The sequence below is a fragment of the Accumulibacter sp. genome, from assembly GCF_029255125.1.
GTDB lineage: Bacteria > Pseudomonadota > Gammaproteobacteria > Burkholderiales > Rhodocyclaceae > Accumulibacter.
Window position 1 is genome coordinate 1 of sequence record NZ_JAPUVR010000107.1, and the last position, 47,764, is coordinate 47,764.

Sequence of the window (47,764 nt, forward strand, 5' to 3'; positions counted from 1 at the left end):
CTTCTTCCTCGCGAAAAAGAGATTCAGTCATCGCCAGAAACCGTCCGTAGTTGACATTGTCATTATACCCTGCGTCCCACGTTCCCGGAGGGTAGGCTCGGGATTTTTTCACAGCCTCTCAGGCTGGCGCCACGCGTGCTCGGTCTAGCGGGCGCCGCCGCGTAGCGTGCTGCCGACCAGGAGAAGGCCGAGCACGCTCTGGACAAGGTAGAGGATGCTGGATACGCCGTGCCATGTGGCAAAACGATTGCGCAGAACGCTTTCCATCACCTCGCGCGGCAGGGCATCGGCCTTGATCTGGGCGAGCAGCGGTTGAATGCCGAAAAGGCTGACTGCGGTGAGCAGCAACATCAGCAGAATCAGCCAGAAGTTCCAGCGCTTGAAGCTTATTGCACCGAAGCGCAGCAAGCTGAAAAGCAGCAGGTAGCTGCCACAGGCAAGGCCGACCCAGCCCATCAGTTCGAACAGCCGGCCGGCCAATGCACCGGCTAGCGGACGATCATGTGCGAGGGTCGCGAAGAGCGTTGGCGCGGCGAGATAGCCGATCGCCCAGAGACCACCGACCCAGAAGGTCAGCGCCACTTCGTAAAGAGCGGCTGCCAAGCGGCGCATCGCGTCTAGCCTTGGTCAGCCAACGCGGAAAAGGGAGCGGCGGCCGTGCGGGCGCTTGCCGTTCACCTTGTCGAGACGCCTCGCCAGCTGGCGGTCGACGGACACCTCATTCATAGCGTACGTCGATCACTTCGTACTCGCGAATTCCGCCCGGTGCCTGCACCTCGGCGATGTCGCCAGCGAACTTGCCGATCAGCGCGCGGGCGATCGGTGAATTGACCGAGATCTTGCCGGCCTTGATGTCGGCTTCGTCCTCGCCAACGATCTGGTAGCTGACGCGTGCTCCCGAATCCTGATCCTCCAGGTCGAGCGTTGCGCCGAAAACACAGCGACCATCCGCGTCGAGCAACTTCGGATCGATGATTTGTGCGTTCGCCAGCTTGCTTTCGACTTCCTTGATGCGTCCCTCGATGAAGCCTTGCCTTTCCTTGGCGGCGTCGTATTCGGCGTTCTCCGACAGGTCGCCGTGCGAGCGCGCCTCGGCGATCGCGGAAATTGCCCGGGGTCGCTCGACGGTCTTCAGGTGGTGCAGTTCGGCGCGCAGCCGCTCGGCGCCGTTGACGGTCAGAGGAATCTTGTTCATATCGTTCTTCGCCAGCAGCAGAGCCGATGTGCCCGTGGGTACGCTCGGCCCTGGACAGGGTTGAGGTTGATCAAGCGAGTTGCGCGTGCAGATCCTGGATCGGATAGACGACGAGGTCGCCGCGGTTCCTTATCCCGGCGGCGGCCGCTTCGGCGCCCCAGATCGTCGTGTAGATGGTCACGCGGGCGGCCAGTCCGGACGTGCGGATTGAACGTGAGTCGCTGATCGCCTTGCGTTTTTCGTCGACGGTGTTGATGATCAGGACAATCTCGTTGTTCTTGATCATGTCGACCACGTGCGGCCGGCCTTCGGTGACCTTGTTGACCGGTGTGACGGCGATTCCCGCAGCGGCGATGGCCACTGCCGTTCCGCGCGTGGCGAGCAGCGAGAAGCCAGCCGCCTGCAGGTCGCGCGCGATATCGACGGCTTTCGCTTTGTCCGATTCCTTGACACTGATGAATACCTGGCCAGAACTCGGCAAGCGAACACTGGCGCCCATCTGGCTCTTGACGAAAGCTTCGGAAAAGCTCATGCCGACACCCATTACCTCGCCAGTCGATTTCATCTCCGGGCCCAGGATCGTATCGACGCCACGGAACTTGATGAACGGGAACACGGCCTCCTTGACCGAGAAATAGTCAGGAATCACTTCATGCGTGACGCCCTGGCTGGCCAGCGACTGGCCGACCATGCAGCGAGCGGCGATCTTGGCCAGCGGCAGGCCGGTCGCCTTGGAGACGAAAGGCACCGTGCGCGAAGCCCGCGGGTTCACTTCCAGAACGAAAACGACGCCGTTCTGGATCGCGAACTGCACGTTCATCAGACCGCAGACGTTCAGTCCCTTCGCCATCAGGCGCGTCTGTCGACGCAATTCATCCTGCAAGTCGGGCGATAGGGTGTAGGGCGGCAGCGAGCACGCCGAATCGCCGGAATGGACGCCCGCCTGCTCGATATGTTCCATGACTCCGCCGATGAGCACCTGCTCACCATCGCAAAGCGCATCGACGTCGACCTCGCTGGCGTCGTTCAGGAAACGGTCGAGAAGAACTGGCGAATCGTTCGACACCTTGACCGCTTCGCGCATGTAGCGCTGCAGGTCGCGTGCGTCGTGCACGATCTCCATCGCCCGTCCGCCGAGTACGTACGACGGGCGGACGACCAGCGGGTAGCCAATTTCGCCAGCCAAGCGCAGCGCGTCGTCCTCGGTGCGCGCGGTGCGGTTCGCCGGTTGGCGCAAGCCCAGTTCGTGCAGCAGCTGCTGGAAGCGCTCGCGATCTTCTGCAGCGTCGATCATGTCGGGGCTGGTGCCGATGATCGGCACGCCGCTGGCCTCCAGGTCGCGTGCCAGCTTGAGCGGGGTTTGTCCGCCGAACTGAACGATCACTCCGGCCGGTTTTTCGACCGCGACGATCTCCAGCACATCCTCGAGCGTCAATGGCTCGAAATACAAGCGATCCGAGGTATCGTAGTCGGTCGACACGGTCTCCGGATTGCAATTGACCATGATCGTCTCATAGCCGTCTTCGCGCAACGCGAGCGCAGCATGCACGCAACAGTAGTCGAACTCGATCCCTTGGCCGATCCGGTTCGGGCCACCCCCGAGCACCATGATCTTCTGGCGCTCGCTCGGACGCGCTTCGCACTCTTCTTCGTAGGTCGAATAGAGATAGGCCGTATCCGTGGCGAATTCGGCAGCGCAGGTGTCGACCCGCTTGTAGACCGGGCGAACGCCTAGCCGATGGCGGTGTGCGCGCACGGCATGCTGTGTCGTCTGCAGCAGGGTGGCGAGACGCTTGTCGGAGAACCCGGCTCGCTTCATGCAGCGGAGCTCGTCCTGCGTGAGCGATTCCAGGGATCTGCCGCGCAGAGCTTCGGCCTTGCCGTGCAGGTCCTCGATCTGGGCCAGGAACCAGGGATCGATTGCCGTCAGACGATGAATCTCGGCCAGCGAGAGGCCGATCCGGAAGGCGTCGGCAATGTACCAGATACGTTCCGGACGCGCCTCGCTGAGCACGGTTTCGATTTCTTCGCGGTCCACGCTGCGTTCATCGAAACCGTCAGAGCCGACCTCGAGACCGCGCAGTGCCTTCTGCAGCGATTCCTGAAAAGTTCTCCCTATGGCCATCACTTCGCCGACCGATTTCATCTGCGTGGTCAAGCGCGCATCGGCCTCGGGGAATTTCTCGAAGGCAAAACGCGGAATCTTGGTCACTACATAGTCGATCGACGGTTCGAAAGAGGCGGGCGTCCGACCGCCGGTAATGTCGTTCGCCAGCTCGTCGAGCGTATGACCCACCGCGAGCTTGGCAGCGACCTTGGCAATCGGAAATCCCGTTGCTTTCGAAGCCAGGGCAGACGAGCGCGAAACGCGCGGGTTCATTTCGATGACGATCATCCGCCCGTCAGTTGGCGAAATGGCGAACTGCACATTCGAGCCGCCGGTATCGACGCCGATCTCGCGCAGCACGGCGATGGCCGCGTTGCGCATGATCTGGTATTCCTTGTCGGTCAGCGTTTGCGCGGGCGCGACGGTAATCGAATCGCCGGTGTGCACGCCCATCGGGTCGAGATTCTCGATCGAGCAGACGATGATGCAGTTGTCGTTCCGGTCGCGGACGACCTCCATCTCGAACTCTTTCCAGCCGATCAGCGATTCCTCGATCAGCAGTTCGCTGGTTGGGCTGGCTTCCAGACCGCGCCGGCAGATGTCGACGAACTCTTCCTGATTGTAGGCAATTCCGCCGCCCGATCCACCCATGGTGAACGAGGGGCGGATGATCGCCGGGTAGCCGATCATCGCCTGGACTTGCAGCGCCTCCTCCATCGAGTGAGCGACTGCCGAGCGCGCCGAATGCAGGCCGATGCGCGTCATCGCCGCCTTGAATTTTTCTCTGTCTTCTGCTTTGTCTATGGCTTCGCGTGTGGCGCCGATCATTTCGACGCCGTAGCGCTCGAGTACGCCGTGTCGGGCGAGGTCGAGCGCACAATTGAGTGCCGTCTGGCCGCCCATCGTCGGCAGAAGCGCGTCCGGGCGCTCGCGCGCGATGATCTTCTCCACCACCTTCCAGGTGATCGGCTCGATATACGTGACATGCGCCATTTCCGGATCGGTCATGATCGTCGCCGGGTTCGAGTTGACCAGGATGACGCGATACCCTTCCTCACGCAGCGCTTTGCACGCCTGTGCCCCGGAATAATCGAACTCGCAGGCCTGGCCGATGACGATCGGTCCTGCGCCGATGATCAGAATGCTCTGGATGTCTGTACGCTTAGGCATGTGGTGCCCTGTGGTCTTGCATCATCTTGACGAAGCGGTCGAACAGCTGCGCGATGTCGTGCGGTCCGGGGCTGGCTTCCGGATGCCCCTGAAACGAAAATGCCGGCACGTCGGTACGCGCGATTCCCTGCAACGATCCGTCGAACAGCGAAACGTGGGTCGGCACGAGCGTGTCTGGCAGCGTCTGGCTGTCGACCGCAAAGCCGTGGTTCTGGCTGGTGATCAGGACCTGCCCGCTGTGCAGATCCTTGACCGGGTGGTTGGCGCCATGGTGGCCAAACTTCATCTTGACCGTGCTTGCGCCGGAAGCGAGCGCCAGCAACTGGTGGCCGAGGCAGATTCCGAAGACCGGAACACGCTCGGCAAGAATCTGGCGAATCGCAGCGATCGCGTAGTCACAAGGTTCCGGGTCACCCGGGCCATTCGAGAGAAAGACGCCATCCGGCCGGTAGGCGAGGGCTTCGGCTGCCGAAGTCCGCGCCGGCACGACAGTTACCCGACACCCGCGTGCAGCCAACATGCGCAGGATGTTGTGCTTGACGCCGAAATCGTAGGCGACGACATGCTTCTGTGCTGGCGGCGGCGGACGGTAACCATCACCGAGCGCCCATTCAGCTTCGCTCCACTCGTAAGGCGCCGCCACACTGACGACCTTGGCGAGATCCATTCCGGCAAGTCCGGGAAAGGCGCGCGCCTGCTCGATCGCCCGCTGCGCATCGAGCTCGCCGGCCATGATGCAGCCTGCTTGCGCACCGCGCTCGCGCAGAATTCGCGTCAACCTGCGTGTATCGATTCCGGCGATCGCGACCAGGCCGTGCGCCTGCAGGTAAGCCGGTAGCGTCTGCTGCATGCGCCAGTTGGCGGCGCGTACCGGCAGGTCGCGAATGATCAGGCCAGCCGCGTAGTTGGCGCGTGATTCGAAGTCTTCCGCATTGCAACCGACATTGCCAATGTGCGGATAGGTGAGGGTGACGATCTGGCGGCAGTACGAGGGATCAGTAAGGATCTCCTGATAGCCGGTCATCGCTGTGTTGAAGACAACCTCACCACTGGTATTGCCTTCCGCCCCAAGCGACTGGCCCTGGAATACCGTGCCATCGGCCAAGGCAAGAAGAGCAGGCGCAAGTGTGGGTAACAAGGACACGCAAGACTCCTGTCGATACCGCGATTGAATGCCTTGCCTGCCCGATTTTGTGGACACACAAGAAAAGCGGGAAGACCGCATGGTCCTCCCGCTCGGGTCGTGGCAAGCTGGCCGATTATACCCGAGCAGGGCGTCCTGTTGGACACTTTGCCCTGGCCGACGTGGGTGCGCTGGCTGGGCATGAGACTGTCTGGGCGCACACGGGTGTCGGCTCCTAGGCGGCCATGGCGCCGCGTACGAAGCGCTCGATTTCGGGTTTCAGGCGACTCATCTCCTGGCTCAGGATGCCGCCGAGGTGCTCACAGCGGGGCCAGTCGACCTGGCCGTCGAGTGGCTTTGCGCTCCGTTCGAGATCGAGAGCAAACCGTCTTGCTTTCTCAGCGTGGAACATGGCGAGAAGGCTCTTCAGGGTATGCGCTGCCAGCGAGAGTTGCGCCGCATCCTTGGCGCGCAGGTGGGAGCGGATGCGCGCCAGATGCTGGTCCCACTCGGCAAGCAGCATGCGGGCCATGGTGAGCAGTAGATCGTTGTCGCCCAGATCGCGGGCAGCCGCCCCAAGGTCGAGCGAAGTGGCGGAGAGCAAGCTTTCGGGTGGAGCGAGTGTTGGCCCTTGGCTGCTGTCCCGGCCGAGCGAGCGATCGATCGCCGCGTAGAGCTCCTGCGCCTTGATGGGTTTGGCAACATAGTCGTTCATTCCGGCGCGCAGGCAGCGGTCGCGGTCGCCTTCCATTGCGTTGGCGGTCATCGCGATGATGCAGACCGAGGTGAACTGATCGGAAATGACCCAACTGCGCCTCATTTCACGGGCGCGAATCGACTCCGTCGCCTCGATCCCGCCCATCACCGGCATCTGCATGTCCATCAGGATGAGATCGAATTTTTTCTGCTCGAAGTACTCGACCGCCTCTTCGCCGTTGTTGGCCAAGGTGATCCGGTAGCCGCGTTTCTCGAGCAAGCGGCGCGCCAGTTCCTGGTTGACCGGATTGTCTTCGACGAGCAGGACCTCGAGGCTGCGCGGTTGCTCGTCCACCAGGTGCGCGTCGAAGTCGAACGGGGCAAGGATAGCTTGGCTATCGCCTGCACCGGCAACCAGTTGTAGCGCCGCGATCAGATCCTCGGGCGCGATCGGCTTGACCAGATGGGTGACCCCCGACAGGTGGCGTAGACGCTCGAGATCCTGGCGTTGCTGCTCGGTCGTCAACAGGACGATCAGCTTTTCGCGACATGAACCGCCTCGCCACGCTTCGGTGAGCGTCAGGCCAGCGGGTGCGCGCATCGAGGCGTCGACGAGGACATAATCGTAAGCTTGCACGCCTGCCCGTGCCTGCTCGATTGCCGCCGGTGCGGCCGGTGGGTCGCCGACGACCGATGCTGCGATGCCGATCTCTTGCAGGACATCGGCCAACTGCTGGGCAACGATCGGGTGCCCGACGAGCAGCAAGGCGCGTTGACCGCGGTAGCGCTCGATGCGGCGAGGGTTGGCCGTCGCCGGTTCGACGCCGACCCGACAGGTGAAATAGAAGCTTGAGCCTTGTCCTTCGACGCTGTCCAGCCAGAGACGGCCGCCCATCAACTGGACAAGATGCGTACAGATCGTCAGACCTAGTCCGGTGCCGCCGAAACGCCGGGTAGTCGAGTCGTCAGCCTGAGAAAACGCATCAAAGATGGCACTCTGCCGGGCCAGCGGAATGCCGATACCGGTGTCACGCACAGTGAAGCGGAGAACGGCAGAGGTCGCTGCGCTGCTGTCAAGCGTGGCGGAAACCTGGATGTCACCTGCCTGTGTGAACTTGATTGCATTGCCGACCAGATTGGCGAGCACCTGGCGCAGGCGTGCCGGATCGCCGATCGCTCTCGGTGGAAGGTTTGACGCCAGCGTCACGATCAGTTCGAGACCCTTGCGGTGCGCGGTCACCGCCTGCGCGCGCGCGACCTCGAAAACCAGGCTGGGCAGGGAAAATGGAACCTCCTCGAAATGCAGCTTGCCGGCTTCGATTTTCGAGAAGTCGAGAATGTCGTTGACGATCGCAAGCAGCGATTCCGCGGACGACTTGACCGTCTTCAGATAGTGTCGCTGTTCGGGATCGAGGCGGGTGTCGAGCGCCAGGTCGGTCATGCCGATGATTCCGTTCATCGGTGTTCGAATCTCGTGGCTCATGTTGGCGAGGAAGGTGCCGCGTGCGCGGTTCGCTGCTTCGGCCGATTCCTTGGCGACCAGCGCCGCCTCCTCGGCCTGCTTGAAATCGGTAATGTCGCGTTGCAGGATGAGCAGCCGCGAGGGCTCGCCGCGTTCATTGCGCGCAGCGATGCGTCCTTTGACCAGCAGCCATTTCCAGGCAGTGCTCTTGGTCCGCAGGCGGCACGTTGTCTGGAAGATCGCGGAGGCGTTCTGGTTATGGGCGGCGACCGCTGCATCGAAGCGTCTGAGGTCTTCTGGGTGAGCCAGGCTGCGCCAGGCGACGATGGTGTCGGGGATCTCGCCTTCGGAGAAGGCGAGCAGCTTCTTCCAACGGCGTCCCGACTCGATGCGCCCGCTGTCCAGATGCCAGTCGGAGAACGCATCGCCCGACAGATCGGCCTGCACGGTGCGCAAGCGCGCATAGCGGGTGAGCAGGTCGTCGGCCGCTTCGAGCACACGCGTAAGGCGCGCGGCGGCCTGTGCATCGTGCGCGGCCAGCGAGCGCATCAACTGCACGAGCGCATTCTCCGGGTCATCGCCGAGCACGCCGACCAACTGTCGGGCAAGGTGATGGGCTTTCATCGCTTACGCCGGTGCGCTCAGCCGGCGCGCCAGGTTTCAGCGCAGACCGAGCACATCCTGCATATCGAACAGACCCTCCTTCCGGCCGGCAAGAAAGCGCGCTGCGCGCAGACTTCCGAGTGCGTAGGGCAAACGGCTGCTCGCCTTGTGGCCAATCTCGACGCGCTCCCCGAGGCCGCAGAACATGGCATTGTGGTCGCCGACAATGTCACCGCCACGGACGGTGGCGAAGCCGATCGAGTTTGGCGAACGCTCGCCGGTCACGCCTTCTCGGCCGTAAACAGCACACTGTCCGAGCTCGCGTCCGAGTGCGCGGGCAATTACTTCGCCCATGCGCAGAGCTGTTCCCGACGGCGCATCCACCTTATGCCGATGGTGCGCCTCGACTATCTCTATGTCATAGCCCTCGTGCATGATGCGCGCTGCCGTTTCGAGGAGTTTCAGCACGACATTGACGCCGACACTCATGTTCGGCGCAAAAACAATCGGAATGTCGCTCGCTGCGCTGCTGATTGCCTGCTTGCCTGCGCCATCAAAACCGGTCGTTCCGATGACCATGGCCACGCCATGCCGGCGGCAGAAAGCGAGGTGCTGCAGCGTACCTTCGGGGCGGGTGAAGTCAATCAGGCAATCCGCCTGGGCAATCGCCGCTTCAGCATCACTGCCCACGACGACGCTCGACGGCAGTCCGACCATTTCGCCGACGTTTCGACCAAGCGCGGGCGAATCGGTGCAATCGACGGCGGCAACCAGGGTCGCACCCGCGTCGCCCAGCGTCGCCTCAATCAGCATTCGTCCCATGCGACCGCCGGCACCGGCAACGGCAATTCTCAACGCATTCATTGCTAGAGCCCAAAAAAGTCCATGATCTTCCCGAAAAAACCCTTCCCGTCGGATTGCTGTGTGCTGGTCAGACCGTCCGCATCCAGGCTACCGAGGTCGAGCTCCCGATTGCGGCTCTCGACCAGAAGCAGTTGCCCGCTCGTTTCGGCCGCCGCGACATCACCGGTGACGCGAGCCAACTTTCCCTCGCCGTCGAAAAAGGCGGAGAGGCGACGTTGCTCGACCGCGCCGCTCGCCCCCCGCTTCAGCCAGTAGACATAGTCCCAGCGACTACCGTGGAAAATGTCCATCAGAATCGGCGTGCCCAGAATGAAGCGCACCTGATCCTTGCTCAGACCGGGGCGCAACTGCGAGACCATTTCTTGAGTCAAGACATTGCCCTGCTGGACATCGATGCGGTACTCGGTGACGATACGCGGGACTGACGAGCACCCTGCGAGCAGACCAGCAATGAGGGCCGCACTAGCAAGTCGCAAAAGAATCACCTTGTTCAAATCGGGCGAAAGCCTGGGCTAGGTTCTGAATCTGCATGACAAACGCGCTCGGTTGCCAGGTCGGCTGCTGGCCGAGCGCTCGCCTGACTTGGCTCGCGTGCAGGTCGCAAGGCGGCGTTTTCACGCGCCTGCACCGCATGCCAGCTGCTGGAGGTATATCATAACCGAAAACCTTTTCTTTATTGTCAGTCCCTCAAGGCAAGCCGATGAGCAGTTCCGAGAACCTCAAGACCATCGGGTTGAAAGCCACATTGCCGCGCCTCAAGATCCTTGCTCTGTTTGAGAAGAGTGAGGTTCGCCACCTGTCGGCGGACGACGTGTACCGGCTGTTGCTGGCAGAAAACCTCGACGTGGGCCTGGCTACCGTCTACCGCGTCCTTACCCAGTTCGAACATGCCGGGCTGCTTGACCGCCACTATTTCGAATCTGGAAAGGCGGTTTTCGAGTTGAGCGCAGGCGAGCATCACGACCATCTCGTTTGTATCGACTGCGGCCGGGTCGAGGAGTTCTATGACGACGAGATCGAGTGCCGACAGGCGAAGGTTGCCAGCGAGCGTGGTTTTCGCATTCGTGCCCATGCGCTGCATCTTTTCGCCGAATGTAGCAAGACCGATTGTCCGTATCGCGTACAAGGTGCGCAAACGCCGCGCCTACGCTCGTTTGGCAGCGATCGCCAGGACCCACCATGAAAGCCTTAGGCGAGCGCTGTCGGCCCTCGCCGATTCACGGTGTCCGCACGTTTGGCGAGACGAATAACCAGGGATCAACCATCGCACCGTTCAGGATCACGCTCCAGTGCAGATGCGGACCGGTGGCGCGACCGGTCATGCCGGAACGCGCGACCACCTGATTTTTTTCGACCGGGTCGCCGGGTGCTACGTCGATCCGATCGAGGTGACAGTACATGCTGAGCAGGCCGTTGCCGTGGTCGACAAGAACGGTCTTGCCGTTGAAGAAGAAATCGCCGATCGCGAGCACGGTGCCACGCGCGTTGGCCTTCACCGGCGATCCGGTGGGAACGGCGATATCGAAACCAGCATGTGGCGAACGCGCTTCGCCGTTGAAGTAGCGGCGCACGCCAAACCGGCCGGTAAGCCGTCCCTCGGCGGGCAGAACAAAGTCAGTATCGGTCTCCGGGGTCGCGCGCCAATGCTGTTTGAGTGCCTGGATGGTCTTCATCTCACCTTCGACGCGCGCCAGGTCGCTGGCCGACAAGTCTACCTTGCGCGTGTCCTTGAGCGTGATGCGCTGTTCCGGATAGCGCTTGCCGACCACCGGAAAATGCACGCTGCGCGCTTCTCCGCTGGCTTCGACGACGCGCAACTCGTGTGTGGCGACTGGCGTGTCAAGCGCCAGACCGACGATCGCAACCCATTGGCCATGGTCAGCGGCAACCAGAACCGCTTGTTCGCCGAGCCACGCGCGCGGTTGCGGAATGCCGGGCGCGAGCGGCCCGAGCGCAACCAGCGCGACACCTCCCGGCACGCTGGCGGCCCGGGGCAGCGCGGCTGCTGCAGGAGCCGTCAGAATCTGCGCCAGGATGATCAGAGGAGCGAGCAACGCCGCGTGTGAGCGCATTGTCAACACGGCAGAAGTGTTACAGTGCCGCGGTCGAGAAGGTGTCGCACTGACGCACATCGCCGCTTTCCATGCCGCGCTTGAACCAGCGAACACGCTGCTCGGACGAACCGTGCGTGAAGGATTCCGGGACGATCTGGCCGCGCGTTTGCCGCTGCAGGCGGTCGTCGCCAATGGCCGAGGCGGCGGTCAGCGCCTGTTCGGCTTCACCGGGTTCGAGGATCTTTTTCATGCTGTCCGCCCGGTGTCCCCAGACGCCGGCAAAGCAGTCAGCCTGCAGTTCCAGCCGCACCGACAGCGCGTTGGCGGCGGCCTGGTTGCCACTGCGCTGCTGCGCCCGGTGGACCTTTTCGGAAATGCCGAGCAGGTTCTGCACGTGGTGGCCGACTTCGTGTGCAATCACGTAAGCCTGCGCGAATTCGCCCGGCGCGTGAAAACGCTCGCGCAGGTCACGGTAGAACGAGAGGTCGATATAGACCTTCTGATCTGATGGACAATAGAAAGGTCCCATGGCCGACTGCCCGGTGCCGCAGGCGGTCGGTGTTGCCCCGCTGAACAGCACCAGTCGGGGTTCCTGGTAGCGCTTTCCCGCTTCGGCAAAGACCGCTTGCCAGGTGCTTTCGGTGCTGCCGAGCACTTTCGCGACGAAGACACCCATCTCGTCGTTGGCCGGCGGTCGCGTCGCCGGGCGACCTTGCGTCGTGGAACTGGGGGCATTTGACGCCAGGCCGAGAATCACCGACGGATCGATCCCGAAGAAATAGCCGGCGGCGAGGGCAATGACCAAGGTGCCAATGCCGACGCTGCCGCGCCCCACGCTGATACCGCCGCCGCCCCCCCGTCGGTCCTCGACGTTCTGGCTTTGCTCCTGATCATCCAAACGCATTCTTCATCCTTTCAGCGCCTTACGACCCTTGTCGATGAGCGCCAATCTTAACTTAACAGAACCCAGTTCGTCCTCACGCGGCGCCAACTAGCGAGGACGCATGAATTGTCGCCCCAATCCGGTGCTGTGTGTGGTCACCACCGGCTGAATGTGCACAAAGTCTGATTTTCGTGCATAATCCGCGCACTTTTTACAAGAAGGGGCTGTCGAGGCCCTTACACAGGAAGGGGGCATATGGATACTCTCTATTGGTTGGCCGTAGCCACTGTGGTCATTGTATTGTTTTTCGACTACACCAACGGCTTTCACGACGCGGCAAACATCGTGGCGACGGTGATTGCTTCGCGCGCCATGACTCCGGTGCAGGCGGTCGTCGTCGTCGGCGTCTTCGAGTTTCTCGGTCCTTTGCTCGGCGGTACGGCGGTAGCCAATACCATCGGCAAGTTCGTCGACTTATCAACCATTGACAAGCAGCTCGCCGTGCTGATCCTCTTCTGCGGCCTGCTCGGGGCGATCGTCTGGAACCTGGCGACCTGGTGGCTGGGTATTCCATCGTCCTCATCGCATGCCCTGGTCGGTGGCCTGGCTGGTGCGGTGGTCGCCGCGGTGGGTTCGCAGTACGTCATCTGGGGTTGGGACCCGCTGATGCAACAAGGCAAGCTGCTTGGCGTGATGAAGGTTCTCGTTTCGCTCTTCGTTTCGCCTTTGCTCGGTTTCTGGGTCGGCTTTGCCATTCACCGGATCGGTCGCCGGATGCTTGCGGGCGCCCGGCCAACGGCGAACACGACGCTGCGCCGCTTGCAGTTCGTCACCGCAGCCGGCCTGGCGTTCTCGCACGGCGCCAACGACGCGCAGAAGAGCATGGGCATGCTGACCCTGGTGCTTCTCCTGGGCGGCTTCATTCCGAAATTCGAAGTGCCGTTCTGGGTCATGCTCGCGTGCGCGATAGCCATCACGCTGGGCATCCTGTCCGGTGGCTGGAGGATCGTCCGCACGCTCGGTTTTGCCATCTACCGCGTTCGTCCGCTGCACGCCTTCGACTCGCAACTGACCTCGGCCATCCTGATCCTCTCGGCGTCCTATCTGGGTGCGCCGGTGTCGACGACGCACGTCGTGGCCACCTCGATCATGGGTATCGGCTACTCGGAGCGGCCGCGGGCGGTGCGCTGGAAGAAGGCGAAAGACATCGGCAAAACCTGGCTCTATACCATTCCGGCCTCGGCGATTACTGCAATCGTCATCTATGCCATAGCCAAAGTCGTCATCGGCTAGACCAAAACCCACCTCAGGAGATAACTATGGACGATAACCAAACCAAAGACAACACGCCGATCTTTCGTCGCCTGTACGAACGCGTTTTCCCGACGGTTGCCGACTTCTTCGGCATGCTTGCCCAGCAGAGCGCGAACGCCGCGGAAACCACCCGCCTGCTGGTCGAGTTCATGGAAACGGCCGACCCGACGGTCAGCCAGCAGGTGCGTGCCGACGAGCACGAGGCCGACCGCGTCAAGGCAAGCAATCTGAACGTGCTGAGCGAGGCTTTCTCGACCCCGATCGACCGCGAGGATATTCACAGCGCGATCATGACGCTCGACGACATCGTCAATTACTGCAAGTCGACCGTGGTCGAGATGGACGTTCTCGGCCTTGCGCCCGACAAGCACAGTCTGGAAATGGCTTTGCACCTGCGCGAGGGGGCTGAGGCGCTGGCGCGCGGCTTTGCCCGCCTATCGACCGACCCGGCTGCTGCTGGCGGCGACGCGGCGGCGGCGCGTAAGGCGGAGAGAACGGTTGAAAAGGCTTACCGGAGAGCCATTGCCGATCTCTTCCAGGGCGACGACTACCTGAACATGTTCAAACGGCGGGAAACCTATCGCCATCTGTCGAACGCCGCCGACCGCGTGTCCGACGCAGCGCACTCGCTCGACAACATCGTCGTCAAGCTTTGCTGATGACACGCGATAGCCAAAGCCGCAGCGCGAGCATTCGCGGCGGCGTTGGCAAGCGCGCGATGAAAGTTGCTGAGCCCGTTTTGCGCTGAGCTGACTTTGCCGTCGTCGCTCGGGTGTGCGGCGCGCCTTCCACCGGGATGGCGCGCCGCGCCCATTTTGGCGGTATGCGCCAGCCAGGTCAGCGTGCTGGCGACTTCAGGTAGTCGCGGATTTGCGCTGCGATTTCGGTCGGTGGCGTACCGTACGTGAATTTGCGCAGGTAGCGCCCGTCGGGGCCAAGCAGGTACATTCCGGTCGTGTGGTCGACCGAATACTCGTCGGGGGCGGCGCCAGCTTGCCGCACCTTCTCGAAGCGCACCCGAAAGCTCTCGGCGGCTTTCCCGACGAGCGCGGGCGAGCCGGTCAGACCGCCAATGCGTGGGTCAAAGAACGCAACGTAGGCTCGCAGGACGCTTGCGGTATCGCGCTCCGGGTCGACGGTGACGAACAAGGCCTGTAGTCGTTCGGCGTCCTGGCCGAGAGCGTTCAGCACGACCGCCATCTGTGCCAGTGTCGTCGGGCAGATGTCCGGGCAGAAGGTGTAGCCGAAGGACAGGAGTTGCCAGCGCCCGCGGAAGTCCTCGTTGCTGACCGCGCGGCCATTGGTGTCCATCAGCAGGTAGCGACCGCTGAGCGGCGTCGCTGCAGCGGCTGGCGCGGGATCGCCGTCGTTGTCGGCGAGGGCGGTCGGTGGTGTCGCAGCGCCGATCAGCAGGGCCAGCAGACCAGCGCGAATCAGGTGATTGGGAAAGTGGTACATGCCAGGTCCGATGGCTCGTGCGAGGGTGGAGTGGCAAATTATTGCGGAGTTCGCGCCTGCCTTCGTTGATCGGGCTCAAGAATGCCAGTCGCCAGGCGTCCGGCCGCGATGGCCGACTGCCAAGCGGCGGCCGCGGAGTTGTGGTGTAGACTGCGCGCTTCGCTTCACTCGTGTCCCGGCAGCGGACTGCCGGTAGTCGATTCCTCGTCATGGCCCAACTTATTCTCCTGCCGGGCAAGGACCGCTCGCTCGCCCTTCACCACCCGTGGATTTTTGCTGGCGCGGTCGATCGTCTGAGCGGCCGCGCCCGGTCTGGCGATACGGTCGAGGTGCTTGCCGCCAGCGGGCGGCCGCTGGCTCGGGCTGCGTGGAGTCCGCAGTCGAAGATTCGCGCTCGCGTGTGGACCTTCGACTCGGAGGAAAGCGTTGACGATGCCTTCTTCAAGCGTCGCGTACACGCTTGTGTCGAGCGTCGCCGAGCCATCCCGGACTTGCGCGAGGAGCAAGGCCTGCGCCTGATTCATGGCGAGTCGGATGGTCTGCCGGGGCTGATTGCCGATTGCTATGGCGACACGGTGGTTATCCAGTTGACCGCGGCCGGTTCCGATAAATGGCGGCAAGCGATCGTCGGCGCGTTGCGCCAGGCGACCGGGTGCCAGCGCATCTACGAGCGATCCGACTCGGACGTGCGCCGCCTGGAAGGGCTCGCTCCGGTCAGCGGTTGGATTCTTGGCAGCGCGCCTGAGGAAATGCCGCATATCTCCGAGCACGGCGTGCGCATGCAAGTTGACGTGGTCAACGGTCACAAGACAGGATTCTATCTCGACCAACGCGACAATCGCCGGCTGACCCGGCAACTGGCGGGTGGACGAACGACGCTCAACTGCTTCTGCTATACCGGCGGCTTCTCGCTGCAGGCGCTGTCGGGTGGGGCAAGTTCGGTGCTTTCGATCGACTCTTCAGGTCCGGCTCTGGCCATGGCTAGAGAAAACCTGGCGCTCAATCCTCAACTTCCGGCCGAGCGGGCGGAGTGGCGCGAAGCCGATGTCTTTGCCGAGTTGCGCGGGCTGAAGAACGCCGACCGGCGCTTCGACCTCATCATTCTCGACCCACCGAAGTTCGCTCCCTCAGCTTTGCACGCAGAACGTGCCGCACGCGCCTACCGCGATATCAACGTCTTCGCTTTCAGGCTGCTGAATCCGCGCGGCTTGCTGATGACCTATTCGTGCTCGGGCGGGATCAATAGCGAGTTGTTCAGACAGATCGTCAGCGAAGCAGCGCTCGCCGCTGGGCGCGAGGCGCGCGTTCTGCGTCGTCTCAGCGCGCCGGCCGACCATCCGGTAGCGCTCAGTTTCAGCGAGGGGGAATACTTGAAGGGTCTGCTCTGCCAGGTCGAGTAGGCTCCGTGGCCGGACTGTCGGTGGTCTCCGACCAGCGCGTCGATGCTTGGTCGTCGCCCCAGATTTCCTGCACGCGTGCGTCGCGTCCGCAAGCATAGCGGTAGTAGGCGTAACGGAGCGGGTTCTTCCGGTAGTAGTCCTGGTGGTATTCCTCGGCCCGGAAGAAGCGCGACGCCGGGCGAATCTCGGTGACGATGCGCGGCAGACGGCCGCTCGCCAGCAATGCATCGCGCGAAGCCTCGGCCAACTGCTTTTCGTTTTCGTCTTGCCAGTAGATTCCGCTGCGGTACTGGCTGCCGATGTCGCAAAACTGTCGGTCAGCAACCGTCGGATCGATGTGACGCCAGAAATGATCGAGCAGTTGGGCGTAGCTCAGGCGTTGCGGGTCGTAGGTAACGCGTACGGCTTCGGTGTGGCCGGTAATCCCTAGCCCAACCAGCGCATAGCTCGGATTGGCCAGGTAGCCGCCGGTGTAACCGGATTCGGCAGCGATCACCCCCGGCAGTTGCTCGAAGTCTGCTTCCAGGCACCAAAAGCAGCCGCCGGCGAAAATCGCTGTCTTTCCTTCGCTGGCGCTGCCGGCGGGGTGCTCGGCCGGCTTGGGTGCGCAGCCGAGCAGGCCGCAAATCAGCAAGCTGGCGAGCAGCGCTGGCTTCATGTGCGCAGGGGCGGCAGTGGCTCGCCGCTGGGAATGAACTGCAGCGCTACGCCGTTGTTGCAGTAACGCTTTCCGGTCGGCTTGGGGCCGTCGTTGAAGACGTGTCCCTGATGCCCGCTACAACGTGCGCAGTGGTACTCGGTACGCGGATAGATCAGCTTGAAGTCGGTCTTCGTCGCGATCGCTCCTGGCAAGGCTTGCCAGAAGCTCGGCCAGCCGGTTCCGCTGTCGTACTTCATGGCGCTGTCGAACAGCGGCTGGAAACAGGCGGCACAAATGAAGGTGCCAGCACGCTTTTCGTCGTTCAGTGGACTGCTGCCTGCGCGCTCTGTGTCGTCCTCAAACAGCACTCGGTAGGCGGCAAGCGGTAGCAACGCGGCCCATTCGCTCTTCGTTTTCTGCAGTGGACGGGAAGCCCCGCTGGCTGCCCCACCGCTACCCGGGGCCGCCGGCAGGACGAAAGCTGAGAGGCAGCCGAGCCACTTGAGCGTTTGACGACGGTTCATGATCTTCTCCTCGGGAAAGCAAATGACAGGCATATGGCAAGTACGTGGCGGGTAGGCAGACTGGGCAGAGACCTCGGTGTAGGACACTCGTTCGCAGCAAACGTTGATCTGCTCGTTGGTCGTACGCCAGGCAGAAAAACTTACGCGGCCGGCAGACTGGACACGCTGGTTTGCTCAGGCGGCGTCGACCTCCATGAGCCGTTTGCCGTTGTCTCAGACGAAGTTCAGTCGGCTGCGATCGTCGCTTACGGCGGGCGAGCGCGGTAGATCTGGTGCGAGCTGGGCGGCCGGCAGCCGGCTTGCAGAAGGTCAACACAGGCGCATGTGACAGAATGCATGAAACCGCCAAGTTGGAAATTGCAGTGGGTTCGACGATGTGTTACAAGTCAAGTTTATCGCTCAATCATCTGCAGTTTTTATCGCCCATGGTCTTTTCGTTCTTCAAGAAGCAGAAACCGCCGGAGAGAAAGATGATCAGCCGGCCGGCCGCCATTCCGCGCCCGAAGGAGGACCAGCGCCTTGGCACGGTTGCTCCTTTGGTCGGAAACGGACCGATCAGCCCATCGTCCGAGCTCGTTGGTTCGGATCTGACGTATCCGTCGGCGATCGCCAGCGAGAGCAAGGCGGCTGAACCGAGTGCGTTCGAGTTCAGCGAGACGGCGCCCGAGTTTCAGATCGAGGCGGAGGTTGATCCGGTAGACGCCGAGGCTGAAGAAGCGGCGATGCTGTATGCCAACGGGCAGGACAGCGCCGTGCGCGCTTTGCTCGAGCAGTCGACGCGGAGCTACCGCTCGGCCAAGGGCGAGCGTTTGTGGTTGATGTTGTTCGACCTTTACCGGTTGAGCGGTCAAAAGGCTCCGTTTGAGGCGCTTGAGGTCGAGTATGCCGAGTTCTTCGAAAAGTCGCCACCGATTTGGCGGGACGCCGCGGTAAGCTCGGTATCTTCGCCTGCGATGCCGACGGTTCTCTTCAAGGGCGATCTCGTGGCCGACAACGTTGCGGCTTTCGATGCCGTGCGCGTCGCGGTCGAACGGAATCCGCATGTTCGTCTTGACCTGTCGAACGTCCGCGGGGTCGACGGCGCCGGTTGCGAGCGGCTGCTGGATCTGTTGCTGAAGGCGCGGCGAAGCAAGCGCCAGGTCGAACTGCTGGGACGGGACCAGGTCGGCATGCTGCTTGACCGCCGCATCGTTGCTGGGCAGGCAAGCGACAAAGGGTGCTGGCTTCTGAAGCTGGAGATTTGTCAGTTGCGCGGCCAGTTGGCGGCATTCGAGGAGTTGGCCATCGACTATGCAGTGACCTTCGAGATTTCGCCGCCGTCCTGGGAAGCGGATCGTGTGGCCAACCCGGGACCTGCGCCGCTCGTGCTCGCACCCGTCGACCACCTGCAAGAGGAGACCTACTTTCTCCGGGGCGATTTGAAAGCGGCGCGTTTTTCCGATCTGCTGGCCTACGCGAAGACCAACGATCCGGTGCTGATCGACTGTGCCGCCGTTACTCGCATGGATTTTCTCAGTGCCGGGGCGCTACTCAATGTGCTGACGATCGTCAAGCGAACCGGGCGTCAGGTCGTGTTCCGCCATCCGAATTACCTGCTGGCCGAACTGTTTCGTGTCGTTGGGCTGAAGAACGTGGCGGACATCGTCCTGCCGAGAAACTAGACCAGAAAGCGGGTGGTGGCGATGGAGCAGTACCACGGAACGACGATCTTGTGCGTGCGCCGCGGCAATCGCGTTGCCATGGGGGGCGATGGGCAGGTGACCCTCGGCAATATTGTGATCAAGGCGAGCGCGCGCAAGGTGCGGCGAATCTATAACGGGCGTATCCTTGCGGGTTTTGCCGGGGGGACGGCCGACGCTTTCACCCTGTTCGAGCGTTTTGAGGCCAAGCTCGACAAGCACCAGGGCAATCTTCTGCGCTGCGCAGTTGAATTGGCCAAGGACTGGCGCAGCGACCGTGCCTTGCGCCGGCTCGAGGCCATGCTGGCGGTGGCCGACCGCGAGAATTCCTTGATCGTCACCGGCAATGGTGATGTCGTCGAGCCCGAGCACGGCATCGTCGCCATCGGTTCGGGCGGCGCTTTTGCGCAGGCGGCGGCGCGCGCGCTACTCGACAACAGCGATCTCGAACCACTCGAAATCGTCCGCAAGTCGCTACAGATCGCTGGCGATTTGTGCATCTATACAAATCAGAACTTCACGCTCGAGGCGCTGGACTAAGCATGTCTTCGATGACCCCGCAGGAGATCGTTCACGAACTCGACAAACACATTGTCGGTCAGGCGAAGGCCAAGAAGGCAGTAGCGATCGCCTTGCGCAACCGCTGGCGGCGGTCGCTGGTGGGTGAACCGTTGCGCCAGGAGATTACGCCGAAGAACATTCTGATGATTGGGCCGACCGGCGTTGGCAAGACCGAGATCGCCCGTCGCTTGGCGCGTTTGGCGGGTGCACCTTTCATCAAGGTCGAGGCGACCAAGTTTACCGAGGTCGGCTATGTCGGCCGCGATGTCGAGACGATCATCCGGGATCTGGTCGAGATCGCGGTCAAGACCGGCCGCGAGCGGGCAATGAAAGGCGTTCGTGGGCGTGCCGAGGACGCTGCCGAGGATCGCATTCTGGATGCACTTCTGCCTACCGCGCGGGGCAGTTTTTTCAGTGATGCGCAAGCGGCGGAGGACGGGACGACGCGCCAGAAATTTCGCAAGAAGTTGCGCGAAGGCGAACTCGACGAGAAGGAGATCGAGATCGATGTCGCCGCTCCGTCGATGCAGGCGGAAATCTTCGCGCCTCCCGGGATGGAGGAGTTGACCGCACAGATTCAGGGCATGTTCCAGAACATGGGCAGCGGGCGGAAGAAGGCGCGCAAATTGAAGATTGCCGATGCACGCCGGCTGCTGATCGATGAGGAAGCGGCAAGGTTGGTCAACGACGAAGAAGTCAAGCTGGAATCTGTGCGCAATGTGGAACAGAACGGGATCGTTTTTCTTGACGAGATCGACAAGATTGCATCACGCAGCGATACGCACGGGGTAGACGTCTCGCGTCAGGGTGTACAGCGGGATCTCCTGCCGTTGGTTGAGGGCACGACCGTGTCCACCAAGTACGGCATGATTCGCACCGACCACATTCTGTTCATTGCCAGTGGAGCTTTTCATCTGGCCAAGCCTTCGGACTTGATTCCCGAGTTGCAGGGGCGGTTTCCGATACGCGTGGAGCTCGATTCATTGTCGGTTGCCGATTTCGAGCGCATTCTGACCCAGACCGATGCCTGTTTGACTCGACAATACGAGGCGCTGCTGAGTACTGAGGGTTTGCGCCTGGAGTTTGCTACCGACGGAATCAAGCGTCTGGCCGAGATTGCCTGGTCGGTCAACGAACGAACCGAAAACATCGGCGCCCGCCGCCTGTATACGGTGATGGAGCGCTTGCTTGAGGAACTGTCGTTCTCCGCTGGCAGTTCCGCTGCGACGACAAGCGTTGCCATCGACGCGGCGTATGTCGACGACCGCCTGGCTGATCTGGCCAGAAACGACGACCTGTCGCGTTACGTCCTGTAGCCTCGCGAGAAGTCGCTCCTCCGCCGCTTGGCGCGCGACTGCGCGAACACGCCGTTGTCTGGCGCGTGCGGCGGAAGGCCAGGGCGGGCGCTTGCGCGCTCTAAGGCAGCATCAGCTGTTCGTTCTCATAGACCTTGACCTCACGCTGCCCATGGCCCCCGACGTAGTACGTCACCCAGAGGATTTTCGGCCGGCCGACGGCCGGATCGGAGCCCATCGTGCGGTTGTCCACCCGGATCGAGATTCGACCATCGCGCACCATCGAGCGCAGGCGCGAGGTGACGTCTAGGCGGTTGTGCCCCTCGCCATACTGAGCGCTGACGATTCTGACGCCGCCCGGCGGCGCTTCGCTACCGCTGTCGTGACCCCAGCCGCCACTCCAGTTGCCCTGGCCCCAGTTGCCGCCGCTCCAGCCGGTGAACAGCGCGCCGTCCACCATCTGTTCCTCGCCGTATTCGAACGTACGAGTCGCGCCGTTGGGTCCGCGGGCATAAATGCGTAGCGTCTTGACCACACCCGGATCCGGATCCCGGCCGAAGAGCTTGTTGGTGACCCGGAACGCATTGTCCTGCCGGGCGAGCTCGCGGAGCTGCTGCGTCACGTCCATATTGCGGTAGCCGGTACCGTAGCGTGCCTGCAGGATTTGCCAGCGCCCGCGGTCGCCATGGTCGTCTTCGGGCGCATTGCCCCAGCCGCCTTCCCAGCCGCCCTGGCCCCAGTTGCCACTGCTCCAACTGGTGAACTGGTTGCCGTCGACGATGTCGTCCTCGATATACTCGAACGTTCGCGTCGAGCCGCTCGGGCCGCGCGCGTAGATGCGCAGCGTCTTGACAACGCCCGGGTCGGGGTCGTTCTGAAACGTCTTGTTGCTGACGCGGAAGGTCGTGTCCTGACGCGCCAGGTCACGCAGTCGTTGTGTTACATCCAGGCTGTGCTCGGCGGTACCATAGCGTGCCTGCAGGATCTGCCATTGACCGCGGTCACCACCGTATTGCGACCAGGCGGCGGTGGAGAGTAGCAGGCAGATGAAGAAGGTGGCGAGATACGGCACGATCCCGGCGGGAAAACGCGTTGCAGGCATGGGCAGAACACTCCTTTCACCAGAAGAAGGGGGGTTTGCTGCGAGACAGGGTTTGTGGCGCGCAGGCGGCGATCGCCAGGGATCGGGCCAGGTGGCGGAGCTCTTGCCAGTGCGCACGCTTACCTCTACTTGACGACCATCACTGGCAGGTCGGTCAGATGGATGACCCTGACCGTGACTGAACCGAGCAGCACGCCGGCCAGCGCGCCAAGCCCGCGCGCGCCCATGACGATCAGCGTGCAAGCGTGCCTCCTGGCGTACTCGGCGATACTCGGTGCCGTTTCGCCGACCAGCACATGGCTGGAGTAGATCAGTCCAGCGGCCTCAAGGCGAGCACGGGCGATCCGTAGTGCCGCGTCGCCAGCCTCCCGGTGATAGTCCTGAACCACGCCGTCATCGATAAAGCGGGTCACATCAGCCGGTAGCGGCGCCTGTACGTTAACCAGATGAATCTGCGGTCTGACCGCGTCTTCTACCGCGTGTCGGATGACATGTTCAACGGCGTGAACTGCTGCCGGCGAGCCGTCGACCGGGACGAGCCAGACTGCGCTCATGTCTTGTCTCCTTTGCTTTCTCGCTGCCTCAGCGGGTCTGGATCCTGGTCGACCAGCCCGAGATTTCTTCTTCCCGCCAGTCGCTTGCCAACGAAGACGACAAGCAGCGCGCCAAGAGCCGATGCGGCGTATGCAGAATGCGGAATGATCGCGCGCACTGTTGCCGGCAATCCCGGGTCACTGATCAGCATGCCGCCGCCGATCCAGCCGAGTAAGGCGCCGCCGGCCGTGATCACGATCGGGAAGCGGTCCATCAACGTCAGCACGAGTTTGCTGCCCCAAACGACAATCGGTATGGAAACCGCGATTCCGAAGACGACCAGGACGATCGATCCGTGCGCTGCGCCGGCGACCGCAATCACATTGTCGATGCTCATCACGGCGTCGGCGACGATGATTGTCTTGATCGCGCCGATCAATGTTGTGCTCCCAGCGACATCGCCGTGCCCGTCCTCGCCGTCGTTTTCCGGCTGAATCAGCTTGATGCCGATCCAGAAGAGCAGCACGCCACCGACGATCTTCAGGTAGGGGATGGTGAGCAGTTGCAGGGCAAAATAGATGAGGACGACGCGCAGCCCGATGGCGCCCAGTACACCCCAGAAAATCCCGCGATTGCGCTGTCTTTCGGGCAGCCGCCGGCAGGCCAGGGCGATGACCACGGCATTATCGCCGCCGAGCAGAATATCGATGGCGATAATTTGCAGGACCGAGATCCAGAATGCCGTTGAAGCGAAATCAGGCATGGCGCGTCTGTCTTTCAGGCGGGTGCCGGCCGTTCGACTCCTTGTTCAGGAGTGGTCGGCGGCACTTTGAATGCGGACGAAGGGCGCCGCCAAGCGGCAGCGTCCAGCCCGGATTCTCGCACAGATTCCGCCCGCCCGCCGTTTTGTCGTCTGGCTTCGCGCCGTCCGGCCGAGCGGGAAAACGGGCGGCGCCGGGCAGGACGGCGCCACCTTGTGATGGGGCAGCGGTCGCTGAGCGCTGCCGCCCGATGCGCTGCCTGGGCCCGCCCGATCATCGCCAGGCTTGCTGTCCAGCCAGCCTGCGGGCTTGCTGGCTAGCGCGTGCCGGGCGCCTTCGCCTGGGCGGGGGCCTCAGTCCATCGCTTCGTAAAGCGGCAAGGTCAGGAACTCCGGGTAGTCCGGAGTCAGCGACATCTTGTCGAAGATGACTGCTGCCCGGTCGTAGCTGGCGGTCTCCTCGCCCTGCGCGCTGACCGTTGCTTTCACCTTGTCGAGTTCCTCGGGAATCATTGCGCGCACCATCTCTGCGGTCACTTTGCGGCCATCGTCGAGAATTCCTCTCGGCGAGACGACCCATTGCCAGACCTGCGAGCGCGAAATTTCAGCCGTCGCCGCGTCTTCCATCAGATTGTGGATCGGCACGCAGCCGTTGCCGGCAAGCCAGCTCCCCAGGTAGTGGATGCCGACATTGACGTTGTTGCGCAAACCGGCCTCGGTGATTGGCTGCGACGGCTGGAAGTTCAGGAAGTCAGCCGCGCTGAAGGTCTCCTCGCGCTGCTTCTCCCACTGATTCGGTCGGTCGCCGAGGACCTTGCGAAATTCTTCGGCGGCGATCTCGACCAGGCCTGGATGGGCAACCCAGCCACCGTCGAAACCGTCGTTGGCGTCGCGCGCCTTGTCGTGGCGGATTCCGGCGAGTGCCTTCTCGTTCGCCACCGGGTCGTTCTTGATTGGGATCAGCGCGCTCATGCCACCCATCGCCGGTGCCCCGCGTTTGTGGCAGACCTTGACCAGCTGCAGCGCATAGCTACGCATGAAAGGTACCTCCATCGTGATGGCGCCCCGGTTGGCCAAACAGAAGTCGGCGTTCTTCTTGAACTTCTTGATGCAGGAAAAAATGTAGTCCCAGCGCCCGGCGTTCAGCCCGGCCGAATGTTCACGCAGCTCGTAGAGGATCTCTTCCATCTCGAAGGTGGCGAGAATCGTTTCGACGAGAACGGTGGCCTTGATCGTACCGCGCGGCAGGCCGATGTGTTCCTGCGCCATGATGAAGATGTCGTTCCACAGGCGCGCCTCGTGATGCGATTCCATCTTCGGCAGGTAGAAATAGGGTCCGGCACCGCGCGCGATTTGCTCCTTCGCATTGTGGAAGAAGACGAGCGCGAAATCGAAGATGCCTCCAGAAACGCGCTGCCCATCGATCGTCACGTGCTTCTCGTCAAGGTGCCAACCGCGCGGGCGAATCTGCAGGGTCGCGATCTGCGGGTTGAGCGAGTACTCCTTTCCTGCCTCGTTGGTGAATGAGAGCTGTCGCCGGATGGCTTTATAGAGGTTGATCTGCCCCTGAATCTGGTTGTCCCATTTCGGGCTGTTCGAGTCCTCGAAGTCCGTCATGTACGAGTCGGCGCCCGAGTTGAAGGCATTGATGATCATCTTCGCTTCGACCGGGCCGGTGATCTCGGTTCGCCGCCGCTCCAATGCCTTCGGCAGCGGCGCGATGCGCCAGTCGCCGTCGCGGATGGCCTGCGTTTCCGGCAGGAAGTCGGGCATTTCGCCGGCATCGATGCGCGCCTGGCGGGCGACGCGAGCCTGCAGGAGCTCCTGCCGGCGAGCTTCGAAGGCGCGGTGCAGTTTGGCGACCAGAGCCAGCGCATCATGGCTCAGAATCGCTTCGTATTCGGGCTTGAGCGGCGCGTTGACGTGCACTCCGGCGGGCAGGTTGAGGCTCATGCGTGGGCTCCTATCGGTAGAGGGGTGGACTGTACGGCTATTCTATTGGACCGCACAAAGGAAGAGAAGGGCGTAGAAAATCAAAGTATTTTTTACTTCTGGTATAGAATGCCTGCGTGGATCAGGTGAAACAGATTCAAGCGTTCGTCAATTCGGCAACCCGCGGCAGTCTCTCTGCTGCGGCAAAGCTGGAGGCGGTGACGCCGGCCGTGATCGGTCGCCGACTCGACGCGCTGGAGATGCGCCTGGGCGTGAAACTGCTGCTGCGCACGACGCGCAAGCTTTCGTTGACCTTCGAGGGGCAGGCCTTTCTCGAAGACTGCCAACGCATACTCAACGACCTGGCGAGCGCTGAAGCGGCTGTTTCGCTCGGCGGGGTACGTGCCACTGGTCATCTGAAGGTGTCGGCGCCGGCGGGTTTCGGGCGGCGCCATGTGGCGCCGCAGGTCGCCCTGTTCATGCAGGCCAATCCGGGCATTACCGTTCGTCTGGATCTCACCGATCGCCTGGTCGATCTGCTGAACGAAGGCGTCGATTGCGCGGTACGCATTGGCGAGATGCCGGATTCGAGCCTGGCGAGCAGCAAGCTCGGCGAGATGCAGCGGGTGGTCGTCGCCAGCCCGGCGTATCTGCAGCTGCATGGCGCGCCGCGTACCCCGGCTGACCTGTCGGCGCACAACTGCCTAGCGCTCGATCAGCAGCGGGGCTGGGCCTTGCGCCAGACACCCGGCGGAGAAGTCACGAATCAAAAGGTCGCAGGAAGCTTCGAGTGCAATGACGGTGCTGTCCTGCACGCCTGGGTGCTGGCGGGAAGAGGTCTCGCCTGGCGGTCGATCTGGGAGGTGGGAGACGATCTCGACAGCGGTCGTCTGGTGGCTTTACTAGAGGACTACGCGCCGCCGCCGGTTGGCATCTACGCTGTTTTTCCGCAGCGCCGGCACTTGCCGCTGCGGGTGAGACTGTTCATCGATCAGTTGAAGACGATCTTCGGCAAGCCCGAGTACTGGGGGAGTGGCAAGTAGGCGAGAGCCCGCCCGAACGGGCGCCTTGCGTGCCAAATTCCGCCTGACAGGGGCGAGCCACTGGCCGTTGGCCGGTCGGCAAACACTTGCCCAGCGTCTGGCTTTATCCGCCGGCACGGTCATTTGGCTATGGCGCTGGCTTTTCTGGCCGCACGGAGCAAGGCTTTGCGGGCTTTCTCGGCGCGGATGTGGGCGAGCGCCTGGGCTCGATTGCACTCCTTGCAGTACGAGTGGAGGCCGTCGGAACTGCGGGAGTTCTTGTGGAAATCAAGCACAGATTTCTCCTGCTTGCACTTGACACACACTTTGGTCTCTTTTGTATTCATGGCAGTTGTTCGCTGGGGTGGGTAGTTGTGAACATGAAGCTCATCAGTGTTGTTTCTGGTTTTGGCAAGGCCATTTGTATTTTCTATCCTTGAATCCTACGCCAGCACCTTAGGCGATAGGACACCGTGTTTTGGAGACTCTTCGTCCCGGCTCGCCCGGCGTTTCGCCAGCGAACCCGCGTCAGCTTTCGTTCGCGCTGTTACAGGCATGAATTGTTGACCTAATTCGGTCGAAGGCAAGTGACGTGCGTCACGCTTTACATTAGGTTGTTTGAGCGCAAGGCAGGTGGTACGGCGGTTCGCCGACGAGCCACCGGGCGTGGCTTCTTGGGCCAGCGAGAGCGCTACCCTCGGCGCGCGGCAACCGGGAGACTCGATCCGCCCGGTATTTTGGCGGTTCGCCGAACTCCGGTTGAATTCGCCGAGTTGATCGCGTCTGAGCAGTTTGTTAATCTGTTACGTCGGCAATCCAGCCTCGCATAGTGCGGGAAGATGATGAGTGATGTTTGGTGGGTTCTCGCCTGGGCGGCGATGATTTGCGGTCTGCTGGGCGTCTTCCTGCCGCTGGTGCCGGGTATTCCGCTTCTTTTTGGGGGAATGTTGCTGGCCGCGTGGCTTGATGATTTCACGCGCATCTCGTCGTTCACCGTGCTGGTTCTCGCCTTGGTCGCGCTGGCTGCGTGGTTGTTCGAATTGCTCGCCTCGGTCTGGGGCGTCAAACGCGTCGGGGCCAGTGGGCTGGCCATCGCCGGTGCAGGAATCGGTGCGGCGATCGGAATTTTCGCTGGTTTGCCCGGGCTCATCCTCGGCCCGGTGGTCGGCGCGATCTGTGGCGAGTACTTGGCGCGCCGTGACGAAGGCCGCGCTGTGCGCGCCGGAGCAGCCGCTGGAATCGGCTTCATCGTCGCCGCTGTCGGCAAGGTGGCGTTTGCCGTGGCTATGGCGGCCGTGTTTGCCTTCGCGTGGTTCGTCTAGCGTCCGGCCTCCGTTCAGAGGATTCGGGCGGCAGCCGATGCCTGGAGCACGGCTGGCTGTAGCGCGTCGCGCTTAGCGCTGGCCAGCCGGAGGTCCAGCCCAGGCAGGCGAAGCCGCCTGAACCGGGAGCTGAAGCCGGCGTGCCGCATCCAGGCTGGTCACTGCGTGTTCGACGACGCCGATCAGCGGCGCGTCCAGCCTGTTGCGCAAGGTCGTCAGGTTCTCGTCGAAACGCGACATCGCCGGGTCGATCCGGTTTGCCACCCAGCCCGCCAGCGTCAGGCCGCGAGCGTTAATGGCCTGGGCCGTCAATAGGGCATGGTTGATGCACCCAAGCCGCATGCCGACGACCAGGATCAGCGGCAAGCCGAGCACCGCCGCCAGGTCGGTGGTATCGGTCGATTCATCGAGCGGCACGCAGAAGCCGCCGACACCTTCGACGACGATTGCGTCGGCCATTGTCCGCAGCTTGGCGAAACAGGCGCCGATCCGTTGGATGTCAATCGCCTGCCCTTCTTCGCGTGCCGCAATGTGCGGCGCAATGGCGGCGCGTAAGGCGTAGGGGTTGACCAGTTCGCGCGCCGGGTGGAATGACGAAGCGGCGAGCAGCCGCTCGACATCGTCGTTGCGCCCTTGCGCGTCGCAACCCGCTGCCACCGGCTTCATGGCGATCGCCGTCAGCCCTTGTTGGCGCAGGGCGTGCAACAGCGCACAGGCAACGAATGTCTTGCCGATTTCCGTATCGGTACCGGTGATGAACCAGGCGGCTTGGCTGTTCATGTGCGTGCGTAGGCCAGAATTACGTCATAACGCGCGGGCAAGCCGGCGACCGTGCGATGCCGTTCGTAGGCTGACTGCACCTGCTGCCACGCCTTTCGTCCGAGCATGCCGCGCCGTCCGTCGTCACCCACCGAATTGGCTCCGATCTCCTTGACTGCCCGCAGCAGCGAGCGCAAGTCGCCATAGTGCAGCTGAACTGCTTCTCGCTCCACCCTGATCGCCGAAAAGCCAGCCTGCACCAAGGCCTCGCCGACGGCTTGCGGCTCGCTGAAGCCGAGTGTATGCCGATAGCTGTCGACGCCGACAAAGGCCTCGCGCAATTCGCGAAACGTTTCCGGGCCGAGTGTGCTCAACGCCACTTCGCCGCCAGGCTGCAGGACGCGTCGCGCTTCGGCAAGCGCAAGCCGCAGGTCGCACCACTGCACGGTCAGACTTGACCACCAGAGGGCGAAGCGCTGATCCGCGAAAGGCAGTGCCTCGATGTCGGCAGCGACACAAACGGCGGCCTCGTGGCGGGCAATGCTCAGCATCCTCGGGGCGAAGTCGACCCCGACGATTGCCGCAGCCGGCCAGCGCTTGTGCAGAAGGCGGGCGCCAAAACCCGTGCCGCATCCGGCATCCAGGATACTGGCGGGGGCAGAGCGTGGCGTGCAGCCGGCCAGCAGGCGTTCGCAGACGCGGCGCTGGAGGACGGCGGCCGCATCGTAGGACGCGGCGCTGCGATCGAAGGATTCGCGCACGCGCCGCTTAGGCGGCACTTGCGCGTTGGCAGAAATCGACGACATGACGGACGAAACGTTCGCCGTTGGCGAGAAAGGGCGCGTGCCCGGCCGCTGGGAAGACCTCGAGGCGGGCGCGTGGCAGCATGCGCTCCTGCCACTGTGCAGCGGCGAGCGGGTTGAGCGGGTCATTTGCTCCGTGCAACAGCAGACAGGGCTGGCACAGGTCACGCATTTTCTGGCGCAGATCGACTTCGCGCAGCCAGTCGAGTCCCCGCCGCAGAGTGCTCGCTGCGGGCGTCGGTGACTCGCGCAGGGCAAGCAGGAGCGCTCGCGTGAGCTGGCGGGGGTCGTCTTCTCCTTGGCTGATCAGCGCGGCAAAGCGCTGCAGCGTCTGCTCGGGCTGATCTTGCACCTGGCTCGCAAAGCGGTCGAGCAGTTCTGCGCTTTGCGCTGCCGGCCAGTCCTCGTCGCACGTGAAGCGCGGCGTGCCGCCAACCAGAATCAAGGCGGCGACTCGCTCAGGGCATGACAAGGCGGCGCGTATCGCGAGCGACGCCCCGAGCGACCAGGCGCAGAGCGTGACCCCTGCGGGCAGTGATTCGATCAGGCGCTGGGCAGTTTGTGCGAAGTCCTTACCGTCGTCGGGCTGCGACCCGTATCCCGGCAGGTCGAGCACGTGCACCCGGCAACCGCGCGCCAGTGGGTCGACCAGTGGCTGCCAGACGTAGGCGCCAATTCCCCAGCCGTGGAGCAGTGCAAGCTCGGGGCCGCTCCCGCGAATCAGCCGCATGCCAAGTCACGCAGGTTGTCCACCAGCAAGCCGACTTGTTCGCTGCTGTGTGCCGCGCTCAGCGAAATGCGTAGGCGCGCCGTCCCCGGCGGTACCGTTGGTGGGCGGATCGCCGGCACCCAGAGGCCGCGTTCGTAGAGGGCATCGGCCAGCGCAACGGTAGTCTGGTTGTCGCCGACGACGACTGGCTGGATGGCGCTCGCCGAGGGCAGCAGGCGCCAGCGCGTGCCGGCCAGACCATCACGCAATTGCGCCGTCAGCCGCCAAAGGTGCTGGCGCAGGGCGTCGCCGCGAGCAATCAGATCGAGGCTGGCGGACAGTGCGACCGCGATCAGCGGGCTGGCCGCGGTGGTGAAGATGTAGGTCCTGGCGCGCTGCATCAGCCAGGCGATGACCCGCTCGTCGCCGGCGACGAAGGCGCCAGCAGCCCCTGCTGCCTTGCCGAGCGTGCCCATGTAGAGCAGGCGGCGCGCGGCAGGCAGAGCGAAATGCGCCAAGCTACCGCGCCCGCGCGGACCGAGCACGCCGAAACCGTGCGCGTCGTCGACGACGAGCCAGGCATCATAGCGTTCGGCGAGCGCAAGCAAGCCGGGCAGGGGTGCCAGATCGCCATCCATGCTGAACACGGCATCGGTCAGGATGAGTTTGCGTTTGGCCTGGCTGTTCGCCAGCAAACGTTCCAGTGCCGCCAAGTCGCAGTGCGGATAACGCTGGTGGTCGGCGCGCGCGAGTTGTGCGGCATCGATCAGCGACGCATGGTTCAAACGGTCGGCGAAAACCGCATCAGCGCGCCCAAGCAGAGCCGGAACAATGCCCAGGTTAGCCATGTAACCGGTCGAGAAGAGCAGCGCTCGGGGAAAACCGACGAAGTCGGCAAGCTTGGCTTCAAGTTCCGCGTGCGGCGTCAGGTGACCGCTGACCAGGTGCGATGCACCGCTGCCGACGCCCCAGGCACGCGCGCCGGTGCAGGCTGCCTCGATCAGCGCCGGGTGAGCGCTCAGCCCGAGATAGTCATTGCTGCAGAAGCTGATCAGCGTGCGGCCGTCCACTCTGGCGAGCGGTCCACACGGCCCCTCGAGCGTGCGTCGCCGACGCTGCAGGCCGTCGCGCTGCAGGCGGTCGAGTTCTTGCTCGAGTTCCTCCCAGATCATCGCATCAGCGCGTCCTCAAGCGCAGCGATCGCCCGTTCGACAAGGAAATCGCATTCGCTGCGGCTGATCACGTAGGGCGGCATGAAGTAGACCGTGTTGCCGATCGGCCGCAGAAGGATCTCGCGCGCCAGCGCAGCGCGGTAGAAGCGCAGCGCGAAAGCCGGATCGTCGGTCAGCACATCGAAGGCCGCGATCATGCCGCGCTGGCGCAAGCAGCGCACGCGCGGGTGATCGGCGAGCGGGCTCAGGCGCGTACCGAGATGCTCGGCAAGCGCACGGTTGTTGGCGATCACCGCATGTTCGGCAAAAAGATCGAGCGTCGCCAGAGCAGCTCGGCAGGCGAGCGCGTTGCCGGTATACGAGTGCGAATGCAGGAAGCCACGGCTGATCGTGTCGTCGTAGAAGCTCTGATAGACGTCGTCGGTCGTCAGGACGACCGAGAGCGGCAGGTAACCGCCGGATATCCCCTTCGACAAACAGACAAAATCGGGCCGGATCGCGGCTTGCTCGTGAGCGAAAAAACTCCCCGTGCGACCGCAACCGACAGCGATTTCGTCGCAGATCAGGTGCACCTCGTAGCGATCGCAGAGCTGGCGGGCCAGGCGCAGGTATTCCGGGTCGTACATGACCATTCCGCTGGCGCACTGGACGAGTGGCTCGACGATCAACGCAGCGATCTTCTCGTGTTCGCGGGCGAGGCGAAGCTCGAGGTCAGCGGCGGCGCGCCGGGCGACATCGCGCGCACTCTCGCCGCTTTCGGCCAGGCGCGCGTCGGGGCTGGCGACAGTCGCTGCCGAGCGCAGCAACGGCGCGTAGGCGTCCTTGAACAAGGCGACATCGGTTACCGCCAGGGCTCCGACGGTTTCTCCGTGGTAGCCGCCGGCCAGGCAAAGGAAATCCTGCTTTGCCTCGCGGCCTCGGTTGCGCCACGAATGGAACGACATCTTGAGTGCGATCTCGGTCGCCGACGCCCCATCCGAAGCGTAGAAGCAATGGCCGAGCTTACCCTCAGTGAGCGCCGACAGGCGTTCGGAAAGTTCGATCACCGGGCGATGCGTGAAGCCGGCGAGCATCAGATGCTCCAGCTCGTCGAGCTGCGCGCGCAATGCGGCATTGATCTGCGGGTTGCAGTGGCCAAACAGGTTAACCCACCAGGAGCTGATACCGTCCAGGTAACGCCTGCCTTCGAAGTCGATCAGCCAGACCCCCTGGCCACGGGCAATCGGGACCAGTGGCAGCGCCAGACCGTCCAGCGCGTGCTGCTTCATCTGGGTGCACGGGTGCCAGACGGCGGCCAGGCTGCGCTGCAGCAGAAGCTCGTTGTTGCTCATCCGGGGCGCGCCGTGTATCAGTGCAAGGTTTGCGACGGCAGACTGGCCTCTTCCGGCATCTCGGCGTGAACCGTATCGCCGTCCACATTCGGGTAGAGCGGCGCGCCGCAGTCGTCACAGAACTCGTAGGGGAACTGCTGGTCGAGAACAAGGATTTCGGTCAGGCCTGCCTTGCGCAGCGCCGCCTCGATCTCGCCGGGAACATCGTTGTTGTCATCTTCGACGCTGAGCAGTGGCCAGACGACTCCGTGATAGATGGAGTCGCCGTCGACCGGCCCAAAACCGATCCGGTACTCCTCGAGTCTTTGTTCATGGAAGCCACCGACCACCGCACGCAGGGTTTCCGGCGCCTGCCCCAGGGTGGCCTGCAGAAAAGCGACAGAAGCATGCAGCGAATACGGCCGCGAGGCGCTGTCCGCCGCTCGACAAGCCGAATGATAAGCGTCGGCGAGCAGTGGTTGGTACGCGCAGCCGGTCAGCAAGGGCTCCAGGCAGGGTCCGCCTTGCCGCACCCATTCCTTCAGCGCCGCCTCTCGGGTGCTCTTGTCGGCCTCGTTCCAGCGGAACAGGGGCATCGCGCGCGGTACGGCCAGCGCACCGAGGATGTAGCGCGTGTCCGAGAGGAAACGATTGGTCTGCGGCATCGACGATGCTTCTACGCTGAAATCCTCGCCGGCGAGTGCGGCGGCGCCGATCCTGTGCATCAGTTGCCAGGTGTCGACAAAGCTGTGTGGCAACTGATCCGGGCTGTACAGATAGTCGGCAAGGGCCAGCCGGGCGCCCACCGCGAGGACGTGGGCACCAAGCTGAACCTTGATTGTCTGCAACGCTTGTCTGGGTATGGTTGCCGTCGGAATCGAGAAGCGCGACCAGCTCAGGATGGGCACGGCAAAGAGCAGGATGTCGGTTTCCTGCCCACGGTCCATCAGTGTGCATGACTCGGCGTGCGCCTCTATGACGTCAGCCAGGTCGTCGTGGGCCATCGGGTGCGTATCGAACAGACGGTCCAGCGCGGCAGTCAGGTCATCCTCAGCAGCATCGCGAAATAACCGGCAGACGAGCTCGCCCAGGCGGTTCTGCCAGAAGTCGTCCTCGAGCTTGCCGCCGGATTCGGCAAGGCCGATGGCGAGGCGGCTCAGCTCTGCTGCGTCGGCCGAAATTCGCTTGCGGGAAGAGAAGCGGTTGCGTTTCATCGTTGAAGGCCTGTGAGACGGTCAATCGGACATTGTACCAAGCGGAGCCATACGGGGGGCCGCAGCACATGGCGTCCCGTTGCGGCCTGAACTTCGTCCGATCCTGATGGCGTGAGCGAGGCGGCCTGACTGACGACGGTCGCCTGGCACCAGGACACGCCGTTATCGCCCGTCTGCTGCGAGTCGTTCGCCGGCCAGTCGCTCGACCTGCCGCGCTTGCACTACCCCTACCTCAGGCGACGCGTAGTTCGGCCAAGGATGCGAACACGCGGTCATCGCCGATGTCCGGCGTGATAATCAACTCGAGGGTATCCGTGCCGGGCAGTTCAACCTGATGCTCTTCCCTTTCACACGTCGAGCCGTTGGGGTCGAAATTCCATTGCTGGCGTACGATCTCGCGGAACGATTGGCCGTGGTCCGCCGAATAGCGCAGGACGTACTCCTGTGTCCGTCGGCTGGCGAGCTCGACGAAGCGCAAGCGAATTCGCGTCAGATTACGGGCGGGTGCGAAGAGCAGCCGTATCGTCTGCCGCCCGGGTGTGGCGGCGCGCCAACCGTCGGTGCTGCCGGGCACCAGCGCGGCTTCGATCGGGTGGAAGACATCTTCGGAACTCAGCTCGGCTTCCGCCACATCTTCGAGGTCGAGCCACCCGCCATCGCTGGTCGGCAGGATCGCTGCCGGAGCGGAAAGAAATCGCTTGCGCATTTGTGTCTCGCCTCGCTGCCAAGTGGGGGCTGCGTCGCCGCCGATTCAGCTGGCGGCTTCGCCAAGCCGTTGAGCGACTTCCTGTTCGGCCAGCGCCCAGTAGTGCGTCGAACAATTGCGGAAACCGTCTTTCTCGGCAATGAAGTAGGCCGCCGACTCGGTCATCCGGTAGCGCTCTTCCGGACTCGGCATGTTCGCCGCAGGCGCATCAGCGCCAGCCTCGGCTTGAGGTTCGCCGACGATCGGGCTGGCCGACTCGCTCAGCACTGGAGCAGCCTTTTTTGCCGGGGCTTTCCTTTCCGCCCCGACGGCAGCGGTCTTGCGGGTGGTGGTCTTGCTCGGCGTGGGCTGGCTGGCGACGCTGTCGCTCGCTGGAGCCTTTCTGGCCGATGTTCTCCTGCTCGTCGTCTTCTCTTCCATCGTGCGCTGTTCCTGTTTGTCTGGTGTTCGTGTCGACGTTCGCTGGGCGCCTGGAAAGATGCCTTGAACGTCTGCCGGATATTTGAGCAGAATAGGAAAATCAAGCCTTGTGGTCAAGGACATTCGTCTTGGCGGGCGTCCTGTTTGCGCTCCAGCAATGGTTTGGCGCGCATGTGCTGGTCAGCGTTTGTGACGCAAATGAGACAGATCGTGCGTTGTCGGGGCGTTGAGCGCGGGAAGCCTTGCTCGTCAGCCGAGCGTCTGTCAGAATCTGTTTCCAGCGCCCGGGTGGTGTTCGTTCTGGCCAGCCCGCGGCGGGCCGTCTTTAGACTTTCCGTTTGCTAACTATTGGAGAAGTCCTCATGCAAAAGAAGCTCATCGCGTTGACCATTGCTGGTCTCGCTTCGGGAACTGCCGCCGCGCAAACTAACGTCACCGTTTATGGCGTTGCCGATGTGGGCTATGTTTATAGCGCAGGTGATGCCGGCAGAAACGGTCTGGGCGTCAGAATTCCCGGTACGAACAAGTTCAGTGGGCTTGCCGGTGGTGGCGTCACGGCAGGCAACCGTCTCGGCTTCAAGGGCGAAGAGGCGCTCGGAAATGGGCTGAAGGCGGTGTTTACGCTGGAGTATGCCCTGGAGTTGGACAAGAACGCGGGCGTCGGGAGCACCGGCGGGCTGAACGCGCGGCAGCAGTTTGTTGGGCTGCAAAGCCAGTTGGGTACGGTAGCCTTGGGGCGGCAGTACGCTCCGGGCTTTGATGCGACGGCGAACAACGATGCGCTGGAAGCGACCGATATGAGCATCCAGTCGAACTTCAGCGTCTATGCGGGCAACACGATCACGCCAAACAGCCCATCGCGCTATAACAATTCAATCTCCTACACCAGCGCGAACCTGTCCGGCCTGACGCTGAAGGCCATCTACGGCTTCGGCGAAAATGCAGTGGGTGGCTTGAACAACACGAGCACCAGCGACAACGGCCTGCTTGGCCTGGGCGTCAACTATGCGCGCGGTCCGCTCAACCTCGACGCCGTCTATCACAGCCGGCAAAACGTCACCGTTGGCTATCCGAACCCGGCCGGACTCGGCAAGGACATCAACGAATGGTATCTCGGCGGTAGTTGGGACTTCCAGTTCGTCAAGGCCTACGCCAGCTACCAGGCACTGGATAACAAGAACGCCACGACCCTGGGCATTGACGACAACACGCTGTGGACCGTCGGGATCAGCGTGCCGGTGTTCAAGTCGGGCGTGATCGGTTTGAGCTACGGCAAACTGTCGATCGATCGGAAGAACGCGCCGGATGGCGCGAGCACCGGCTGGGGCGCGATGTATACCCATTCGCTGTCCAAGCGGACGGCTGTTTATGTCGCCTACACCTTCATCGACAACGACCGCAATTCGATCGCGATTCAGACCCAGGTGGCCAATGGCGGTGCAGGAATTGGCGCGGTCGGCGAGAGCAACTATACGCTGGGTACTGGTATCCGACATTCCTTCTGATCAGGGTTCGGCAGGTGCAGCAGGGACGGGCGCTTCGGCGCCCGTTTTGCTTTGGCCAGTCCTGGCCCTTGCGTCGCAGGCGTTTCGCTGACGCGGTCCTCCGCTCCGCGTCTCGTGCGTTGTAAGCTTGAGAGGATGGCACGGTCATCCGCGCCGACGCTTCGACCTTGAAACGTCGGCACAGCCCATGAAAGGAGTGTTCTCGGATGAAAGCAAAGCTTGTCGCTGTCGTGCTTGCGTGCGCCGCCGCATCGGTTGCGGCGCAGGTTTCCGTTTCGGTAGGTGGCGCAGGCGGCGTCAATGTGAATACGGGGGGCGCCGATGGGGTGAGCGTCAATACGGGCAAGGCGGCGTCGGGGGCAAGGATGAACGGTGCCTACGTCAATCCCGGCACGACTTCTTCGTCGATCAAGCATTCGCCGGGGACCAGAGTCACCACCAGCAAAGACGACGACAGCGAGGCAAGCGGGATCAGTGTAGTCAACGGGAATGTCACCATCGACGGGGTCAAGGTGCCACCGTCAGCAACGCGCTGGACCGGCAAGGACGGGACGAAGTACCGGATCAAACGCTCGGGTAAGGGCAACGTCAGCGTCGAGGAGATCGACGACTAGGCGGCAAACAGTTCGTCACGCTCGCTCGTCCACAGGCTGGTCGTCGCCTTTGGCCGATCGTCCAGCCGCGCGGTACTCGCGCCACGCACTCCAACTGAAGACCAGCAGACCGCACCAGATCAGCCCGAAGCTGAGCAGGCGGGCCGCCTGCAGCGCTTCGCCAAAGACCCAGATCGCGATCACGAACTGCAGGGTCGGATTGATATACATCAACATCCCGAGGGTGACCAGGTCGAGTCTCTGGGCCGCCGCGGAAAAGGATAGCAGGGGCAGTGCGGTCAGCGCCCCGGCGCCGACCAGCAGACACATCGTCGTCAGATCGTGCCCGGTAAAGACGAAATGGGCGTGTTCCGCTTGCCAAAGCGCATATAGGACGCAGAATGGCAGCATGGCCAGCGTTTCCAGCCAGAGGCCCGAGACGACATCGACCGGCAGTTGTTTGCGCACCAGTCCGTACGTGCCGAAGGTTCCGGCGAGGACCAGCGATACCCAGGGCAGCCTGCCGAGCCAGACGATCTCGTTGGCGATTGCGGCTAGTGCCAGAGCGACCGAGATCCACTTCAGGCGAGTCAATCGCTCGCGCAGGACGAGCAGACCGAGCACGACGTTGACCAGCGGCGTGAGGAAGTAACCAAGGCTGGAGGCGATGACCTGCTGGTTCGCTACCGCCCAGAGAAATACCAGCCAGTTGCTGCCGATCAGGAGCGCTGCTACAGCAAGCATCAGAACCTGTCGTCTTGTCCCGAACACGGTCAGGATCTTGCGCCAATCGCGCCGTAGTGTGAGCAGCACAGCGACGAAAGCGCAGGCCCAGACGGCGCGATTGCTCAGGATGTCAAGCGGCGGGACGTGCGACAACTGGCGAAAAAAGAGCGGAAAGAATCCCCACATCCCGTAGGCGAGCAGCCCGAAGCCGACTCCGGCGACCTGCGGATTGCCGCTCATTCGCTCAGGGCGCGAGCCACTGCCGGCGGTCGGAAGAAGCTGTGGCAGTTGGCAAGATTTGTTGTAGGCTAGGCTGCTCGGAGCGGGCTGCGCTTCTGGCGCGCGTCCTGCTCTGGCCGCTGGTGCAGTGCGAGAAGCTGCTTGAAATCATCAACGACGAGGAGAAGCGGACATGTGTTCGGAGAATCAGATTCAGATTGCGACGCTCGGCGGAGGGTGTTTCTGGTGCATCGAGGCTGTCTTCGAACAACTGATCGGCGTTGAATCCGTGGTTTCCGGCTACTGCGGTGGCGATGTCGACCAGCCGACCTACGCGGCCGTCTGCTCGGGCACGACGGGGCACGCCGAGGTGGTTCAACTGAGCTTCGACCCGGCGCAATGCAGCTACCGTCAGATCCTGGATGTCTTCTTCGCGATTCATGATCCGACGACGCCTGACCGGCAAGGCAACGACGTGGGCACGCAGTACCGCTCGGTGATCTTCTATCATTCGCCCGAGCAGCGCGAAGTCGCTGCCCAGGTGATCGTCGAGCTGAGCCGGCAGGGTTTGTGGCCAGCGCCGATGGTCACGCAGGTGCTGCCCGCACCACGCTTCTTCCCGGCCGAATCGTACCACCAAGGCTACTTTCGGAAGAACCCGGGCCAAGGCTATTGCCAATTCGTCGTCAGTCCGAAGCTGGCAAAGTTTCGCAAGCGGTTTGCCGGTCGCCTGAAGGCGAATCGATGAAGTCGCGCAGATCGCGAATGAAGCGCTCGCGCTGCCATTGGTGCGGCGAGTGGTCGGTGTCCTCGTAAACGTGCAGCACGGCGTTGGCAATCCGGCTCTTGACATAGTGCGCCGTTTCGCTGCGGTAATAGTTGCTCGCCCCACCATAGACCAGCAGGGCGGGAATGTCGATGCGGTCCAGTGTTGCGCGGTAGTCCGCTTCGGTCAGGCTTTGCCAGCAGGCGATCAGCGGCGCCGGATCCTGTTCGCGCAGCCATTTGCGCGCCTTGTCCAGGCTCTGCGGATGGTCGCGATACTTTTCGCGAGCGCGTTGGTTGAGGCCCATACCACCCAGACGAAGGACGGACTCGGCAAAATCGCTCGCCAGGTGGCGGAGGAAGGTTGTCGAGCGTTCGCGGTCGAAATCGCCGTATATTCCGTTCAACCAGCTGTCGTCGGTGAGCAGCTTGGGCGACTGGTCGATGATGCACACTTTGCGCAGGTTGCGGCAGCCGTTCTCCATGATGTACTGCCACAGGGTCAGAGCGCCTAAAGAATGCCCAACCGCAATCACCTGGTCGAGCTGGTAGTGATCGAACAGGTTGCGCAGGTCGCGCGCCATTCGCTGCACCGTGGGTACGGTGTCGCAGAGCAGGCGATGGCCGCCATGACCGCGTGCATCCCAGCGATAAACGCGATAGTCGGATGTCAGTTGTTCGAGGAAGGGTGCCCACTCGCGGTGGCTGGCGGTCCAGCCGTGCAACATGACGATCGGCGGACCGTCACCGGAAATTTTGACGTGGATCCTTTCTCCATCGTCAGCCACGAAGTGCGTCATCGGATAAGGCAGCGAGAGGATTGCAGCGCGGGTGCGCAGGGAGGAACACCCCCTATGATACGCTGCTAAGGCGCCGTAGGACGCTCAGCCCTGAGCGATCCGGCGGAAAAAGGCGCGCCGAGACGATTCGGATTTCTTGCTCAAAGACGCCGCTGCGGAGCGGCGCACGCCTGGCGGTGGTGCAAACATGGCCGCAAGGGCGGCCAGGGCCGCGGCGCGCGCTGCCGTCTGCGACGGGAACTCGCTGGGTGGGGCAAAGAGCGGACAGTACTGGAACTTCGGAATCTCTGCGGCAGGATCATGGTCGGCGATGAATTCGAGCGGTCCAATCGGGAATTCGAGCAAACAGCGTTCGCCGCGCGGTCGATCGGACCACAGAGTTCCGCCGCCAGGAAGGACGAAAAGATTGATGAACCAGGGTGTGATGACGGCTCCGATCCAGTCGCCAGCGGGAGTCTGCGCTGCCGGCGTGCTGCGCGCGTCAGGCGGTGTAGCGGCCGGGCCTGTCGTTGTCGAGTCGTCGGGCTGCCAGCGATGAAAACCCAGTGCCTCGACCGACAGCGCGGCGTTGACGAAAGGCATTTCGTGCATCGTCTCGAACCAGATGCGACGATACATCGTGGTCAGGCGAGGTGCTGGGTCTTCGCCGATGATGCCGGTCACTGGTGGTAGTTCGTCGCGCACTGCAGGTTGGCGAAAGCCGCTGCTCACGTTTCCCTCCTCCTTGCCGGATCTCGGCTCGTCAGGTCAGTGAAATGCAAGGCAGGATCGTAGTCGCCGGCGAGCTCTGCGGCGAGTGCGGCGAGTGCGTCTTCGATCAGGGCGCGCTCGCCATCGGCGACGACTTCGCGCGCCAGACCCAGCGCGACCAGAACCCAGGTGCCGACGGCTTGCGGTCCGATGAGCATCATGTTTGCTCGCTCGCGGCGGAGAGTGCCGTGCTCGTGCCGCTCGACGATGGCGAAATGACCATTGTCGTCCGCTTGCGCGACGACTTGCATGGGTAGGGACAGACACATTTCAGCTCGTCAGCGCCGCACAGCGCGGTGCTGGGTGGACGCCGAGCACGCCGAGTTCAGCGACGATCAGACGAAGGAGTTCGGGCATCGCTGCCTCGATTATCGGTGTGAGCTCCATGCCGAGCGCCAGCGACTGTGGCTGCAAGCCGAGAATCGCGGTGTAGCGCGGAGCGCGCGCGAGCAACTCCAGCGTTGCCAGGACATCGCACAGGCCGATCTGGTGGGGCGAGAGTTTTGTCCTGAAGAACACCGGCACTTGCTCACCCACCAGACGGATCAACGTGCCGGGTTCTCGGCTGGCACGGATCGCGTCGACGACGATCAAGGCGTCCAGATCCTCCAGTTCTTCGAGCATTTCCATGCCGCAGGTCCCGGCGTCGAGCAATTCGATGCACGCCGGGAGGCAATAGGCATGCGGCAGGCGCTCGATGGCGCGGACGCCCAGCCCCTCGTCACCGAGGAGGATGTTACCGGCACCGAGAACGACGATACGCACCCTCTGGCTCCTCGGTCACTGTCGTGCTGGCTCTGAAAATGGCGCGGTGCCCGCTGTCTGCTTGCGTCTGAGTGCTAGCATCAGGTGGGCTCCACCCTCACAATCGGCTGCGTTTCCTGGTCGACGACATGCACGGCGCAGGCGATGCACGGGTCGAACGAGTGCACGGTGCGCAGCACTTCAAGCGGTTGTTCCGGATTGGCCACCGGCGTTCCCACCAGGCAGGCCTCGTACGCACCTGGTTCGTCCTTTTCGTTGCGCGGTGCGGCATTCCAGGTCGTCGGAACGACACACTGGTAGTTCTTGATCTTGCCGTCGGCGATAACGATCCAGTGCGAGAGAACGCCGCGCGGGGCTTCGTGTACGCCGAAGCCGGCGATCTCTCCCCGCGGGAAAGTCGGCTTGTTGAAGGTTTTCAGATCACCCTTCGCCATGTTCGCCAGCAACAGGTCCCATTGGGTGGCCAGTTGGTCGACGGCCACGCTACAGGCGACGGCGCGCGCCGCGTGGCGACCGATCGTCGAATGCAGCGCTTCCAGACCGACCTTGGTCTTGGCGACCGTCGACACCAGGTCGAGCGCGTGCGTAGCGTAGTCGATCGTCGGCTGGTGCTGCGCGGCGACCATCGCCAGGACGCGCGACAAGGGGCCGACCTGCATCGGCTTGTCGTAGAAGGTAGGCGATTTCAGCCAGGAGTACTTGCCGTCGTCCTGAAAATCGGTGTACTGCGGCCGCGTTTCACCCTGGTGCGGATGCAGCGGACCCTTGCCCCCCTGGTACCACGAGTGCTTCACCGATTCAGCAACCCCGTCCCTAAAGTAGGCGTCGCCATGGCTCTTGATCTCCTTGAAGCTGGCCAGATCGCCGTTGGCAATGTGTCCGCCGGGTAGCGCGAAGCGAGTGTTCTTCCCGTCGAGCGGGATGTCGGGCACCGACAGGTAATCGACGAATCCGCGGCCGATCGCCGTCCATTCCGGGTACGAGCCGCCGACGACCGCGACGTCGATCAGGTAGACGTTCTTGACGAAGTCGGCCAACTGGTCGATCCAGGTCTTGACCGCCAACAAGCGTTCGACCGACAGCACCGACTGCGCGTCGACGGCCAGCGCATTGGCCACCCCGCCGACCGCGACGTTCTGGATGTGCGGCGTTTTCGAGCCCAGGATGCTGACGATCTTGTTCGCGTGCCGTTGCACTTCGAGCGCTTGCAGGTAGTGCGCGGCGGCGATCAGGTTGATCTCGGGCGGCAGTTTCATCGCCGGATGGCCCCAGTAGCCATTCGTGAAGATGCCGAGCTGGCCGGTACCGACGAAGCCGCTCAGCCGATCCTTGACTTTGGTGAACTCTGCCTTGCTGTTGCCCGACCAGGTCGACAGGCTCTCGGCCAGGCTTGCTGCCTTGCCAGGGTCGGCGCGCAGCGCGCTGGTCACGTCCACCCAATCGAGCGCCGAGAGGTGGTAGAAATGCACGATGTGGTCATGCACTGCATGCGCCAGGATGATCATGTTGCGGATGTACTGCGCGTTGACCGGCAATTCGAGCTGCAGCGCGTTCTCCACCGCGCGTACGGAAGCGATCGCATGCACCGTCGTGCATACGCCGCAGATGCGCTGGGTGATGGCCCACGCGTCGCGCGGATCACGACCAATCAGTATGTTTTCCACGCCGCGCCACATCTGACCGGAAGCCCAGGCTTTCCTGACCTTGCCACCATCGACTTCGACGTCAACACGCAAATGGCCTTCGATACGGGTTACCGGATCAATCGTCACTCTTTGCGACATGCTGGTCTCCTGGAAAGCGCGTCAGGCCTGCGCGGCGCGGGCTGGCACGGGTTCGCGCGGCAGCACCGGGAAGCGGCGGGTGATGTAGATGTAGCCGAAAACCTCGGCGGCGAAGATCCCGAGGGTGACCAGCAACTCGGCTACCGAAGGGAAGTAGCTCCAGCCAGGCCCTGTATCGAAAGCGATCAGGAAGCCGTTCAGGCGCAGCAGAATTCCGCTGAGCATGACGGCGATACCGGCAAGGAACAGGCGCGCCGGATTGCGCCGCGCCTCGACGCTGCCAATGAGCAAGAAAGGCGCGATGAAACAGGCGTTTTCGACCCAGAAGCTGAGCGCAACGTAATTCGGCTGGAAAGCAAGCGCGAAGGCATCGCGCCAGATGACGTCGGCAAAACGGACGAGCAGGTAGAAGGCCATCGTGCCCAGCATGACTCGCGCCATCGGGTTCAGCAGGTGCAACTCGATCTGCCGGCGATAGGCTGAGGCGGCGACGCACGACTCGAAGAGGACGACGCCGTAGCCGAGGATGATCGCCGAGAGGAGATAGATCAGCGGCTGCAGCGGTGTCTGCCAGAGCGGGTTGACCTGTCCGCCCATGACGACCAGCATCGTACCCAGCGACGCCTGATGCATCATCGGCAGAACGATGCCAAGCGCGATGAAGACGAAGAGCACCTTGTTCAGTTTCTGGCGCGCTTCGCGCATGCCGAGCTTCTCGAGGAACACCGGCGAGAACTCGATCCACATGACGATGATGTACAGTGTGATGCACGCGGCGACTTCGAACATCACCGAGTTGACGTTGAAATACGCGGGCCAGAAGATGTGCCAGAAGTTCCACCAGCGGCCGAGATCGACGGTGATCGCGGCGCCGGCGAGCGTATAGCCGAAGAGGCTGCCGAGCAGCGCCGGCCGGACGAGCGGATGATACTGTCCCTGGTTGAAGATATAGACCAGCAGGGCGACCGAGAAACCGCCGCAGGCAAGTGCCGAGCCGATGAAGACATCACCGACGACCCACAAACCCCACGAATAGCCGTCGTTCAGGTTGGTCACCGAGGCGAGGCCGAAAAACATGCGAACGACGATGATCGCCGCCATGACCGTCATCAGGACACCGCAGATCAGCGTCGTGGCGCCAAACAGGCTGCCACCGACGGGTGCCGGCGGCGCAGGGTGTAGCGTACTCATCGGCCTTCTCCTCCCGGCGCTTCGGGCGGCGCCTCACCGGCGCGACTGACGTTGCGCTTGGCGACGTAAGTCATCGCGCCGAGGACGGCGAAAGGCATCAGCAGTCCGCCGTAAAGCGTGTGCTGAATGGTCTCCGAGGTCGACGCCGATGACTTGGGTGAGAGGTACGGCATGCCGACCTTCTCGAAATCGACCGCCGAGAGCTTGAGGACCTGTGTTCCGCCATACTCGGTTTCGCCGTAGACGTGCTGCTTGTAGTTTCCAACGTAGCCCTCATAGCTTTGATCAGGGCCGCCATTCAGGTTGCCGCGTGGGTAAATGGTCAGGCTGCCCGGCTTGAGCGCCAGGCGGCGCTTGGCTTCGGCCAACAGGTCGCTGGTTCGCCCGTAAAGCGTGGCGCCCGTCGGACAGACTTCGGCGCAGGCCGAATAGTGGCCGTTCTGGTAGCGATGGCGGCACAATTCGCACTTGCCGATCTTGCCGGTCGGCGAGTCGTACTGGTACTTCGGGATGCCGAACGGACAGGCGACCACGCAATAGCGGCAGCCGACGCAGGCGTCGGCGTCATAAGCGACGATACCCGTCGTCGGATCCTTGGTCATCGCCGTTACCGGGCACGCCGAGACGCACGACGGATCGGCACAGTGCATGCACGAGGTCTTCATGAAGGCGTAGCCGTTTTCTTCGGCGTCCTTCGTCTGCATCGTTCCGTGGCGGTACATCTTGATGATGTTGAAGGTGTAGCCGCTGGTGTCGAGCGGCGTATCCCACAGCTTGTCGACGGTCGAAAACTCAGGCGGGTTGTCGTTGGCGCGTTTGCAGGCGGCGACGCAGGCCTTGCAGCCGATGCATAGCGTCGCGTCGTAGAGCAGACCGAGCGCTTCCGGCGGACGCTGGTAGGTTTCGCGGGCGGCTGCCGGGCGGCTCGTCGTCGCAGCGGCGAGTGCCGCCCCGCCGGCTGCCAGGCAACCACGGATGAACTCGCGCCGGTTGCCGACGGGCGCGGTTGAGGCAGATCTATCGTTGTCCATTGCCAAGCTCCGTCTTGCTGGCGGCTGCGCGTTCTGCCTCCTCCAGCTTGTGCGAGAGGCCGAGATTGCGCGCCACCATGGCTGTACCGCCGGCGGCAGCGCCGGCAACCGCGGCCAGAATGGCGGCCGAAGCCAGCGTTGCGCCGCTTCCCTTCTCTTCGACGATGCGCGGATACTGCTGCGGCGGCTCGGCGTTCTTCACCTTGGCCAGCATGTGAATCGGCTTGCTGAAGCCGATTCCCTGCTCGGTGCAGCCGATGCAGGGGTGGCCGCAGCCTACCGGCCAGGTTCCCGCGCCGGCGTCGCCGAACAGGATCGTCGGACAATTGGCGTAGGTTTCCGGCCCCTTGCAACCGAGTTTGTACAGACAGTAGCCCTTGCGATGACCTTCGTCGCCGAACTCCATGGCAAAACGTCCGGCGTCGAAGTGCGCACGCCGCTCGCAGTTCTCATGCACCAGGCGCGAGTAGGCGAATTTCGGCCGACCCAGCTCATCGACCGGCGGCAGGCTGCCGAAAGTCAGGAAGTGGACGACCGTCGACAGGAAGTTGTAGGGGTTCGGCGGGCAGCCGGGGATTGTCACCACCGGCTTGCCGAGCACGGCAGCGACGCCGGCGGCGCCGGTCGGATTGGGGTCGGTCGACGGCATGCCGCCCCAACTGGCGCACGAGCCGATGGCGATGACTGCAGCGGCATCGGCGGCGCATTCCTTGGTCAGTTCGACTGCCGTGCGCCCGCCCACCTTGCAGTAGATTCCCCCATCCCGCGTCGGAATAGCGCCTTCGACCACCAGCACGTAGCGCCCCTTGTTCTCGCTCATTGCCGTCTTGCGCGCCTGCTCGACCTGATGCCCGGCGGCAGCAAACAGCGTTTCGTGGTAATCGAGCGAGATCACGTCGAGGATCAGCCGCTCCAGCGTCGGGTGCTCGGCGCGCAACATCGACTCCGTGCAGCCCGTGCATTCCTGGAAATGCAGCCAGATCACCGAGGGTCGCTTCTGCGTCGCAATCGCTTCGGCCACAGCAGCATCGGCGCCCTGCGGCAAGCCAAGGCTCGCCGCCATGCCGGTACAGAACTGGAGGAACTCGCGCCGCGACAGCCCGAGCCGCTCGCTTGCTGCCGTAACGACCCGGCTTCCCTGCAGTTTCAGCAGGCTTGTGTTTGCCATCCTTCCCTCCCCCTCCTGATGCGCTCGACCGTCGGTCGGGACGTTGCCGTTTCGGCTCGACGACAGGGCGCGCTCCTTGTCGTGACCTCTGCGCACACAAGAAGCGTGCCAGAGCGGAAAACGTCAATAAAAGAGCGTGCTATGACGAGACCATGAAAGTCGCAGGAATAGATTGCTTAGCGATTGTGCGACAAAATGGAAACCTTGTTTCCAGTCGGCACCTCGTCGGCTGCTCTGGCTTGCGTTGCAGCGCAGTCTCCTGGCAGTGCTGAAGCTCCGGCACAATCAACTCCGTTGGCCGTCAGCGCCCAGGCCAAGCTTGGCGCATGCGCCTGTGCGGCGAGGAGTTTCCTATTGACCTTCGGGATCGAATCCGGGAGGTCGTCATGTCTCGTGCGCGAGCACGGGGTACACGCTGCCTGCGGCAGGTCGTGGCGAATGCTCCCTTCCTCACCTGGGCGGGCGAGCGCGTGCCCAATCTCGCCTCGCGCATGCTCGGATTCGTCGAGTCGGCGCTCCGCGACCTCTACACGGGCATCGGCAAGCCCGAGTTCTTGAAGGACCTCGGCAGCGATGTCGGGCGGCGCCGGCGGACCCAGGAAGATCGTTACGTCCATACCCTCACGCACGGCCGTATCGAATTTCTGCAAGGACGCTATCACGATTGAGCGGCTTTGCGCCGCGGCGCGAAATCTCGCGCGCCGCGGCTGTCGACGCGACGCAAGGCTTGCGCGTCCGCCGCGAGCGTTGTAGCCTTAGTCCAGTAAGTTAATCCATATGAGGTGGTCAATGGCAGTGATCGTCAACGTACACGAAGCGAAGACTCAGTTCTCCCGGCTGCTGGAGCAGGCCCATGCGGGGCAGGAGATCATCCTCGCCAAGGCCGGCCAGCCTTATGCGCGGATGGTGCCGCTGGCGCAGCAGGCAGGCGGGCGGCGGCCCGGCCGCCTCGATGGACAGGTCGGGCCGGAATTCTTCGAGCCCCTGCCGGAAAGCGAACTGGCGGCCTGGGAAGGCCGATGAAGCTGCTGCTCGACACCCACGCCTTGCTCTGGTGGTGGACCGACGACCCGCAGCTTTCCTCCCGCGCCCGGTCCTGCATCCAGAACGAAGGCAATCTGGTTCTGGTCAGCGCGGCCAGTGCCTGGGAAATCGCCACCAAGTTCCGCCTCGGCAAGCTGGCGGGGGCCGGTGCGGCAGCCGAGCGCTTCCATGAACTGGTGGAGGCCGACGGCTTTACGCACTTGCCGGTGAGCTACTTGCACGCTCTGCGCGCAGGGGCTTATCGGCTGGAGCACCGGGATCCTTTCGACCGGGTACTGGCCGCCCAAGCCGAACTGGAATCCGCCAGCCTGGTCACGCGCGATCCGGTTTTCGGTTTGTTTGGCACGCGGGTCGTCTGGTAACGCAGCCAAGGGCTGGCTGCCAGAGCGCCGCTTAAGCCAGCCCTGATCTCTTCGCAGTTTATCCCTCAAGGCGTAGCAGACCGCTGCGGCGACAGGGTGAAATTGTCCTTCGGGCTAATAGCTGAAGAATCTGTTGCTTAGGGGCAGCCTATGGACATCGGATGAAGAAGTCTGTATAAAGGGTAGATGGCAGCGGAACTTGACGCGTTGCGTGTGCGCCCTATCGAGAAGAGCGAAGAGGTTCGCTATCGGGAGTTGATGGCGCAGC

Annotated in this window: 49 protein-coding genes; 16 read left to right on the plus strand and 33 right to left on the minus strand. The window is 62.9% G+C overall.

Annotation, left to right across the window (positions count from 1 at the left end; genetic code table 11):
* Positions 1-144 precede the first annotated feature (144 nt).
* The 7 genes from Q1L59_RS11105 to Q1L59_RS11135 all read right to left on the minus strand — a co-directional run bounded on the left by Q1L59_RS11105 (position 145) and on the right by Q1L59_RS11135 (position 9,591).
* On the minus strand, positions 145-612 hold the full coding sequence (locus Q1L59_RS11105; protein ID WP_300332182.1) for a DUF4149 domain-containing protein: 468 nt from the start codon (positions 610-612) through the stop codon (positions 145-147).
* Positions 613-718: 106 nt separating this feature from the next.
* Complete coding sequence (gene greA / locus Q1L59_RS11110) at positions 719-1,195, minus strand: transcription elongation factor GreA (protein WP_300332183.1); 477 nt, start codon at positions 1,193-1,195, stop codon at positions 719-721.
* Positions 1,196-1,265: 70 nt separating this feature from the next.
* Positions 1,266-4,472, minus strand: a complete 3,207-nt coding sequence (gene carB / locus Q1L59_RS11115; RefSeq protein ID WP_300332185.1) for a carbamoyl-phosphate synthase large subunit — start codon at positions 4,470-4,472, stop codon at positions 1,266-1,268.
* On the minus strand, positions 4,465-5,610 hold the full coding sequence (carA, locus tag Q1L59_RS11120) for a glutamine-hydrolyzing carbamoyl-phosphate synthase small subunit (RefSeq protein ID WP_300332268.1): 1,146 nt from the start codon (positions 5,608-5,610) through the stop codon (positions 4,465-4,467). The genes carB and carA overlap by 8 nt, the downstream gene beginning before the upstream one ends.
* Before the next feature lie 220 nt (positions 5,611-5,830).
* Positions 5,831-8,377 (minus strand): response regulator, encoded by a 2,547-nt coding sequence (locus Q1L59_RS11125; RefSeq protein WP_300332187.1) that lies wholly within the window; start codon positions 8,375-8,377, stop codon positions 5,831-5,833.
* Between the two features lie 36 nt (positions 8,378-8,413).
* Positions 8,414-9,220, minus strand: a complete 807-nt coding sequence (dapB, locus tag Q1L59_RS11130) for a 4-hydroxy-tetrahydrodipicolinate reductase (RefSeq protein ID WP_300332189.1) — start codon at positions 9,218-9,220, stop codon at positions 8,414-8,416.
* A 2-nt stretch (positions 9,221-9,222) separates the two neighbouring features.
* Positions 9,223-9,591, minus strand: a complete 369-nt coding sequence (locus Q1L59_RS11135) for an outer membrane protein assembly factor BamE (protein WP_300332191.1) — start codon at positions 9,589-9,591, stop codon at positions 9,223-9,225.
* Between the two features lie 329 nt (positions 9,592-9,920).
* On the opposite strand from Q1L59_RS11135, the gene fur reads away from it, so the two are divergent.
* On the plus strand, positions 9,921-10,403 hold the full coding sequence (fur, locus tag Q1L59_RS11140) for a ferric iron uptake transcriptional regulator (RefSeq protein ID WP_300332193.1): 483 nt from the start codon (positions 9,921-9,923) through the stop codon (positions 10,401-10,403).
* Positions 10,404-10,437: 34 nt separating this feature from the next.
* On the opposite strand, the gene Q1L59_RS11145 is transcribed toward fur, so the two are convergent.
* Both Q1L59_RS11145 and Q1L59_RS11150 read right to left on the minus strand, forming a co-directional pair.
* A complete protein-coding gene (locus Q1L59_RS11145) occupies positions 10,438-11,292 on the minus strand; it encodes a peptidoglycan DD-metalloendopeptidase family protein (protein ID WP_300332194.1) in 855 nt (284 codons plus the stop codon).
* Positions 11,293-11,311: 19 nt separating this feature from the next.
* Positions 11,312-12,178 carry a neutral zinc metallopeptidase gene (locus Q1L59_RS11150; RefSeq protein ID WP_300332196.1) on the minus strand — a complete coding sequence of 289 codons (867 nt, stop codon included), beginning with the start codon at positions 12,176-12,178 and terminating at the stop codon, positions 11,312-11,314.
* Between the two features lie 234 nt (positions 12,179-12,412).
* Here Q1L59_RS11150 and Q1L59_RS11155 point away from each other — a divergent pair, with 234 nt between their 5' ends.
* Entirely contained in the window at positions 12,413-13,450 is a 1,038-nt protein-coding gene (locus tag Q1L59_RS11155) for an inorganic phosphate transporter (protein WP_300332198.1), read from the plus strand.
* A gap of 26 nt (positions 13,451-13,476) precedes the next feature.
* Positions 13,477-14,130: a DUF47 family protein gene (locus tag Q1L59_RS11160; protein ID WP_300332200.1), complete on the plus strand. Its 654-nt coding sequence runs from the start codon at positions 13,477-13,479 to the stop codon at positions 14,128-14,130.
* A 178-nt stretch (positions 14,131-14,308) separates the two neighbouring features.
* On the opposite strand, the gene Q1L59_RS11165 is transcribed toward Q1L59_RS11160, so the two are convergent.
* Positions 14,309-14,929, minus strand: coding sequence for an SCO family protein (locus Q1L59_RS11165; protein WP_300332201.1), 621 nt, complete (start codon positions 14,927-14,929; stop codon positions 14,309-14,311).
* A 209-nt stretch (positions 14,930-15,138) separates the two neighbouring features.
* On the opposite strand from Q1L59_RS11165, the gene Q1L59_RS11170 reads away from it, so the two are divergent.
* Positions 15,139-16,329 (plus strand): class I SAM-dependent rRNA methyltransferase, encoded by a 1,191-nt coding sequence (locus tag Q1L59_RS11170; RefSeq protein WP_300332203.1) that lies wholly within the window; start codon positions 15,139-15,141, stop codon positions 16,327-16,329.
* Here the strand turns inward: Q1L59_RS11170 and msrA (Q1L59_RS11175) are convergent.
* Both msrA (Q1L59_RS11175) and msrB read right to left on the minus strand, forming a co-directional pair.
* On the minus strand, positions 16,283-16,987 hold the full coding sequence (gene msrA, locus Q1L59_RS11175) for a peptide-methionine (S)-S-oxide reductase MsrA (RefSeq protein WP_300332205.1): 705 nt from the start codon (positions 16,985-16,987) through the stop codon (positions 16,283-16,285). The genes Q1L59_RS11170 and msrA (Q1L59_RS11175) overlap by 47 nt on opposite strands.
* Positions 16,984-17,493 (minus strand): peptide-methionine (R)-S-oxide reductase MsrB, encoded by a 510-nt coding sequence (gene msrB, locus Q1L59_RS11180; protein WP_300332207.1) that lies wholly within the window; start codon positions 17,491-17,493, stop codon positions 16,984-16,986. The genes msrA (Q1L59_RS11175) and msrB overlap by 4 nt, the downstream gene beginning before the upstream one ends.
* A gap of 470 nt (positions 17,494-17,963) precedes the next feature.
* Here msrB and Q1L59_RS11185 point away from each other — a divergent pair, with 470 nt between their 5' ends.
* From Q1L59_RS11185 to hslU, 3 genes are read left to right on the plus strand one after another with little or no spacing between them, the layout of a single operon-like run.
* Positions 17,964-19,154 carry an STAS domain-containing protein gene (locus Q1L59_RS11185; RefSeq protein ID WP_300332209.1) on the plus strand — a complete coding sequence of 397 codons (1,191 nt, stop codon included), beginning with the start codon at positions 17,964-17,966 and terminating at the stop codon, positions 19,152-19,154.
* Positions 19,155-19,175: 21 nt separating this feature from the next.
* Complete coding sequence (hslV, locus tag Q1L59_RS11190) at positions 19,176-19,712, plus strand: ATP-dependent protease subunit HslV (RefSeq protein WP_300332212.1); 537 nt, start codon at positions 19,176-19,178, stop codon at positions 19,710-19,712.
* Between the two features lie 2 nt (positions 19,713-19,714).
* Positions 19,715-21,049 (plus strand): ATP-dependent protease ATPase subunit HslU, encoded by a 1,335-nt coding sequence (gene hslU / locus Q1L59_RS11195; RefSeq protein WP_300332213.1) that lies wholly within the window; start codon positions 19,715-19,717, stop codon positions 21,047-21,049.
* A 100-nt stretch (positions 21,050-21,149) separates the two neighbouring features.
* Here hslU and Q1L59_RS11200 read toward each other — a convergent pair whose 3' ends face one another.
* The 4 genes from Q1L59_RS11200 to aceB form a co-directional block, all read right to left on the minus strand.
* Entirely contained in the window at positions 21,150-22,130 is a 981-nt protein-coding gene (locus Q1L59_RS11200; RefSeq protein ID WP_300332215.1) for a hypothetical protein, read from the minus strand.
* 125 nt (positions 22,131-22,255) lie between these two features.
* A complete protein-coding gene (locus Q1L59_RS11205; protein ID WP_300332217.1) occupies positions 22,256-22,684 on the minus strand; it encodes a universal stress protein in 429 nt (142 codons plus the stop codon).
* Positions 22,681-23,427 carry a TerC family protein gene (locus tag Q1L59_RS11210; protein WP_300332219.1) on the minus strand — a complete coding sequence of 249 codons (747 nt, stop codon included), beginning with the start codon at positions 23,425-23,427 and terminating at the stop codon, positions 22,681-22,683. Before Q1L59_RS11210 ends, Q1L59_RS11205 begins: the two co-directional genes overlap by 4 nt.
* A 351-nt stretch (positions 23,428-23,778) precedes the next feature.
* A complete protein-coding gene (aceB, locus tag Q1L59_RS11215) occupies positions 23,779-25,377 on the minus strand; it encodes a malate synthase A (RefSeq protein WP_300332221.1) in 1,599 nt (532 codons plus the stop codon).
* A 116-nt stretch (positions 25,378-25,493) separates the two neighbouring features.
* On the opposite strand from aceB, the gene Q1L59_RS11220 reads away from it, so the two are divergent.
* From Q1L59_RS11220 to Q1L59_RS11230, 3 genes are all read left to right on the plus strand, one after another.
* On the plus strand, positions 25,494-26,399 hold the full coding sequence (locus Q1L59_RS11220) for a LysR family transcriptional regulator (RefSeq protein ID WP_300332223.1): 906 nt from the start codon (positions 25,494-25,496) through the stop codon (positions 26,397-26,399).
* A gap of 86 nt (positions 26,400-26,485) precedes the next feature.
* Positions 26,486-26,818: a hypothetical protein gene (locus tag Q1L59_RS11225; protein ID WP_300332224.1), complete on the plus strand. Its 333-nt coding sequence runs from the start codon at positions 26,486-26,488 to the stop codon at positions 26,816-26,818.
* 399 nt (positions 26,819-27,217) lie between these two features.
* Positions 27,218-27,700 carry a DUF456 family protein gene (locus Q1L59_RS11230; protein ID WP_300332226.1) on the plus strand — a complete coding sequence of 161 codons (483 nt, stop codon included), beginning with the start codon at positions 27,218-27,220 and terminating at the stop codon, positions 27,698-27,700.
* Positions 27,701-27,772: 72 nt separating this feature from the next.
* Here the strand turns inward: Q1L59_RS11230 and bioD are convergent, their stop codons facing one another.
* From bioD to Q1L59_RS11270, 8 genes are all read right to left on the minus strand, one after another.
* A complete protein-coding gene (gene bioD / locus Q1L59_RS11235) occupies positions 27,773-28,480 on the minus strand; it encodes a dethiobiotin synthase (RefSeq protein ID WP_300332227.1) in 708 nt (235 codons plus the stop codon).
* Entirely contained in the window at positions 28,477-29,265 is a 789-nt protein-coding gene (gene bioC / locus Q1L59_RS11240; RefSeq protein WP_300332229.1) for a malonyl-ACP O-methyltransferase BioC, read from the minus strand. Before bioC ends, bioD begins: the two co-directional genes overlap by 4 nt.
* The gene (locus Q1L59_RS11245; RefSeq protein WP_300332231.1) at positions 29,228-29,992 is read right to left on the minus strand and encodes an alpha/beta fold hydrolase; all 765 of its coding nucleotides are present in this window, start codon (positions 29,990-29,992) and stop codon (positions 29,228-29,230) included. Before Q1L59_RS11245 ends, bioC begins: the two co-directional genes overlap by 38 nt.
* Complete coding sequence (gene bioF / locus Q1L59_RS11250) at positions 29,983-31,143, minus strand: 8-amino-7-oxononanoate synthase (protein ID WP_300332232.1); 1,161 nt, start codon at positions 31,141-31,143, stop codon at positions 29,983-29,985. Before bioF ends, Q1L59_RS11245 begins: the two co-directional genes overlap by 10 nt.
* Positions 31,140-32,474, minus strand: coding sequence for an adenosylmethionine--8-amino-7-oxononanoate transaminase (gene bioA, locus Q1L59_RS11255; RefSeq protein ID WP_300332234.1), 1,335 nt, complete (start codon positions 32,472-32,474; stop codon positions 31,140-31,142). The genes bioF and bioA overlap by 4 nt, the downstream gene beginning before the upstream one ends.
* Before the next feature lie 17 nt (positions 32,475-32,491).
* On the minus strand, positions 32,492-33,667 hold the full coding sequence (locus Q1L59_RS11260; protein WP_300332236.1) for a DUF2863 family protein: 1,176 nt from the start codon (positions 33,665-33,667) through the stop codon (positions 32,492-32,494).
* 232 nt (positions 33,668-33,899) lie between these two features.
* Positions 33,900-34,373 carry a carbohydrate-binding protein gene (locus Q1L59_RS11265; RefSeq protein ID WP_300332238.1) on the minus strand — a complete coding sequence of 158 codons (474 nt, stop codon included), beginning with the start codon at positions 34,371-34,373 and terminating at the stop codon, positions 33,900-33,902.
* A gap of 45 nt (positions 34,374-34,418) precedes the next feature.
* Positions 34,419-34,793 carry a DUF2934 domain-containing protein gene (locus Q1L59_RS11270; RefSeq protein ID WP_300332240.1) on the minus strand — a complete coding sequence of 125 codons (375 nt, stop codon included), beginning with the start codon at positions 34,791-34,793 and terminating at the stop codon, positions 34,419-34,421.
* Positions 34,794-35,155: 362 nt separating this feature from the next.
* On the opposite strand from Q1L59_RS11270, the gene Q1L59_RS11275 reads away from it, so the two are divergent.
* Together Q1L59_RS11275 and Q1L59_RS11280 are read left to right on the plus strand one after the other, a co-directional pair.
* Positions 35,156-36,298: a porin gene (locus Q1L59_RS11275; RefSeq protein ID WP_300332241.1), complete on the plus strand. Its 1,143-nt coding sequence runs from the start codon at positions 35,156-35,158 to the stop codon at positions 36,296-36,298.
* A gap of 206 nt (positions 36,299-36,504) precedes the next feature.
* A complete protein-coding gene (locus Q1L59_RS11280) occupies positions 36,505-36,912 on the plus strand; it encodes a hypothetical protein (protein ID WP_300332243.1) in 408 nt (135 codons plus the stop codon).
* A 15-nt stretch (positions 36,913-36,927) separates the two neighbouring features.
* Here Q1L59_RS11280 and rarD read toward each other — a convergent pair whose 3' ends face one another.
* Positions 36,928-37,857 (minus strand): EamA family transporter RarD, encoded by a 930-nt coding sequence (gene rarD, locus Q1L59_RS11285; RefSeq protein ID WP_300332244.1) that lies wholly within the window; start codon positions 37,855-37,857, stop codon positions 36,928-36,930.
* Between the two features lie 172 nt (positions 37,858-38,029).
* Between rarD and msrA (Q1L59_RS11290) the strand changes: the two genes are divergently transcribed.
* Positions 38,030-38,584 (plus strand): peptide-methionine (S)-S-oxide reductase MsrA, encoded by a 555-nt coding sequence (gene msrA, locus Q1L59_RS11290; protein WP_300332246.1) that lies wholly within the window; start codon positions 38,030-38,032, stop codon positions 38,582-38,584.
* On the opposite strand, the gene Q1L59_RS11295 is transcribed toward msrA (Q1L59_RS11290), so the two are convergent.
* The 8 genes from Q1L59_RS11295 to Q1L59_RS11330 all read right to left on the minus strand — a co-directional run bounded on the left by Q1L59_RS11295 (position 38,523) and on the right by Q1L59_RS11330 (position 46,090).
* A complete protein-coding gene (locus tag Q1L59_RS11295; RefSeq protein ID WP_300332247.1) occupies positions 38,523-39,389 on the minus strand; it encodes an alpha/beta hydrolase in 867 nt (288 codons plus the stop codon). The two genes, msrA (Q1L59_RS11290) and Q1L59_RS11295, sit on opposite strands and share 62 nt — an antisense overlap.
* A gap of 96 nt (positions 39,390-39,485) precedes the next feature.
* Positions 39,486-40,112: a [NiFe]-hydrogenase assembly chaperone HybE gene (gene hybE, locus Q1L59_RS11300; protein ID WP_300332249.1), complete on the minus strand. Its 627-nt coding sequence runs from the start codon at positions 40,110-40,112 to the stop codon at positions 39,486-39,488.
* Positions 40,109-40,420 (minus strand): HypC/HybG/HupF family hydrogenase formation chaperone, encoded by a 312-nt coding sequence (locus Q1L59_RS11305; RefSeq protein ID WP_300332250.1) that lies wholly within the window; start codon positions 40,418-40,420, stop codon positions 40,109-40,111. The genes hybE and Q1L59_RS11305 overlap by 4 nt, the downstream gene beginning before the upstream one ends.
* A gap of 1 nt (position 40,421) precedes the next feature.
* The gene (locus Q1L59_RS11310) at positions 40,422-40,916 is read right to left on the minus strand and encodes a HyaD/HybD family hydrogenase maturation endopeptidase (RefSeq protein WP_300332252.1); all 495 of its coding nucleotides are present in this window, start codon (positions 40,914-40,916) and stop codon (positions 40,422-40,424) included.
* A gap of 80 nt (positions 40,917-40,996) precedes the next feature.
* Positions 40,997-42,700 (minus strand): nickel-dependent hydrogenase large subunit, encoded by a 1,704-nt coding sequence (locus tag Q1L59_RS11315; RefSeq protein ID WP_300332254.1) that lies wholly within the window; start codon positions 42,698-42,700, stop codon positions 40,997-40,999.
* 21 nt (positions 42,701-42,721) lie between these two features.
* The gene (hybB, locus tag Q1L59_RS11320; protein WP_300332256.1) at positions 42,722-43,891 is read right to left on the minus strand and encodes a Ni/Fe-hydrogenase cytochrome b subunit; all 1,170 of its coding nucleotides are present in this window, start codon (positions 43,889-43,891) and stop codon (positions 42,722-42,724) included.
* On the minus strand, positions 43,888-44,922 hold the full coding sequence (gene hybA / locus Q1L59_RS11325) for a hydrogenase 2 operon protein HybA (RefSeq protein WP_300332258.1): 1,035 nt from the start codon (positions 44,920-44,922) through the stop codon (positions 43,888-43,890). Before hybA ends, hybB begins: the two co-directional genes overlap by 4 nt.
* Entirely contained in the window at positions 44,909-46,090 is a 1,182-nt protein-coding gene (locus Q1L59_RS11330; RefSeq protein ID WP_300332260.1) for a hydrogenase small subunit, read from the minus strand. The genes hybA and Q1L59_RS11330 overlap by 14 nt, the downstream gene beginning before the upstream one ends.
* A 386-nt stretch (positions 46,091-46,476) precedes the next feature.
* On the opposite strand from Q1L59_RS11330, the gene Q1L59_RS11335 reads away from it, so the two are divergent.
* The 3 genes from Q1L59_RS11335 (at position 46,477) to Q1L59_RS11345 (ending at position 47,496) form a co-directional block, all read left to right on the plus strand.
* Positions 46,477-46,758 (plus strand): type II toxin-antitoxin system YoeB family toxin, encoded by a 282-nt coding sequence (locus Q1L59_RS11335; protein WP_300332262.1) that lies wholly within the window; start codon positions 46,477-46,479, stop codon positions 46,756-46,758.
* Positions 46,759-46,879: 121 nt separating this feature from the next.
* The gene (locus Q1L59_RS11340; RefSeq protein WP_300332264.1) at positions 46,880-47,113 is read left to right on the plus strand and encodes a type II toxin-antitoxin system prevent-host-death family antitoxin; all 234 of its coding nucleotides are present in this window, start codon (positions 46,880-46,882) and stop codon (positions 47,111-47,113) included.
* Positions 47,110-47,496 (plus strand): type II toxin-antitoxin system VapC family toxin, encoded by a 387-nt coding sequence (locus Q1L59_RS11345; RefSeq protein ID WP_300332266.1) that lies wholly within the window; start codon positions 47,110-47,112, stop codon positions 47,494-47,496. Before Q1L59_RS11340 ends, Q1L59_RS11345 begins: the two co-directional genes overlap by 4 nt.
* Positions 47,497-47,764: the final 268 nt, after the last annotated feature.

Coding starts and splice junctions, on each gene's coding strand:
- Q1L59_RS11105 (WP_300332182.1), bottom strand. CDS start 612: ATGCGCCGCTTGGCAGCCGCTCTTTACGAAGTGGCGCTGACCTTCTGG.
- greA (WP_300332183.1), bottom strand. CDS start 1,195: ATGAACAAGATTCCTCTGACCGTCAACGGCGCCGAGCGGCTGCGCGCC.
- carB (WP_300332185.1), bottom strand. CDS start 4,472: ATGCCTAAGCGTACAGACATCCAGAGCATTCTGATCATCGGCGCAGGA.
- Q1L59_RS11125 (WP_300332187.1), bottom strand. CDS start 8,377: ATGAAAGCCCATCACCTTGCCCGACAGTTGGTCGGCGTGCTCGGCGAT.
- dapB (WP_300332189.1), bottom strand. CDS start 9,220: ATGAATGCGTTGAGAATTGCCGTTGCCGGTGCCGGCGGTCGCATGGGA.
- fur (WP_300332193.1), top strand. CDS start 9,921: ATGAGCAGTTCCGAGAACCTCAAGACCATCGGGTTGAAAGCCACATTG.
- Q1L59_RS11145 (WP_300332194.1), bottom strand. CDS start 11,292: ATGCGCTCACACGCGGCGTTGCTCGCTCCTCTGATCATCCTGGCGCAG.
- Q1L59_RS11150 (WP_300332196.1), bottom strand. CDS start 12,178: ATGCGTTTGGATGATCAGGAGCAAAGCCAGAACGTCGAGGACCGACGG.
- Q1L59_RS11155 (WP_300332198.1), top strand. CDS start 12,413: ATGGATACTCTCTATTGGTTGGCCGTAGCCACTGTGGTCATTGTATTG.
- Q1L59_RS11160 (WP_300332200.1), top strand. CDS start 13,477: ATGGACGATAACCAAACCAAAGACAACACGCCGATCTTTCGTCGCCTG.
- Q1L59_RS11165 (WP_300332201.1), bottom strand. CDS start 14,929: ATGTACCACTTTCCCAATCACCTGATTCGCGCTGGTCTGCTGGCCCTG.
- Q1L59_RS11170 (WP_300332203.1), top strand. CDS start 15,139: ATGGCCCAACTTATTCTCCTGCCGGGCAAGGACCGCTCGCTCGCCCTT.
- msrA (WP_300332205.1), bottom strand. CDS start 16,987: ATGAAGCCAGCGCTGCTCGCCAGCTTGCTGATTTGCGGCCTGCTCGGC.
- msrB (WP_300332207.1), bottom strand. CDS start 17,493: ATGAACCGTCGTCAAACGCTCAAGTGGCTCGGCTGCCTCTCAGCTTTC.
- Q1L59_RS11185 (WP_300332209.1), top strand. CDS start 17,964: ATGATCAGCCGGCCGGCCGCCATTCCGCGCCCGAAGGAGGACCAGCGC.
- hslV (WP_300332212.1), top strand. CDS start 19,176: ATGGAGCAGTACCACGGAACGACGATCTTGTGCGTGCGCCGCGGCAAT.
- hslU (WP_300332213.1), top strand. CDS start 19,715: ATGTCTTCGATGACCCCGCAGGAGATCGTTCACGAACTCGACAAACAC.
- Q1L59_RS11200 (WP_300332215.1), bottom strand. CDS start 22,130: ATGCCTGCAACGCGTTTTCCCGCCGGGATCGTGCCGTATCTCGCCACC.
- Q1L59_RS11205 (WP_300332217.1), bottom strand. CDS start 22,684: ATGAGCGCAGTCTGGCTCGTCCCGGTCGACGGCTCGCCGGCAGCAGTT.
- Q1L59_RS11210 (WP_300332219.1), bottom strand. CDS start 23,427: ATGCCTGATTTCGCTTCAACGGCATTCTGGATCTCGGTCCTGCAAATT.
- aceB (WP_300332221.1), bottom strand. CDS start 25,377: ATGAGCCTCAACCTGCCCGCCGGAGTGCACGTCAACGCGCCGCTCAAG.
- Q1L59_RS11230 (WP_300332226.1), top strand. CDS start 27,218: ATGATGAGTGATGTTTGGTGGGTTCTCGCCTGGGCGGCGATGATTTGC.
- bioD (WP_300332227.1), bottom strand. CDS start 28,480: ATGAACAGCCAAGCCGCCTGGTTCATCACCGGTACCGATACGGAAATC.
- bioC (WP_300332229.1), bottom strand. CDS start 29,265: ATGTCGTCGATTTCTGCCAACGCGCAAGTGCCGCCTAAGCGGCGCGTG.
- Q1L59_RS11245 (WP_300332231.1), bottom strand. CDS start 29,992: ATGCGGCTGATTCGCGGGAGCGGCCCCGAGCTTGCACTGCTCCACGGC.
- bioF (WP_300332232.1), bottom strand. CDS start 31,143: ATGATCTGGGAGGAACTCGAGCAAGAACTCGACCGCCTGCAGCGCGAC.
- bioA (WP_300332234.1), bottom strand. CDS start 32,474: ATGAGCAACAACGAGCTTCTGCTGCAGCGCAGCCTGGCCGCCGTCTGG.
- Q1L59_RS11260 (WP_300332236.1), bottom strand. CDS start 33,667: ATGAAACGCAACCGCTTCTCTTCCCGCAAGCGAATTTCGGCCGACGCA.
- Q1L59_RS11265 (WP_300332238.1), bottom strand. CDS start 34,373: ATGCGCAAGCGATTTCTTTCCGCTCCGGCAGCGATCCTGCCGACCAGC.
- Q1L59_RS11270 (WP_300332240.1), bottom strand. CDS start 34,793: ATGGAAGAGAAGACGACGAGCAGGAGAACATCGGCCAGAAAGGCTCCA.
- Q1L59_RS11275 (WP_300332241.1), top strand. CDS start 35,156: ATGCAAAAGAAGCTCATCGCGTTGACCATTGCTGGTCTCGCTTCGGGA.
- Q1L59_RS11280 (WP_300332243.1), top strand. CDS start 36,505: ATGAAAGCAAAGCTTGTCGCTGTCGTGCTTGCGTGCGCCGCCGCATCG.
- rarD (WP_300332244.1), bottom strand. CDS start 37,857: ATGAGCGGCAATCCGCAGGTCGCCGGAGTCGGCTTCGGGCTGCTCGCC.
- msrA (WP_300332246.1), top strand. CDS start 38,030: ATGTGTTCGGAGAATCAGATTCAGATTGCGACGCTCGGCGGAGGGTGT.
- Q1L59_RS11305 (WP_300332250.1), bottom strand. CDS start 40,420: ATGTGTCTGTCCCTACCCATGCAAGTCGTCGCGCAAGCGGACGACAAT.
- Q1L59_RS11315 (WP_300332254.1), bottom strand. CDS start 42,700: ATGTCGCAAAGAGTGACGATTGATCCGGTAACCCGTATCGAAGGCCAT.
- hybB (WP_300332256.1), bottom strand. CDS start 43,891: ATGAGTACGCTACACCCTGCGCCGCCGGCACCCGTCGGTGGCAGCCTG.
- hybA (WP_300332258.1), bottom strand. CDS start 44,922: ATGGACAACGATAGATCTGCCTCAACCGCGCCCGTCGGCAACCGGCGC.
- Q1L59_RS11330 (WP_300332260.1), bottom strand. CDS start 46,090: ATGGCAAACACAAGCCTGCTGAAACTGCAGGGAAGCCGGGTCGTTACG.
- Q1L59_RS11335 (WP_300332262.1), top strand. CDS start 46,477: ATGTCTCGTGCGCGAGCACGGGGTACACGCTGCCTGCGGCAGGTCGTG.
- Q1L59_RS11340 (WP_300332264.1), top strand. CDS start 46,880: ATGGCAGTGATCGTCAACGTACACGAAGCGAAGACTCAGTTCTCCCGG.
- Q1L59_RS11345 (WP_300332266.1), top strand. CDS start 47,110: ATGAAGCTGCTGCTCGACACCCACGCCTTGCTCTGGTGGTGGACCGAC.